The organism is Massilia sp. CCM 8734 (assembly GCF_011682155.1).
Taxonomy (GTDB): domain Bacteria; phylum Pseudomonadota; class Gammaproteobacteria; order Burkholderiales; family Burkholderiaceae_D; genus Telluria_A; species Telluria_A rubra.
Genome location: NZ_WHJI01000003.1, coordinates 1 through 56489, shown reverse-complemented (window position 1 = coordinate 56489; position 56489 = coordinate 1). Strand labels below are relative to the sequence as shown.

General features: G+C 61.7%; 57 protein-coding genes and 1 rRNA gene (1 of these 58 running past the window's edge). 31 read left to right on the top strand and 27 right to left on the bottom strand.

The annotated features are described in order from the left end of the window. The 8 genes from F2P46_RS03990 to F2P46_RS03955 form a co-directional block, all read left to right on the top strand. Positions 1-399 carry the 3' portion of a DUF4142 domain-containing protein gene (locus F2P46_RS03990; protein ID WP_229509040.1) on the top strand. The gene continues 342 nt to the left of window position 1, outside the view, so only the last 399 of its 741 coding nucleotides appear in the window; the start codon falls outside the window, past its left edge; the stop codon is at positions 397-399. Between the two features lie 326 nt (positions 400-725). Beyond that, positions 726-3350: a type VI secretion system Vgr family protein gene (locus F2P46_RS03985; RefSeq protein WP_166885455.1), complete on the top strand. Its 2625-nt coding sequence runs from the start codon at positions 726-728 to the stop codon at positions 3348-3350. A gap of 27 nt (positions 3351-3377) precedes the next feature. Continuing rightward, positions 3378-3713 (top strand): PAAR domain-containing protein, encoded by a 336-nt coding sequence (locus F2P46_RS03980; protein ID WP_166885453.1) that lies wholly within the window; start codon positions 3378-3380, stop codon positions 3711-3713. A 2-nt stretch (positions 3714-3715) separates the two neighbouring features. Continuing rightward, positions 3716-4288 carry a DUF4123 domain-containing protein gene (locus tag F2P46_RS03975; RefSeq protein WP_166885451.1) on the top strand — a complete coding sequence of 191 codons (573 nt, stop codon included), beginning with the start codon at positions 3716-3718 and terminating at the stop codon, positions 4286-4288. Positions 4289-4297: 9 nt separating this feature from the next. Next, positions 4298-4651 (top strand): hypothetical protein, encoded by a 354-nt coding sequence (locus F2P46_RS03970; RefSeq protein ID WP_166885449.1) that lies wholly within the window; start codon positions 4298-4300, stop codon positions 4649-4651. Position 4652: 1 nt separating this feature from the next. Next, entirely contained in the window at positions 4653-5081 is a 429-nt protein-coding gene (locus tag F2P46_RS03965) for a hypothetical protein (RefSeq protein WP_166885447.1), read from the top strand. Positions 5082-5108: 27 nt separating this feature from the next. Continuing rightward, complete coding sequence (locus F2P46_RS03960; RefSeq protein ID WP_166885828.1) at positions 5109-5630, top strand: pesticin C-terminus-like muramidase; 522 nt, start codon at positions 5109-5111, stop codon at positions 5628-5630. A 15-nt stretch (positions 5631-5645) separates the two neighbouring features. Then, positions 5646-6290, top strand: coding sequence for a hypothetical protein (locus tag F2P46_RS03955; RefSeq protein ID WP_166885445.1), 645 nt, complete (start codon positions 5646-5648; stop codon positions 6288-6290). A 39-nt stretch (positions 6291-6329) separates the two neighbouring features. Here the strand turns inward: F2P46_RS03955 and F2P46_RS03950 are convergent, their stop codons facing one another. Beyond that, entirely contained in the window at positions 6330-7331 is a 1002-nt protein-coding gene (locus F2P46_RS03950) for a 2-hydroxyacid dehydrogenase (RefSeq protein ID WP_166885443.1), read from the bottom strand. 163 nt (positions 7332-7494) lie between these two features. Between F2P46_RS03950 and F2P46_RS03945 the strand changes: the two genes are divergently transcribed. Both F2P46_RS03945 and F2P46_RS03940 read left to right on the top strand, forming a co-directional pair. Next, positions 7495-8682 carry a diguanylate cyclase gene (locus F2P46_RS03945; protein WP_166885441.1) on the top strand — a complete coding sequence of 396 codons (1188 nt, stop codon included), beginning with the start codon at positions 7495-7497 and terminating at the stop codon, positions 8680-8682. Positions 8683-8802: 120 nt separating this feature from the next. Further along, complete coding sequence (locus tag F2P46_RS03940; protein WP_166885439.1) at positions 8803-9219, top strand: hypothetical protein; 417 nt, start codon at positions 8803-8805, stop codon at positions 9217-9219. Between the two features lie 37 nt (positions 9220-9256). Here F2P46_RS03940 and F2P46_RS03935 read toward each other — a convergent pair whose 3' ends face one another. Then, positions 9257-9742, bottom strand: a complete 486-nt coding sequence (locus F2P46_RS03935; RefSeq protein WP_166885437.1) for a phage regulatory CII family protein — start codon at positions 9740-9742, stop codon at positions 9257-9259. 84 nt (positions 9743-9826) lie between these two features. On the opposite strand from F2P46_RS03935, the gene F2P46_RS36980 reads away from it, so the two are divergent. Genes F2P46_RS36980 through F2P46_RS03915 form a run of 3 tightly spaced genes read left to right on the top strand, consistent with a single transcriptional unit; the run spans position 9827 to position 12443 of the window. After that, entirely contained in the window at positions 9827-10843 is a 1017-nt protein-coding gene (locus F2P46_RS36980) for a hypothetical protein (protein ID WP_208296496.1), read from the top strand. 1 nt (position 10844) lies between these two features. Continuing rightward, positions 10845-11633 carry a DUF2491 family protein gene (locus F2P46_RS03920; RefSeq protein ID WP_166885432.1) on the top strand — a complete coding sequence of 263 codons (789 nt, stop codon included), beginning with the start codon at positions 10845-10847 and terminating at the stop codon, positions 11631-11633. A gap of 45 nt (positions 11634-11678) precedes the next feature. Next, positions 11679-12443 (top strand): hypothetical protein, encoded by a 765-nt coding sequence (locus F2P46_RS03915; RefSeq protein WP_166885430.1) that lies wholly within the window; start codon positions 11679-11681, stop codon positions 12441-12443. A gap of 212 nt (positions 12444-12655) precedes the next feature. Here the strand turns inward: F2P46_RS03915 and F2P46_RS03910 are convergent, their stop codons facing one another. The 9 genes from F2P46_RS03910 to F2P46_RS03870 all read right to left on the bottom strand — a co-directional run bounded on the left by F2P46_RS03910 (position 12656) and on the right by F2P46_RS03870 (position 24363). Next, entirely contained in the window at positions 12656-13708 is a 1053-nt protein-coding gene (locus F2P46_RS03910; RefSeq protein ID WP_166885428.1) for a phospholipase A, read from the bottom strand. Positions 13709-13801: 93 nt separating this feature from the next. After that, the gene (locus F2P46_RS38520) at positions 13802-14596 is read right to left on the bottom strand and encodes an HNH endonuclease signature motif containing protein (RefSeq protein WP_166885426.1); all 795 of its coding nucleotides are present in this window, start codon (positions 14594-14596) and stop codon (positions 13802-13804) included. 103 nt (positions 14597-14699) lie between these two features. Continuing rightward, positions 14700-16487: a hypothetical protein gene (locus F2P46_RS03900; RefSeq protein ID WP_166885424.1), complete on the bottom strand. Its 1788-nt coding sequence runs from the start codon at positions 16485-16487 to the stop codon at positions 14700-14702. A gap of 66 nt (positions 16488-16553) precedes the next feature. Then, a complete protein-coding gene (locus F2P46_RS03895; RefSeq protein ID WP_166885422.1) occupies positions 16554-19376 on the bottom strand; it encodes an Hsp70 family protein in 2823 nt (940 codons plus the stop codon). An 8-nt stretch (positions 19377-19384) separates the two neighbouring features. Next, the gene (locus F2P46_RS03890) at positions 19385-21238 is read right to left on the bottom strand and encodes an Hsp70 family protein (protein ID WP_166885420.1); all 1854 of its coding nucleotides are present in this window, start codon (positions 21236-21238) and stop codon (positions 19385-19387) included. Continuing rightward, on the bottom strand, positions 21235-21843 hold the full coding sequence (locus tag F2P46_RS03885) for a DUF2760 domain-containing protein (protein ID WP_166885418.1): 609 nt from the start codon (positions 21841-21843) through the stop codon (positions 21235-21237). The genes F2P46_RS03890 and F2P46_RS03885 overlap by 4 nt, the downstream gene beginning before the upstream one ends. A gap of 252 nt (positions 21844-22095) precedes the next feature. Next, positions 22096-23181, bottom strand: a complete 1086-nt coding sequence (locus F2P46_RS03880) for a hypothetical protein (protein ID WP_166885416.1) — start codon at positions 23179-23181, stop codon at positions 22096-22098. A gap of 259 nt (positions 23182-23440) precedes the next feature. Beyond that, on the bottom strand, positions 23441-24040 hold the full coding sequence (locus F2P46_RS03875; protein ID WP_166885414.1) for a TetR/AcrR family transcriptional regulator: 600 nt from the start codon (positions 24038-24040) through the stop codon (positions 23441-23443). Continuing rightward, on the bottom strand, positions 24037-24363 hold the full coding sequence (locus tag F2P46_RS03870; protein WP_166885411.1) for a cupin domain-containing protein: 327 nt from the start codon (positions 24361-24363) through the stop codon (positions 24037-24039). Before F2P46_RS03870 ends, F2P46_RS03875 begins: the two co-directional genes overlap by 4 nt. 201 nt (positions 24364-24564) lie before the next feature. Here F2P46_RS03870 and F2P46_RS03865 point away from each other — a divergent pair, with 201 nt between their 5' ends. After that, positions 24565-25668 carry a DUF3578 domain-containing protein gene (locus F2P46_RS03865; protein ID WP_166885409.1) on the top strand — a complete coding sequence of 368 codons (1104 nt, stop codon included), beginning with the start codon at positions 24565-24567 and terminating at the stop codon, positions 25666-25668. 177 nt (positions 25669-25845) lie between these two features. On the opposite strand, the gene gyrB is transcribed toward F2P46_RS03865, so the two are convergent. The 3 genes from gyrB to dnaA all read right to left on the bottom strand — a co-directional run bounded on the left by gyrB (position 25846) and on the right by dnaA (position 31222). After that, the gene (gene gyrB, locus F2P46_RS03860; protein WP_166885407.1) at positions 25846-28338 is read right to left on the bottom strand and encodes a DNA topoisomerase (ATP-hydrolyzing) subunit B; all 2493 of its coding nucleotides are present in this window, start codon (positions 28336-28338) and stop codon (positions 25846-25848) included. Positions 28339-28505: 167 nt separating this feature from the next. After that, on the bottom strand, positions 28506-29612 hold the full coding sequence (gene dnaN, locus F2P46_RS03855) for a DNA polymerase III subunit beta (RefSeq protein WP_166885405.1): 1107 nt from the start codon (positions 29610-29612) through the stop codon (positions 28506-28508). 194 nt (positions 29613-29806) lie between these two features. Further along, a complete protein-coding gene (gene dnaA, locus F2P46_RS03850; RefSeq protein ID WP_166885403.1) occupies positions 29807-31222 on the bottom strand; it encodes a chromosomal replication initiator protein DnaA in 1416 nt (471 codons plus the stop codon). Positions 31223-31740: 518 nt separating this feature from the next. Between dnaA and rpmH the strand changes: the two genes are divergently transcribed. From rpmH to F2P46_RS03780, 14 genes are all read left to right on the top strand, one after another. Then, positions 31741-31875 (top strand): 50S ribosomal protein L34, encoded by a 135-nt coding sequence (rpmH, locus tag F2P46_RS03845; RefSeq protein WP_010401996.1) that lies wholly within the window; start codon positions 31741-31743, stop codon positions 31873-31875. Positions 31876-31907: 32 nt separating this feature from the next. After that, positions 31908-32372: a ribonuclease P protein component gene (gene rnpA / locus F2P46_RS03840; RefSeq protein WP_166885402.1), complete on the top strand. Its 465-nt coding sequence runs from the start codon at positions 31908-31910 to the stop codon at positions 32370-32372. Then, on the top strand, positions 32369-32629 hold the full coding sequence (yidD, locus tag F2P46_RS03835; RefSeq protein WP_166885400.1) for a membrane protein insertion efficiency factor YidD: 261 nt from the start codon (positions 32369-32371) through the stop codon (positions 32627-32629). Before rnpA ends, yidD begins: the two co-directional genes overlap by 4 nt. 11 nt (positions 32630-32640) lie before the next feature. Further along, positions 32641-34314 carry a membrane protein insertase YidC gene (gene yidC / locus F2P46_RS03830; protein WP_166885398.1) on the top strand — a complete coding sequence of 558 codons (1674 nt, stop codon included), beginning with the start codon at positions 32641-32643 and terminating at the stop codon, positions 34312-34314. 112 nt (positions 34315-34426) lie between these two features. Further along, complete coding sequence (gene mnmE / locus F2P46_RS03825) at positions 34427-35806, top strand: tRNA uridine-5-carboxymethylaminomethyl(34) synthesis GTPase MnmE (RefSeq protein WP_166885396.1); 1380 nt, start codon at positions 34427-34429, stop codon at positions 35804-35806. Positions 35807-36163: 357 nt separating this feature from the next. Then, positions 36164-36721 (top strand): NADAR family protein, encoded by a 558-nt coding sequence (locus tag F2P46_RS03820; protein WP_166885394.1) that lies wholly within the window; start codon positions 36164-36166, stop codon positions 36719-36721. 92 nt (positions 36722-36813) lie between these two features. Then, positions 36814-37596 (top strand): EAL domain-containing protein, encoded by a 783-nt coding sequence (locus tag F2P46_RS03815; RefSeq protein ID WP_166885392.1) that lies wholly within the window; start codon positions 36814-36816, stop codon positions 37594-37596. A gap of 99 nt (positions 37597-37695) precedes the next feature. Further along, positions 37696-38160, top strand: coding sequence for a GyrI-like domain-containing protein (locus F2P46_RS03810; RefSeq protein ID WP_166885390.1), 465 nt, complete (start codon positions 37696-37698; stop codon positions 38158-38160). A gap of 26 nt (positions 38161-38186) precedes the next feature. Next, positions 38187-38672 (top strand): VOC family protein, encoded by a 486-nt coding sequence (locus tag F2P46_RS03805; RefSeq protein ID WP_166885388.1) that lies wholly within the window; start codon positions 38187-38189, stop codon positions 38670-38672. Positions 38673-38685: 13 nt separating this feature from the next. Then, positions 38686-39099, top strand: a complete 414-nt coding sequence (locus F2P46_RS03800) for a YciI family protein (RefSeq protein WP_166885386.1) — start codon at positions 38686-38688, stop codon at positions 39097-39099. 88 nt (positions 39100-39187) lie between these two features. Continuing rightward, positions 39188-40012: a YciI family protein gene (locus tag F2P46_RS03795; protein WP_166885384.1), complete on the top strand. Its 825-nt coding sequence runs from the start codon at positions 39188-39190 to the stop codon at positions 40010-40012. 3 nt (positions 40013-40015) lie between these two features. Further along, entirely contained in the window at positions 40016-41302 is a 1287-nt protein-coding gene (locus F2P46_RS03790) for an RNA polymerase sigma factor (RefSeq protein ID WP_166885382.1), read from the top strand. A 107-nt stretch (positions 41303-41409) separates the two neighbouring features. Further along, positions 41410-41964, top strand: coding sequence for a DUF1439 domain-containing protein (locus F2P46_RS03785; protein WP_166885380.1), 555 nt, complete (start codon positions 41410-41412; stop codon positions 41962-41964). Positions 41965-42245: 281 nt separating this feature from the next. Further along, positions 42246-42452 (top strand): hypothetical protein, encoded by a 207-nt coding sequence (locus F2P46_RS03780; RefSeq protein ID WP_208296511.1) that lies wholly within the window; start codon positions 42246-42248, stop codon positions 42450-42452. 1 nt (position 42453) lies between these two features. Here F2P46_RS03780 and F2P46_RS03775 read toward each other — a convergent pair whose 3' ends face one another. Beyond that, positions 42454-43086, bottom strand: a complete 633-nt coding sequence (locus F2P46_RS03775) for an Hpt domain-containing protein (RefSeq protein WP_166885378.1) — start codon at positions 43084-43086, stop codon at positions 42454-42456. A gap of 75 nt (positions 43087-43161) precedes the next feature. Next, entirely contained in the window at positions 43162-44112 is a 951-nt protein-coding gene (locus F2P46_RS03770) for a CAP domain-containing protein (RefSeq protein ID WP_166885376.1), read from the bottom strand. Between the two features lie 149 nt (positions 44113-44261). Here F2P46_RS03770 and pssA point away from each other — a divergent pair, with 149 nt between their 5' ends. Continuing rightward, complete coding sequence (gene pssA / locus F2P46_RS03765) at positions 44262-45041, top strand: CDP-diacylglycerol--serine O-phosphatidyltransferase (protein ID WP_229509036.1); 780 nt, start codon at positions 44262-44264, stop codon at positions 45039-45041. A gap of 11 nt (positions 45042-45052) precedes the next feature. On the opposite strand, the gene F2P46_RS03760 is transcribed toward pssA, so the two are convergent. The 11 genes from F2P46_RS03760 to F2P46_RS03710 form a co-directional block, all read right to left on the bottom strand. Then, on the bottom strand, positions 45053-45352 hold the full coding sequence (locus F2P46_RS03760) for a metal-sensitive transcriptional regulator (protein WP_166885372.1): 300 nt from the start codon (positions 45350-45352) through the stop codon (positions 45053-45055). A 27-nt stretch (positions 45353-45379) separates the two neighbouring features. Next, positions 45380-46306: an aldo/keto reductase family oxidoreductase gene (locus F2P46_RS03755; protein WP_166885370.1), complete on the bottom strand. Its 927-nt coding sequence runs from the start codon at positions 46304-46306 to the stop codon at positions 45380-45382. Between the two features lie 180 nt (positions 46307-46486). Then, positions 46487-47632, bottom strand: a complete 1146-nt coding sequence (locus F2P46_RS03750) for a D-alanyl-D-alanine carboxypeptidase family protein (RefSeq protein WP_166885369.1) — start codon at positions 47630-47632, stop codon at positions 46487-46489. 53 nt (positions 47633-47685) lie between these two features. Next, positions 47686-48327: an alpha/beta hydrolase gene (locus F2P46_RS03745; protein ID WP_166885825.1), complete on the bottom strand. Its 642-nt coding sequence runs from the start codon at positions 48325-48327 to the stop codon at positions 47686-47688. 36 nt (positions 48328-48363) lie between these two features. Next, the gene (locus F2P46_RS03740) at positions 48364-48681 is read right to left on the bottom strand and encodes a ferredoxin (protein ID WP_054265111.1); all 318 of its coding nucleotides are present in this window, start codon (positions 48679-48681) and stop codon (positions 48364-48366) included. Then, positions 48678-49883, bottom strand: coding sequence for a VanZ family protein (locus tag F2P46_RS03735; RefSeq protein ID WP_166885367.1), 1206 nt, complete (start codon positions 49881-49883; stop codon positions 48678-48680). Before F2P46_RS03735 ends, F2P46_RS03740 begins: the two co-directional genes overlap by 4 nt. Continuing rightward, entirely contained in the window at positions 49880-50521 is a 642-nt protein-coding gene (locus tag F2P46_RS03730; RefSeq protein WP_368737874.1) for an ABC-type transport auxiliary lipoprotein family protein, read from the bottom strand. Before F2P46_RS03730 ends, F2P46_RS03735 begins: the two co-directional genes overlap by 4 nt. An 8-nt stretch (positions 50522-50529) precedes the next feature. Beyond that, complete coding sequence (locus F2P46_RS03725) at positions 50530-51489, bottom strand: MlaD family protein (RefSeq protein ID WP_166885363.1); 960 nt, start codon at positions 51487-51489, stop codon at positions 50530-50532. A gap of 3 nt (positions 51490-51492) precedes the next feature. Continuing rightward, positions 51493-52308 (bottom strand): ABC transporter ATP-binding protein, encoded by an 816-nt coding sequence (locus F2P46_RS03720; protein ID WP_229509066.1) that lies wholly within the window; start codon positions 52306-52308, stop codon positions 51493-51495. Positions 52309-52349: 41 nt separating this feature from the next. Next, positions 52350-53483 (bottom strand): ABC transporter permease, encoded by a 1134-nt coding sequence (locus tag F2P46_RS03715; protein WP_187362449.1) that lies wholly within the window; start codon positions 53481-53483, stop codon positions 52350-52352. Positions 53484-53614: 131 nt separating this feature from the next. Continuing rightward, positions 53615-55102, bottom strand: a complete 1488-nt coding sequence (locus tag F2P46_RS03710) for a B12-binding domain-containing radical SAM protein (protein WP_166885821.1) — start codon at positions 55100-55102, stop codon at positions 53615-53617. 255 nt (positions 55103-55357) lie between these two features. Here F2P46_RS03710 and F2P46_RS03705 point away from each other — a divergent pair, with 255 nt between their 5' ends. Next, on the top strand, positions 55358-56008 hold the full coding sequence (locus F2P46_RS03705; RefSeq protein WP_166885359.1) for a DUF4124 domain-containing protein: 651 nt from the start codon (positions 55358-55360) through the stop codon (positions 56006-56008). A gap of 405 nt (positions 56009-56413) precedes the next feature. After that, a 16S ribosomal RNA gene (locus tag F2P46_RS03700) occupies positions 56414-56489 on the top strand; the annotation flags it as partial.

The following is a 56489-nucleotide window of genomic DNA, read 5'->3' as shown; positions in this document are numbered from 1 at the left end:
GCGATGGCCGCCAAGCTGGGCAAGCTGAACGGCGATGCCTTCGACAAGGCCTACATGGCCCAGGCGGGCGTGGGTGATCACAAGGCCGTGCACGCGGCGTTGAAAAAATTTGAAGCCAAGGCCAAAGACCCGGACGTCAAAGCCCTGGCCGCCAAAATGCTGCCGACGGTAGAACAGCACCTGCACACGGCGACCGGCATGGTCGGCACCAAGGGCGGCGCCAAGGGCGCCAAAGCCCCGGTGACGGGCGAAGCCAACGACCACACGTCGGCAGGCGGCGCCGGACATGGCGCAACGCCTGGAGGGGCAAAGGTGGGCGCCAAAACACCGGCCCCGGCCGCCGGAGTCAAACCGCCTGTTGTGGGCGATGCAAACGAGCAGAACGCCGGCAAGCGCTAAGGCCTGGATCGCCGTCCGCACCGGTGCAATATGCACGGGTGCGGACTGTGGAGGGCTTGTATCGCCATCGTGGCGCGTTCCCTGTTTGTCGTATTTATCGCACTAATCCCCTCCTGTTTGTGTCCCGCCGACACGTACGGCAGACATATTTTACATTCCCCATAGAAACGTTGCGCCCCGTCATCTGAGCGATGACATGCGAAGCTTATAGTCAGACATCCGCCTTCGCCAATCGTTCAATTTTTCGGGACACCCATGCCAGCCGCCGCCTTCGTCGCACCCTGCCGCAGCCCGCTCCATGACCTGACGGATGGGAGGATGCCGGCATGAGCGAAGCGCCGAACAGCCTGCGCGACCTGATCAGCGACCGCCAGCACGACCGCCTGCTGCGGCTCTCGTTTCCGCACGACGACGGGCCGGCAGCGCCGTTGCTGGTCAACGCGATCGACGCATCGGAAGGATTGTCCCGTCCATTCGAGTACATTGTCGAGCTGCTGTCGGATGACCCGAATATCCAGCTCAAAAGCATGCAGGGAAAGATGCTGTGCGTGCAGCTGGTGCGCAAGGACGGCAGCATGCGCTATTTCACCGGGCTTGTTTTTGGATTCAGCCTGAAGACGGTCGACGGCGGCGTTTCATATTACGAGGCGCGCCTCGGCCCCTGGTATAACTACTTGGGTATGCGCCAGGATAACTACCTGTTTCATAACACCACCCTTTACCAGCAGACCGCCAGCATTTTCAGCGACTACGGCAACCTGGCCGCTTGGGACTGGCGGGTTGGCGGCGCCACGACGGTCATGACCGACGCCTGCCAGTTCGGCGAGACCGACAGCAATTACCTGGAACGGCGCTGGGCCACGGCGGGCATCTTGTATTGGTTCGAGCATACGGAACACGGCCACAAACTGGTGCTCTCGGACGATTCGACCAGTGCGCTGGCCATTGATGGCGATCCCGATGTGGCTTTTCAGCGCCATGGCGGATCGGCCGAAGAGGATGGCATTGGCGAATGGTCGCCCGGGCGCCAGATTACGCAGGGCAGCGTGGCGCTGGCATCCTATGATTTCAAGACCGGCCAACCCGCGACTACCTCGCTGCCGACGGTGCAACAGCAAGGCGACGTCCTTCAGATCGAATCGTACGAATATGCCGGCGCTTACGGTTTCAAGAACAGCGCCAATGCGCGTGAAGTCGCGCAGCGCCAGATCGAAGCGCTTGAAGCGGGCGGCAAGCAATTCGATGGCAGCGGCAATAACCGGCATGCCATGCCCGGTCGCTGGTTCCGGCTGTGCGGCCACTTTGATGCCGCCACGACCGGCGACGACGCCCAGGCGCGCGAATTTCTGATTACCGAAGTCCATCACAGCGCGAGCAATAACTACCACCGCCAGGGCGCCACGCCATCGCATTATGAGAACCGGTTCAAGGCGATTCGCAAGATCATTACCTGGCGTCCGCCGCACGCGCATAACAGCAGCGACACCCGCATTCACGGCATCCAGACCGCCACCGTGGTCGGCCCCGCCGGTGAAGAAATCCACACCGACGAATACGGGCGCGTGCGCGTGCAATTTCACTGGGACCGGGCGGGTAGCAATGACGAAAAAAGCTCCACCTGGCTGCGCGTTGCAACGCCATGGGCTGGCGCCAATTTCGGCATGACCACCATTCCGCGCATCGGGACGGAAGTGCTGGTGCAGTTCATGGATGGCAATCCGGATCGGCCGATTATCACCGGCATGGTACCGAACGTGAATACCATGCCACCCTGGACGCTGCCCGATAACAAAACCCAGTCCGGCATCCTGACCCGTTCCACGCCCGGCGGGGCGTACGAGAACGCCAATGCGCTGCGATTCGAAGACAGGAAAGGCGAGGAGCAGCTCTGGCTGCACGCCGAAAAAGACCAGTTGACCGAAGTCGAGCACGACGAAGACAAATGGGTCGGCAACGACCGGCGTAAAACGGTCGATCGCGACGAAACCAATCATATCAAGCGCGACCGCACGGAGACGGTCGACCGCGACGAAACCATGACGGTTCATCGCAACCGCAGCGAGCGGGTTGACCATAACGAGACCATCAGCATTGGCGACCATCGCGATGAGGACGTGGGCAAGAACGAAACCATCCATATAGGCCGCAACCGTACCGAGACGGTCGATCAGAACGAGCGCATCACCATCGGCAAGAACCGCGACAAGCACGTTCGCAATAACGAAACCGACAAGATCGGAAAAAACTGGTCGATCAAGGTGGCGAAGCTGAAGAAGGAAAACATCGGCATGGCCAATCTGGAAAATATCGGCCTGGCGCGCATGACCAATATCGGCATTGCGTACTCGCTGATCGTGGGGATGGTGCGCAATACCGCCGTGGGGGTGAGCGACTTCCTGACGGTGGGTAAATCGCGCAAGGTGACCGTTGGCGAAACGCAGGAAGTCAGTATTGGAAAAACCGAAACGCGGACCATCGGCCAGAGTCATGTGACGTCGGTGGGCGAGCATCTGGAACTGGTGTGCGGCGCGGCCAAAATTGTTCTGCGCAGCGATGGCAGTATTTTTTTGCAAGGTACCCAGATTCATTTGCAGGGCAGCGCGCAGATCAATGCCGATGGTGGCCTGGTGCAGCTCAATTGCGGCGCCGCCAAAGCCGCGCCGGCCGCGCCGGGGGCGAAGCAGGAGGCGCCTGCGGATACAGCGGCAGCTGCGGGATCGTCGCTGGTCGATTCCGGACGTGCGGGCACGTCCGGCGTGGATGCCGGCCTGGAAAAGCTGATGAGCGGAGAAATGAGTCCCCTGGCCATATTCAAGGAACTCAAGAATCTCGCGCAGACAGCGAAAGCGGTCAAAAACGGCGACGTCGGCGCCATTGCCGGTGTGCTGGGATCGGTGGTCGGTGGCGCGTCGGCGGTGAAGGGCGCCGGCAAAGGTGGCGGCGGTAGCTAATCGTTTCAGTTTGAGGAGGTGTCAGTAATGGGAAAACCATCAGCCAGGCAAACGGATGACGTGGCGCATCCGCGCGGAAGCGGCGCCATTCTGGAAGGCAGCGTCAATGTGCTGATCGGGAGTCTGCCCGCATCGTGCATTGGCGACAAGGTCCAGCACAACGGCGCGCGCGACACCATTGTCGAGGGTGAAAAGACGGTCCTGATCAACGGCAAACCGGCGGCGTGCATGAGTGACCGGGTCAGCTGCCACGGCATCATCAGCGGCGGCTGCATGACGGTTTTGTTTGGGAAGGACAAGGACGAAACCTGCCTGATCGAGGCCGCCGAAGCAGGCGCGATGACGGTCCAACCGGGGAAATGATGATGATGACGGACGACGCCACGCGTAAGGCGCTGCACCGGCTGCTCGGCGAGCATAGCGGGACGCTGTATGCCTTGTACGACGCGGCGGCGGATAACGGTTTGCTGTCCGATCTGCAGCGCGACGGTGTGACGCACGAGTGCCTGTATAGCGGCACCAAGGAAATCACGCTGCGCAACGTGGCGCCGTATTTGATTCCCTGCGCGCAGTTCGGGGCGGATGCGATGGCATTCGTTGACCAGGTCTGGCACCGGGGCGTAACGATGCTGGTGGAGTCCGATGCGGGATGCGACGCGCTCAAGATTCAATTGAAGAAAAACAGCTTCGTTAGGAATAGCGAGGGGGTGGAGTGCTATTTCCGCTATTACGACGCGCGGGCGTTTGCACGTTTTGTACGGATGACGAATAACGAACAGCTGGGCCAATTTTTTGGAAGTGCGTGCCGGAAGATCTATTTCGAGGATACCGGTAGCGGGAAAATTATCGGGTTGACTGGGAAGAAAACATCCCTAATTAGCCGGATTTTTGACCCAGGTGTGATGCAGTTTGAGGTACGCGATATCGATCCATACTGAGAGGGCGGAATGATCGAGTTCACCAAGGAACAGGAAATGCGGGACATGCGGCAGGAATGTAGAGTCTGGACCGGACTCATGGTTGAGGCGTGGTATTGGAGCAATTATGCGCACGCAACCGATTATTTACCCACCACGTTGGTTTTGGATTTGCAAGAAGTCTACTTCCGTTGCCGTCATAGCGGTGTTGATAATGCCTCTTCCATTTCGCTGTTGGGATTCCTCGTACTCAGAGCGAAGATGCTGAGATGCTCTGAAGTTGATGTGAATTCTATTGTCGAATATTTTTTGACTTATGCCCAAATTGGGAAAATTAATTACGCGCAGACGTGGATTGAGATTTACCTCGAGGAGGTAATTTAAAGTGGGCAAAACTGTTTCTGCCCCACGGCCCGCCAAGTCGGAATTAAATCTTCCTGAATATGATAAACATGAGCTTCAGCTCCAACGCGATCTTGTTGCGAAAGCAAAGGAGTGCGCGGTTAGTGCCAAGTTAGCGAATGACGAGATAGATAAGTTAAGCAAGCAAAAAGTAAAGTTATCAAAGAAGGATGTACATTACGTTGCTCTGTCGGATGAGATTGACAAAAAAATGGCGGCGCATAAAGGAGTTGCATCTCAGAAATGCAAATTTCATCAGCCTATATGCGTGCCTTCCAATGATGCGAAAAAAATAGCAACTCCAAGGTCGATGGGTGAAGAGTTGAATAAGTCATATGGAACAAAAATAGATTTTGATCGGTTATCAAAAGTGGAAGGTGGAGAGCATACGGTGGCTTACATTCCATGGTGACCATATTTAAAAGAAGATAAGCCGAAAATTGTATTTTACGGAAAGACACTGTCAAAAAATATTCCGCGGCTAGCTGGGGCAAAAGGGAAAAAACCAGAAAACAGATCTGGGGTAACGGTCGGGATTGGAGTTGATTTGGGGCAAGATTCGCCTAACGGTTTTTTGCAAAAAATGAAAAGAAGAAACACTGGTACGCAAAAAATTCCGGAGGAGGAATTGATAAGGTTGCATGAAAAAATTACGCCATATTTTCAAAAATTTGGCGGAGAGGCATGTCAATTTTTGCGTGAGAACCCCTTGGTTCTTACCCTGGATGAATCGCATTTTCTTAACAAGGTCGCCCATGGCGAGCTTCTAAATAAGACAATTCAAGATTATAGTTCTATAGCAACTAAGAAGGGAGCGAAAAAATTTACAGAATTGCCTACGGAGCAGCAAACAGCATTACTTTTAGATGGATATAATCGCGGCACGGTAAGTGAAGATCTGATCAATGCAGTTATTCGCGGAAATAACAGTGTGGTGCATGCAGCGCTGAATCGTAAATAATATGAGGGAGGTGGTATGAGCAGAGTGATGTACCTTTTTGTATTTGTATTTTCTGTGACTTATTTAAATGCTGCCGAGGCAAAACAAAAAATGAGGAAATTTACAAATCCTACTGCTCAGTTTGTCGGGACCTGGCGTGTTGAGGCCCACGATTTCCGGGAATTTTTTGCCGGCCCAGATAATTTGGCGATCCAGCTTGAAAACCAGGCTGCTTCATTTCCAGTGGGCCAAAAACTTAAGATTGAATCGACTGGCGCTGCAGTAATGCCCGGAACCTACAACACTGAGAAGAATAGATTCGAGGGACCCGTAGGTGAGACATTGTTGTTTACCTTTATGTCACCACTAGAAGAAAATCTTTGTAAGGGGTACTGGAACTCTGTCTGCGGTGGAGGCGTTTCCGAAACTGAAAAAGATTTTATGATTGTGGAAATTTATCGGTGGCATGCTGATGATATCAAACTGGCGAAAATGTGGCCGGAAGTTAAACACGTCACCTATTCTTTAGTTTCCTTGAATAAGCAACATTCTTTCAAAGTATGGATGACCAAAAGCGGAAAATTGATTCTGCCGATATTTCTTGAAGGTAAATCTAAAGAGGGTAAGCCATTTGGCGACATGGGGGTTATTCTTAAGCGCATCGAGGCCCGAAAAGAATAAAATGAAAACAGTTCAGTATGCAGCATTGATACTTTTGCATCATGGTACGACCTCGTTCGCGCAAGACTGCCCGCTAACAAAACACTCAATATTCTCAAACGTCACTTCCGCAATCTCGCGCATCGCCTCCACCGTAAAGAACCCCTGGTGCCCGGTCACCAGCACATTCGGAAACGTCATCAAACGCTGGAACACATCATCCTCGATGATATCGCCCGAGCGGTCGTGGAAAAACAGCGACCCTTCCTGCTCATACACATCAATCGCCAGGAACCCCAACTGGCGCGATTTAAGCGCGGCGATCACGGCCGGCGTATCGATCAACGCTCCGCGCGAAGTATTCACCAGCATCGCCCCGCGCTTCATGCCGGCCAGGCTGTGGCGGTTGATCATGTGCCTGGTCGTGTCCATCAACGGACAGTGCAGCGACACGATGTCCGATTCCGCCAGCAAGGTCGGCAAGTCCACCATGGTCCCCAGCGCGCCGAACTCGGGCGCCGGAAACGGATCATGCCCCAGCACGCGGCAGCCGAAGCCCTTGAGGATGCGCGCCGTCGCCAGTCCGATCTTGCCGGTGCCGACCACACCCGCGGTTTTTCCGTGCAAATTGCTGCCCAGCAGTCCATCAAGCGCAAAATTTCCTTCGCGCACACGCGCGTAAGCCCGGTGCGTGTTGCGGTTGAGCGTCAGGATCAGCGCCAGCGTGTGTTCGGCGACCGCTTCCGGCGAGTAGGCCGGCACGCGCGCCACGAAAAACCCCAGCCGCTGCGCGGCCTCGATATCGACATTGTTAAACCCGGCGCAACGCATCAGCACCGCGCGCACGCCCAACTGGTGCAATGCTTCCAGCACCGGCGCGTCGAGCCGGTCGTTGACGAATGCGCATACCGCATCGCAGCCCTGCGCCAAGGCCACCGTATGCAGCGCCAGCGCCGCTTCCTGGTATTCAAGCTCGATATGCCGCCGCTCTTCGCGTGCCGCCAGCGCTTCGTCCAGAAAACGCCGGTCGTAGGCCTGGGTGCTGAAAATGGCGATTTTCATTGTCGTTGGTTCCCGCTTGATTGGAAATGCCCCATCATAGCCCGGACGGGCTGGCACACTCACGTTTGTGCTGATAAATGAAATGGCGCAATCGATGCGCTGTGTGCGCCCTGGCACGCGTATGATTGGCTGGCCCGTCCCCAACTCATCTTGCGCGCCGCCAATGCTGAAAATCGATCCTGAATTACTGAATAACGCCAGCCCGTCGCCGCACCGGCGCGCCCTGGAACAGGGATATCGCTGGTTGCGTTTCGAAGACGGGCTGGAACAGCAATTCCACGACTTCTATATACAGGGACACGTGGCGCGCGTGCGCCTGGCCGCGTATGTGTGCATTGCCCTGTTTATCATGTTCGTGATTCTCGACCTGGCCACGCTGCCCGCGTTTGTGTCGATCCGCACGGTCAGCATCCGGATCGCGCTGATAATTCCGAGCTTTGTTGTGGTGCTGCTGGCCAGCTATCGCGCCGCCTGGCGACCGTATCTTGGAACGGCAGTGTTTTCGGCAGCGCTGGTCACGGGACTGAGCACCGTCGCGGTCATCGGCAGCGCGCTCGATACCGGCTACCAGATCCCCTACGAAGGCATCTTGCTGGTGGCGTTGTTCATCTACCTGATCGCCTGCCTCGAATGGCGCCGCGCGCTGTTGGCCAATATGGTGACCTTGTGCGCCTTCGTCATCATGGAATTCACGCTGCAAACCGATCCACGCGCGCGCCTGTACCAGATCGTCTTCATGTGCGCGGCCAATGGGGTGGGTGCGTACGGTGCCTACTTCCTCGAACACAGCATCCGTACCACCTTCCTGGTCAATACCCTGCTGCACGAACTGGCGGCGCTCGATGGCCTGACCGGATTATCCAACCGGCGCACCCTGAATATCCACCTCGAGCGCGTCTGGCGCCAGGCCCTGCGCGACCGGCAAACGGTGGCGATTGCCATGATCGATATCGATTATTTCAAGCGTTATAACGACCGCTATGGGCACGCCCGTGGCGACGCGGCCCTGAAAGCGGTGGCCGATGTTATCGCCGTCCAGGCGCGCCGCCCGCTCGACCTGACCGCGCGCTATGGCGGCGAAGAATTCGCCGTCATCTGGTATAACCCGATCCCCGGCGAATTGCAGGCCATGGGCGAGGTGCTCACGGCGGCGGTGGCGGCGCTGCGGATCGAGCATTCCGACAGCGACCTCGGCAGCCTGAGCGTCAGTATCGGCGTGACCATCGGCCTGCCGTGCGCCGGCGACGATGCCGCAGCCCTGCTGCGCGCGGCCGACCAGGCGCTGTACCAGGCCAAGCACCAGGGCCGCAACCAGGTCGTGGTCAGCGAGCCGGTGGCGGCGTTGGTGTAGCGAAGAAAAGACACAAGCCATCCGGCAATTGCCTGTTTATCCGTCTCTTGACCGGATATGTTTACCGAAATTACTTTTTGTTATAGTGTCGGCATTATTTCAACAGCGGGAGATGTGGACATGAACGGAGCAGGCGGAACCAGCGGTGGCACGGGCCAGTTTTTTCTCGGCCTGATCATGATGTGCGGCGGCTTCTATTTACTGCTTAACGGGATCGTGGTCAGTTCCGACTTCGGCTTCGGTTCGCGCATGTTTGGCTTCGGCTCGCGCTTCGGCGTCAGCGGCGGCATGGTCATGATTCCGATGATTATCGGGATCGGCATGGTGTTCTACAATTCCAAGAATTACCTTGGCTGGCTGATTGCCCTGTGTTCGTTCGCGGCGCTGGTATTCGGCGTGATTTCGTCGGTCAGCATGAGCCTGCGCACCATGTCGGCCTTCGAACTGATTTGCATCCTGGTGCTGGCGATCGGCGGACTCGGTCTGTTCCTGCGTTCGCTCAAGCCGTCGGAACCGACGCCACCACGCTCGCAATAAGCTGCGGGCCATGCGCTTGATGGCGCATGGCCCGCAGTCAGCCGGCGCCGGTACGCATGCGCAAGCGCGCGCGCCAGGCGCCCAGGGCCGATAAGGCAGAGTGAAATTCGCGCTCGATCAGGTCCGCTTCGGCGCTGGTGACCACACCATCCATCAGCGCCTCCGAGACCGCTTCGGCTACGGCCCCGACTTCGCTCATGACCCGGCACACCGTCTGCGACAGATCGTCGCGGCCGACCAGTTCCGGCTGCGGCACGATGAAGGCGGCCATGCCGTGCCGGTTCAGCAAGGCATGCAGCGGCATCATCGCTTCCTGCACCCCGGCTTTGTGGCAATGCTCGACGATGATGGAAACTTCCTCGAACGAGGGGTAATGTGATGAAATGGTGGGCGAGAGCTTATTGCGCAGCACATTGGCGGAAATGCCGATGTCCTTGGCCAGCATCTCCAGGCCGCCGGGATAGCGGCGCGCCACGCTGTAGAGCGCGTCGTGCTGGTTCATGTCCAGATATTTACGAGTCATGGTAAATCTTGCCTTTTTTAACCGGTGCATTGGCAGACGATGTGCTGTTATGCTTCTTTCAACCTTCAACCCGGCCTAATAAAAATGAAGTCAACTCAGATTATGTTGCTGCTGGCTCTGCTGCTACCCGCCGCAACCACGCTCACGGCCGCAGCGAAGCCGTCGTCAAGTTCGAGTTCGCGGTCGAGCTCAAGCTCGTACAAGAGTGGATTTTCCTCCCAAAAATCCAGTCCTACAAGTAGCAATCGGTCAACATCGTCGAACAATTCGTCGTTTGGCTCGTTCGGCAGCCGTTCGTCGTCGGCGTCGCCGCCGTCAGCGCCGCCCCAGCGGTCCGGGTCGTCCTGGGGGCAGCGCTCGCAAGAGAGCGCGCCGCCGCCACAAAAGTCGGGTTCGGCGTGGTCGCAGGGCAGCAGTGCGGATGCGGGCAGGGCGGACAAAAAGGGCGGGTCCGGCGGTTTCGGGTCCTTCGGCGGGGCGCCTGCGCGGCAGGACAGCGGCGCCCAGCCAGTGCAACAAAAGCCGGGCTCGGTGCTGTCGCAACGTTTGAACAAGGGCAACGCCGAAGCGAATGCCTTGCGCACCCTGGAGGCGCGCCGGGCGGCCGAGCAGGCGGCGAATGCGCCGCGCGATATCCGGCCGGTGCCGCCGATCCAGCCGTCCGGCGGGCAGTACGGCAATGCGAATGGCGGGCAAAATGGCGGGCAATATGGCGGCCAATACAACGGCAACCGGAATGGCCAATATAACGGCAATGCGCCGATTATCGTGCCGCAGAATAATAGTAACGGGATGGGCAGTGCGATCCTGGGTTTTTTACTGGGCCGCTCGATGTCCAGTTCGCATGCGAATGGCGGTTATCAGGGCAATACGAACAATAGCGGCATGGCCAGCGCCACGCCGGGCAGCAGCGCCAGCATCCCGGCTCCGGCAGGAACGGTCGAGGCGCCGCCGGAACGCTCGCTGGGTAAATCGCTGTTGCGTACTTTTGTGTGGCTGGTGATTCTCTCGGTACTGGGCTGGATTGCTTATCTGGGATGGAAGTTTTTAAGGCGCGGCAAAGCGCCGAGCACCGCAAACTATTCTTTTGATCGGAATTGAGATGGGCTGGAAGAACGCATTTGACTATATGCGCGGCATTGCAGGCAACCATGGCGCCGATGGCAAAGCCCGACGCGAAGATGATGGCTTGCCGCTGGGCGCGCGCATCGGCGGCATGCTCAAGCTGCAGATGTCGCCCCTGATCCGGGCGCAGGCCAACGGTTCCTTGATCGCCATGCCGCGCGACGCCGACACCTTGATCCAGGCGGTATCGAAGATCAAGCTCAATCTGGCCGGCGGACTGTATCGCTATTACCTGGCCAAGGGCGACGATGACGCCAAGGAGAAGTTTTTACAGCTGTACGCCGATGAAAAAGGCCAGGTTGCCGAGATCATGTACTGCACCCAGCTGGCACGGGTGATTCCCGAAACGGCGGAAGACCAGGACGCCTACACCGGCCGCGCCGGTTTCGGGCTGGGCGACCAGACCTACACCTTGTGGCGTGCGCAGCTCGACGATGTCGGCCTCTCCGAAGAGGAACTGGCCACGGTGTTCGGCGAGAGCGACCGCCTCGATTATGTGCGCGATGCGGGCGACCGCAACGCCAGTTTTGTCAGTCCATTCACGGGCACCGAAACCCGGATCGACGACGCCGGCGGCGAAAAGGGGCTGAAGCAGGAAATGTATTTCATGCCGTATGTGCGCGAATTGCCAGGCGGCGGCAGCGAATTTTTGCTCATTACGACGGAGATACTCTCCAGCGTGAATGGCGATAACTCAAAACGCGGTATCCATGTCGATTTCGTCATTGGCTTACCGGTGGAGCAAGAACGGGTCGTTATCCAGTAACGGTTCGGTAAAGGCAGTTTTACTTAACAACGAAAGGGATTCAAGATGAGCAATGCAAGTGGATGGGGACTGACGGCGCGTTTGATTTCGAAGCACTTCGGCGTGCTGGGCGACCGTATATCGTCAGCGATCGCCAATTTTGACCCTGAAACGGCGACCGAAGCCGACCGCGACCGCCTGGCGGACACCCTGCGCGCCACCGCGCAAGTGCTGGCATCGGCACGTTCCTCTTTCGAGAAGGAACATAAAGATGTGGTCAGCCTGCGTGAACTGATCGCCAACGACGAAAAAGCCACGGAAACGCTGGCCGAGCGTCTGGCCGCCGGCAAGATTTCGGAAGCGACCGTCACCATGTTCTGCGACGAACTCGAAGCGAACAAGAGCCGCCTGCCGCAAGAAATTCAGGAAGAAGCCGACGCCAAGGCGTACATGGACGAGCTGCAAAAGATCATCGACGCGCTGTCCAAGCAGCTCGCCGAGTTCGATGCGCAGGCCAAAAAAGCGCTGCAGCAGCTTGCAGCGGCCCAGGCGCAGAAGGATCTGCAATCGATGCGCGCCGAGCGCCAGAGCCAATTGGCTGGCCTGACCGGCATGAAAGGCAATTCGACCGCCTTGAATGCACTGACGCGCCGCGCCCAGGAAGTGAGCAACGAAGCCGAAGGCATGCGCATCGTCGCCGACATCGGCCAGAAGCCGCTCGACCAGGCTGCGGAAATCGATGCGATCCGCAAGTCGGTGCAGAACGATACCAGCGGCGAAACGGCGCTGCAACGCCTCCAGCGCCTGTCGGGCAAACCCGCCGCCGCATAACATCGCAGCATCCGCGCCCGACCGTAATATCTTTAGCCGTTAGTTTAATAGCCGTCATTCCCGCGCAGGCGGGAATCCAAGGCACCGTCGCTCAGCCAAGATTCCTTGGATTCCCGCCTGCGCGGGAATGACGGCTTCATATGGCGGTTGGGCGCACATGAAAACGGCCTCTTTCGAGGCCGTTTTTTTTTATGCTATCACCGAAGCGCGCATCAGAAATCGACGGTAAAACCGGCGCCGATCGAGCGCTGCGAATAGTTATAGTCGACCAGGCTTTGTCCGTATCCCGAAAACGCCTGCACATAGCCCTTCAGGTTGGTCGCCAGCGGATACGCAATCGCGGCCTGGATCGCGCCATGGTCGGTCGACATATTCCGGCGCGCCATGATCGAATACTCATAGCCATCCTTGCGATAACTCGCGCGCACGTCGCCGCGCGCCAGGTAATCGGTGATGTCCGGATTATCGTTGTTGGATTTGGCGTTATCCAGGCGGCGCCACAGGCGCGCGGTCAGCGCGAAATTGCCGTTGTCGACACCGACTTCGGTGTACAGGCGGTTCCAGCTGCGCGACAGGGTCGAGGTTTGGCCGTTCGACTGGTGAATCAGGCCAAAATTGACGAAGCGCAGGTTCATCCCGCCGAACGATTTATTGATCGGCACCACCGCCATTATTTCAGGCTGGTAGTTCGTTTCGCGGAACGGGCTCGATTGCGAACGGTTGTACGCCTGCCAGAAACTCTGCTGGGTGTAACCGAGCCAGATATCGACCGGCAAGCCGGCGACTTTTTCGGCGGCCTTCATTTTCAGGCTGAGCTGATAGGTCAGCTCGACGCGCTTGGTTTTCAGGCCGGCCGGGGTGAAGTCGCGGTACGGCGCATCGTTCGACGAGGTGCTGTAATTGGCCACCAGCAGGTAGTTTTCGCGGTGCGGACGCACGGCAAAGGTACCGCGGCGCGATGCATCGCTCAACTCCCACAACTGCTCCAGGCGCGAAATCGGCGTTTCCGGCGGCGCCGGGGTGTTGGAGGCCACGGCCGGGATCGGCTTGGCCGGCTCGGCGGCGACGGTGGCGTCCGGCGTTGGATTACCGGCAACGGTGTCGGCCGTGGCGGCCTTGGTCAGCGTGTCGAAACATCCCAGGCGCGCGCTCGGGTCGCCAAGCATGGAGCAGCGCAGCATTTGCTGCTCGAGCTCGCCGGCCTGGGCGACGCCGGCGGAAATGAAGAGGGTGGTCAGGAGGAGGGGCAGTCGGGCGGCGTGCATGTAGTGATGTTTCTAAAATGACAAAGGGAGGTTACTGTAGCGCAATATGAGAAAAGATGTCGCGCTGCATGTAACTATATGTGCGGAACGGCCTCAAGTGTTGTTTGACGGGTCGATATATACGGCGTTCTCAAGCAGGATCGGCTCGGGCACCTCAAGCACGAGGCGGTCGATTTTTTCGTACAGTGCCAGCCGGAATTCATCGCGGTCCAGGGAAAGATGGCAGCGCCGGTGGCAATTCGGGCACAGCGCGGCGGTGTTCGCGGTTGTATCCGAGCCGTGACTGGCGAGCGGCATGACGTGGTGCACTTCCAGGTAGGGAAAGCCGTCGGTGCCCGTGAACGGCGCCGGCAGGTCGCAGCCTTCGCAGATGCCGTCGGCGACCTTGAGCACCCAGGCCTTGACCGCAGGATCGCGCACGTAGCGCAGGCTGTGCGTCATCACCTGGGTGGGCGCGGCCGATCCGGCCGGCACGCCGCCCTTGCCTGGCTGGCGCAGCAGCGCGCTCACCTTGCGCGCCAGTTCGCGCTCGTCGGCGGTGCGCTGGTACATCGTGAGCGTGTCCAGGCCGTTCGCTTCGAGCATCTGTTCGATGCGCAACTTGACGCTGCTGCCGACGTTCCTGGCGGGACGATAGCCAGTGATATGCGGCAGGCGCAGGTCGAACAAAGTGGAGGAAATATTCTGCATGCGAAATTCGACAGCGGACTTGGTGCGCGCGCCAAGGGCCGTCTCGCGCAACTGACGGTTCACTTCCGCCTTGTTGATGGGCTCGCCAGCCAGCTCGCTGCGCAGCATCGCCACGTAAGCCCGCACCGAGGCGGCCAGTTCCTCGTCGGTCCAGTCGCTACTGGCGGTCGATGCCTCGGGCGGAGAAGAAACAGGCATCTGGACGGGTGGGCGCGATCGGTAAGGGAACGCGACCAGTGTACCAGGTGTTCAATTTCTTTTATATAAGCTTTCCGTGCTGGAAAAGTGATTCCATCGTCGCTTACTGTGCGATCCCATACCCCAGCATGCGCACCGCCTGGCGAAATTTGTCTTCCCGGCTTTGCAGTACTGCCAGATGACGCTTGCCCGCGCGCATGCACAGCGCCGCTGTGTCTTTGTGTTCGGCGATCAGGTCGGCCGTGCCCGCGTCGACGCACTCGATCAGCACACTGGTGCCGAGCACGCGCATTGCCTTGCCCTGCTTGTTGCAGGTGCGCAGGAAACCTTCCACTTGTACCGGCAGAGGTTGGCTATCGCGCGACTGCAGAAACGCTGCCAGCTGCGCCGTATCGTGGCCGCGCTCGACCGCGAGCATGGTTTTTTCGCGGTCCAGACGCCACAGGCTGGCGCTGTCGCGGCTTGCCCAGTTTTCCAGTAGAAGCACATCTTCGGCCGACAGGCTGCCATGCGTCACGCCGATCTGCAGGCTGGCGCTGACCGACAGGGTGCACGAGGCGGCCTGTGCGGGCGCGGTGTAGGATGGACTCAGGCCAAGACAATATGCGCCCAGCTCGGTCAAGCGGACATGCATCAAGCCGTCGTAACGCGACAGGAAGCTCATGCCCTGGCCACCCCATAAGTCCTGGAACCGGGGGCGCGCATCGTGCGGCGAGCGGTAAGCCAGGTCGATCATGCCCAAGGTGGCGCAGTATTCGAACAGCACGCACAGCAGATAGCGCCGCTCGAAGATATCCCACTCGTCGTCGGTATAAGCAAGGGCGCCGTAATTGGGGTCTTCCAGATAGAGCGACCACGGATCTTTGGCTACCGCCAGCGGCGCGCCTTCGGCCCGCATGAAGCGCCCCAATTCATCGACCTCGACCCAGCGTGCGGCGGGGCAGTCTTGCAAGAATTGGCCGACGATGGCGCGCCGCGCAGCGACCGGCGTCAGGCGGCCCTTGCCTTTCTGGCCCTTGATCGCGTCGACCCGGTTGAATTCGTCGAACATGGTGGAGCTCAACCATTTCCGCCAAATGCCGCGCAGCACGTCGGCCGGTGGCGCTTGCAAGGCCTTGATGCCGGCCGGGGTCAAGCCGAGTTTGCTTCCATGCAATTCCGCCAGGCCACTAGCCTGCAGCAGCAGCGGCCACGCCACAGGCTTGATCGCGCCAATCTGCTGGTCCGCATCGGCGCAGTCGGCGGTGGCGTCATAAAAATCCCCGTTGGCAAGCTTGCCTTCGATCGCACGCAAGGCGGTCACGCCCGGCATGCGCGTTTTATCGCTGACGGAAATGCGCTTTTGATCGACCATGCGCAGCATGGCGACGACCTCGTACAGGGCATCGGGCGCCGTATTGCGCTGCGTCAGCGGCGGCGCATCGCCCTCGTCATCTTGCGCTGGCTGTTCCGGTTCGGGCAAAGCGGCAAGGCTTGTCAGGAAATTTGGCGCAGGCGCCGGGCAAAAGGCCGCCACGCGCAGGCGAAGTTGCGCAGGGAGAAGGATGCTCCCGTCATGCTCGAACAGGAACAGGTTCAGCACGTTCATCGGGCCACGCTGAGAGCCGGATTTTCCAGGATGATGAAAGCGTGGGACTTGACCGTACTGGGCGGCAAAACGTTTGCCATCGAACCTGCCTTGGACGTCGTACGCCGCTTCGCGTACAGCCAGTTGCTGGCAGGGGTCGAGCATCGCCCAGACACGTGGCAAGCCAGTGTCCGACATTTCGTCGAGGAGCGCAGCGACCAGCAAGTCTTTGCGTGTCACCGCCTTGGCGTCGGAGAAATTGGCAAGCAACTGCTTGAGGATGTCTACGGTGAGACCATGCAGCGCGTCAGATAAGCTATTCATTGGTGGGCGCGAATCAACGGGAACGTAAGCATGACAAGCCTTGCGCCACGCGTCAAGCGCGGGGTATCAGTTGATCAGCTTCAAGCCAGGCGGCAGCGATTCGCCCAGAATCCAGCGCTCGGTCGCCTGGTCGAGCTGCACCACCTGCTGCACCATGGTCATCGTCGCCGGTGGGGCGTTGATCGCCAGCAGGCGCTGCACGATGCGTTCGCGCAAGGCCAGCGGCAAGTCGCGCGCACGGTCATCGGTCATGCGCGCCAGATGCACGGCGGCAAAGGCGGCCGACTCGACCTTTTTCCAGTCGAGCGCCAGGATGGCCTCGAGCCAGCCTTCCACCACCTCGGTCGGCACCACGTCGTGCGTGCTGCCATGGAAGGGCTGGCGCGCGCCGATACGGCCCAGCGCCCACAGGTAGCGGCTGGCGCTGGTGTTGTCCTTGGCCGGCACGGCTGGCGCCGCCTGTATGCGCTCGAGCAGCCAGCCGCCGATTTCGGCCTTGTAGGCGACCGGAATGCGTTCGAGCGAGGCGCCAAGGCGCAGCATGTCGTCGTCGCTACCGGCCACCACGGTGGCGCTGGCGTCGCCGCCTTCTTTATTGGTTTGCAGGTTGAAGGCGAAATCGTCGAGCAGGCGCAGCTGTTCGGTAGCGCCCAGCCCGCCCGCGACGCGGCGCCACAGGGTCCACCATTCGGCGCGCGCCTGTTTGTCGTCGGCATGGCGTACGCCGGACTCGAACAGGGTCCACAATTGCTCCAGGCGCCAGTCGTCGAGCGCATGGCCGAAGCCGGGACGCAGGCAGTAGCCGGCCAGGTTCAGCCACACGCGTTCATGCTCGGTGGACCGGTGCCGTCCGCGCGCGCGTTGCCACAGGGCGTCGAACAGCTGGCGCAGCAGGGATGTCGGCCATTGCTCGCGATCACCCAGCAGTTGCTCCAGTTGCGCGCGCAGCTGCTTGACTTCCTTCGCCGTCACCTGTTGCGCTTTCTTGCCGAAGACGCGGTCGATCTTGTCGATCGCGGCGGTCAGTTGCGGCGAGGGCGCGCCCTCCGGCTTGTCGCCCGCACCAGCGGCGTTGTCGTGGCGCAGGTCGAATTCCAGCAGCCAGCGCTGGCTGGCATCGGTCAGGTTGACGCAGTGCATTTCCAAGGTGCCGACCTCGGTCAGCGCGGTGGCCAGCTGCACGGCCGTTTCTTGCTTGTTGCCTGCGGACGTGGCGCCTTGCAGCACCGTCGCAATCGGCGGCAGGCGCACGTATTTCGGATCGTCCAGCTCGACCAGTTCGCCGGGCAAGGGCGGGGCATCGGCGCCGTCGGCGTTCGAGGTCATCACATGAAAACGCACCGGTTGCCCCAGGCGCAAGGCGAAGGTACGGTCCGCAAGCAGGATTTCACGGCCGCTTTCGCTGCCGCGCGGCAGGATGCAGATGCCGCGCTTCGGTCCTCGCTTGGCCTCGGCTTCGTCCAGCACCAGGAAGTAGCTGCGCGCCGCGCCCGCGTCGATGCGCGGCGCCTGGCCTTGCAGCGCCAGCGCATACGCCACCGCGCCACGGGCCACGGCCACATCCGGATTGTCGTTGTGCAGCAGGCGCAGGGGCGCGCCGCGCCAGTTGCCCAGGGTGTCCTGCAAGCGTTGCACCAGCGCGGCGGCGCGGAACACGCCGCCGTTGAGCAGCAGGGTATCGGGCATGGCTGTGCCGTCTTCCTGCGCCGCTTGCAAGGCACTGGCGTGTTGCTGCAAAAAGTCGGCGATGTGACGGGTGACGGCCGCATCGCGCGCGTACGGTAACCCGAACTCGACGATGCCGGCGCGCGCCTGTTGCACCCGCTCGGTGGACGCCACCAGCGGGAAAAATCCATCGACGATGACGCTGCCGACTTCCTCTTTGGTGAGCGACACCGAACGCATGCCGCCGATCATGCGCGACCCGCTGCCGAGCAAGGTCACCTGGGCCTGCCCGGGCGCATCGGCCGCCAGCAATTGTTCCTTGGCGGCGCGGCAGCGTTCCATCAGCTGCGACAGGGCGCCGGAGGAAAGGCGCGGCGGCTCCGTGCCCGCCATCTGCGCCATTTTCGCTTCCGCCACATGGGCCAGCGCCAGGTCCATATTGTCGCCGCCGAGCATGACGTGGTTGCCCACGCCGATGCGCGTCAGGTGCGGCTGGCCATCTTGCAACTCGACTTTGATAAGGCTCAGGTCGGTGGTGCCGCCGCCGACGTCGCACACCAGCACCATGCGCGTGTGCGCCAGTTCGCCTGCCAGCTCGCCGCGATGGCGGAACAGCCAGTCGTAGAACACGGCCTGCGGCTCTTCCAGCAGGCGCAGTTGGTGCAGCCCGGCCTGGCGCGCCGCGGCGAGGGTCAGCGCACGCGCGCCTTCGTCGAAGGAGGCCGGGACCGTCAGCACCAGGTCCTGCTGTTCCAGCGGACTATCGGGAAACTTGTGGTTCCACGCTGCTCGCAGGTAAGCCAGGTAGCTGGCGCTGGCCGCCACTGGCGACACCTTGGCGACGTCCGGCGCGGCGCCCCACGGCAGGGTCGGCGCCAGGCGGTCGACTGCCGTGTGCGACAGCCAGCTCTTGGCGCTGGCCACCATGCGCCCCGGCACTTGCGCACCGAGGCGGCGCGCCAGCTGGCCGAACACGACCGGCTGTGTTTCCCCGGCATCTTGCGGCCACGGCAGCCGCATATCGGCGGCTGGCAATTCGCCGTCAAGCGGGTGGTAGCGTACCGAGGGCAGCAGCGGCAGGGCGGCGACTTGCCCCGGCGCCACCAGTTGCTCGATTTCAAACAGGGTAATGGCGGCGCGCCCCTTCGGTGCATCGACAGGCGCATACGCAACCACCGTATTGGTGGTCCCGAGGTCGATGCCGACGATGTACTGGCGCGCCATGCCGTGCCCTAGGTGTTGCCGATGCTGTTGCCGCGCACGTCGAACTCCACCTTCCAGCGCTCCTCGCCCTGGACGGCTTGCGCCACCAGTTCCAGGGTGCCGGTATCGGTGGCCACGGCGGCCAGGGTCACGGCGACCACGTCGCCGGCCTGGCGGCCTTCGGCAGGCAGGGTGGCCTGGATTTCTCCGACTTCCTGCATTTCATCCGGATGCCAGAAGTCGAGCAGGTCGCCCAAGCGGTCCTGGCGCCGTACCGACGAGCCGAAGAAGCGCAAGGTGATGGCGTGCCCGACCACCAGGCCGAATTGCTGGGTCTTGAGCTGCGCTTCGATGCCTTCTTCCATGCCGAACGGGGCCACGCAGAGTAGCTGGATCGGTGGTTCGAAACCGGGCACGGCCGGCATCGACGATTCGATCGCAACGTAATAGGCGCGCGCGGTCCCGCCACGGATGCGGATGCCTTTGCCGCGACGCACATAGCCGTAGTACGCGGCGCCACGCGCCACGGCCAGGTCGAGGTCGGCGCCGGTGAGCATGCGCGCAGGCTGCGCGCCTTCGCCGGCCAGCCAGTCATTGAGGGTGGTGAGGGTGCGTTCGGCCAATACATCCGACTTGAACACGCCGCCGTTGAACAGCACGGCGGTCGGGTGCAGGAAGCTGGCGGTCTCGCTGACCGTGCCGGCAAAGCCTTCCAGCTCGGCCGTGGCGCCGGCCTGGCGTCCCAGCAGGGCGGCCAGGTGACGGGTGACGCCGGCATCCTGCGCATACGGCAGGCCCAGCTGGACCAGGCCGCCGCGCGGACGGCTGACCGGGCGCGCGGCCGCTTCCACCTGCGGGAAGAAACCTTCGAGGATGGTGGCGCGCACTTCTTCCTGGGTCAGCTCGGTGCGGATCGAACCGCCGATCAGCTTGGAGCCGCGGCTCGGCACGACGATCGGCTGGGTGGCCAGGTTCGCATCGCTGAGCAGGTTTTCCTTGGCGGCGCGGCAAGCATAGGCCAGCGCGCGCATTTGCCAGGCGTCCAGCTGGGCGCCGGTGGCGGCGACCTTGCGCGCCACCAGGTGCGCCAGCGCCAGGTCCATATTGTCGCCGCCGAGCAGGATGTGGTCGCCCACGGCGATGCGGTGCAGTTCCAGGTTGCCGTCGCGCTCGAGTACGGTGACCAGCGAAAAGTCGCTGGTGCCGCCGCCTACGTCGATGACGAGGATGATGTCGCCCGGCTTGGCATCCTTGCGCCAGCGTCCGCCGCTGTTCTGGATCCAGTTGTAGAGCGCCGCTTGCGGCTCTTCCAGCAGGGTCAGGTTGACGTAACCGGCGGCCTTGGCCGCTTCCACCGTCAGCTCGCGCGCGGCCGGGTCGAACGAGGCCGGGATGGTGACGGTGATGTCCTGCTCGTCGAACGGCGCTTCCGGATGGGCCGCGTTCCACGCGTTGCGCAGGTGCGCCAGGTAGCGGGTGGACGCTTCCAGCGGCGAGAGCTTGCTCACTTCCGGCGGTGCGTCGCTCGGCAAAATGGCCGCGCGGCGGTCCACGCCCGGGTGGCACAGCCAGCTTTTGGCGCTCGACACCAGGCGGATCGGGGTCTGGGCGCCGCGCGCGCGGGCAAATTCGCCGACGGCGTAGTCCTGGCTGCTGGTCCATGGCAGGTTCAGCGCGCCAGGCGGCAATTCATCGCCGTGCGGCATGTACAGGAAGGAGGGCAGCAGGTGGCCGTTGCCGACCGCGCCGGCATCGACCAGTTGCGGAATGTCGAGCACGCCGTGGGAAGTCTTTTCGCCATCGCTGGCGGTCAGGTCCACATAGGCCAGGGCGCAGTGGGTGGTGCCGAGATCGATGCCGATCGAGAAGTAGGCGTTGCTCACAGTTCCACCTCCGCCTGGGCCAGCACGGTGGCGTCGTGGCCGGCGGCCAGGGTGGGCAGGCGCACTTCCGCCGCGCGCCAGCCGCGATGGCTGATGCTGCCGTTAAACGGGGCCTTGCCGACCACGTTGCCGGTCAGGCGCACGGCGCGGGCGTCGAAGCCCTCGTTCAGGGTGACGCGGCTGCCTTCGGCTTCGTCGCGCACGGGGACGATGGTGAAGTGTTCGCGCAGCACTTTGGCGCAGCCCTCGTGCACCACGCGCGCGGCGGCGCCGATGTCGGCGTCCGAAAAGCCGGAGAGGTTTTCCTGGGTAAAGTCGATCAGGCGCGCATCGCGCTGGAGCAGGGACAGCAGCTGCAGGGCGGTGTCTGGCGTTGGGGCGGCTGGTTTTGGCGCTGGCGCTGGTGCGGCGGCCACCGGGGCGACTGGGACAGGAGCGGGCGTTGGCACGGGCATGCCATCACGCACCAGCTCGATGCGGCCGGCGAAGCCGCCATCCGACAGCGCGCCGAAGAAGGCGCCGAAAGCGATCGGAATACGGCGCAGGAAAGAAGGCGGGTTGTTATCGTGGGACGGGTGATTCGAATTCGGCGACGAGTCGATCATCAATTACTCCTGAGTATGCCGGCTGTATGTCGGACTGATGTGGTTGGCCGGGCTAGTGAGCCGCAGGGCCGGAACCGGGATTGTATGCTGTATAAGGCCTGAATCTGCGCAAGGCCTGAATTTATGCTGCGCGGCAGTATAAATCATTTGATGGCGCAACTGCGCGATGGCGTTCTGGGGCATGAATGCAAAAACCAGGCGCGGGGCCTGGTTTTTGGTGGTGCCGATGCGCGAATTACCGCGCTGGAGGACTTATCGGGCGTCCTTGACGGTTTTGACGCATGCCTTGAGCTCGGTCGTGCACGGCAGATATTCCGATTTTTCCGGTTTCACGCCGGGATTGATGGCGCGGGCCTTGTCGATGACCGCTGCCTTGCAGGTCGCGAAGGTGGCTTTGCATGCGCCGATCGGCGTGCTGTCGACCAGCGGTTTGACGTCCTCGCTGACGCACTGCTTGTATTCCACCTTGCATTCGACTTTGGCCGCTTTCGGATCGGCCGTGGTATCGGCTTCCGCAACGCACAGGTTCATCTCGGTCTGGCAATTGAGTTTGGCCGATTTGATTTTGGAGCTCGTATCGATGCCCAACCATCCCGGCAGTTCGGACGTCAGGTCAGCGAGGCACGACTGGGTCGCCAGCTTTTGTTCGGCGGCGACGGCTTCGTAGTCGTTCGCTTTCCATGCGCTCAGCTTGCGTGGCTTGGAGACATAGCCGCAGGAGCGGACAGTGTCTTGCACTTTGCGGAAGAAGCTGTCCGTCGCGCCTTCGGGGCGCTTGCTGAAACGGGCAGCGAAACGCAGCACATACTCGTCTTCACGTTCGGTACCGGCCATGAGCTCGTGGTACAGCAAATGCCAGCCCAAGGGCGTGATGGTCATGCCATTTTTGCGTGCTGCGGCGCCGCTGCCCTCGTTCTCGGCCAGCACGGCAATGAATTTCTCGTCGAGCGCCTTGGGTAGGTCCAGCAGCATGGGGCTGACCAGGTTGAGCGGTTTGCGGGTATCCGTCACGGCGTCGCCCAGAAAATCTTCCTTGTTGTGCGTCTGTCCGCCCGTACCAAGCAGGGAAAGCGCCATTCGCCCGACGTTGCCCCCAACCACATGCGAGCGGTGCACGATCCGCAAATACGTCAGTTCGTCGCCGTAGGTATTGACGTACAGCGATACGGGACCCTTGGAGGCATAGGCCCGTTCGCGTGGCAGCGCCGGTGTTGCGGCAGGCTGCGCGGAGGCGGCAGGCGTGCTTGCCTGGGAGCTGTCCTGGGCGAAGGAAGGGCTGGCGGCGGCGAGCGCGGTCACGAAAAGGGGCAGGAGGAACGAGCGGAGCGTGGAGTTCATGTTTGACAGTGATTGGTCGATGCATTGCCGCTGCGCGGCACGGCGGGATCGGAGGCAGTGGAGTGCTCGGGCGCCTGGGAAAACCGCAGCATCCAAACGGAAAGTAATTACATTATAGAATATATGCTTAACAAGAGGTAACTATCGCCGAGGAATTGCGCCTGACTGCTGCGAATGCAACACCTGTCAACGCGTGATCCGACGCCAGCCCAGGCGGGTCGGCGGCGGAACGATTCCAGAAGGGACGCTCCGCCCGTTCTCAGGTCGTGGTGTTGATCACGAGCTTGAGGACCTTGTTCGCTCTTTCCCGAAATGTCACGGATGGCATTGGATCGACCAGGGACACTGCCATAGCCCCTTCGAAAGCCGCAAAGATCGTCTCTGCGAGATCGCGCGCGCTGACGCCGGCCGGCAAACGCAACACGTCTTTGCCATTGCGCAGGATGCCCTCCAGCCAAGCGATATTTTGCTTCACAAACAGGCGCAACTCGTCGATGCAGGCGGGCTCCTGAAACGACGGTTCGCGCACCATCATCAAGTACATGCAGGGACGGCTGCCATCGTTCAACATCGCGGCAAACAGCTCCGCATACATCCGAAGCTGCTCGTGAACGTCGCCGCTTGCCCCGATGGCGAGCAAACGGGCGGCCTGGTCCTCCCGATACAGTTGCAGAGCCTGGCGGGCCAGGTCTTCTTTCGAGGTGAAATGGTGGTACAGGCTCGGTGCCTTGATTTGCAGGCAGTCGGCGATCTGACGCATGCCGAGGCCGCTGAATCCGCGCTGTTGAAACAGGCCGATTGCCGCGCCGAGGATGGTTTCCCGGGTTAGCGAGGGCTGACTTTTTTTGGCAGACGTCAAGGTGCTTGCTCCAGCATGTCGATGCCGCCATGGTGGGCGACGAACAGCAGCGTTTCTTCGAGCGCGCACGCTTCATGCTCATCGCTTCCCTGAACCTGCAGCACATCGCCGGCGCGCATCTCGACGTCGTTAAAGCGAATCGCGCCCGCTACCACCAGGATTTGTTCCCATCCATGATGCGCATGTTTGGGGAAGCGTGCTCCAGCCTGGAATCGGGCCAGGTGGCCGCCATCGCCGTCGTTGCCGGTCCAGGTCGAACAGATCTGCACCCCGGCAATACCCGAATCGCACCAGTCGCGTGTTTCTTGTCGAGCCAACATCATGTTTTCACTCCTGTGTTTGATCAGAAGGTGCAATTCTAACTAACGTTCGTTAGGCTGTCAATGGGGCCTTCACGTCAAGATGGATGGAAGCTGGCCGAGATTCTTGTTTTGTTGACGAAGGTTAATTGATGGGATTCCTATTGATTCGCCCCTGTGTTAGGGTAGTTATAGTGTTCAATATCTATAAATTATCCATTCACTATGCAACCACTTCTTGATGTTTTTGATAACTATTTGGCTACCAAATTAGAATATTTTGGAAAAACGACCCGAAACGAAAGCGTCGATCAAAGAAGTCTGCTTTTGGGGTTGCCACAACTCTTCGAAAAATTCCTAAGTGAGCAAGGACGGGAGGAAGATTTCTTAGTCACAGGCTCTATTGGTAACGGCAATATTGCTCGCGTGCCTTGGGTGGCGGTATTTAATAAGCAAGTCACGAAAACCGCCCAAGATGGATATTATATTGTTCTCCTCTTTTCAGAGGATATGTCTGCGTGTTACCTGAGCCTTAACCAAGGCTTCAAGGCAATTGAAAATCAGTATTCCAGGAAATTGGCCTTAGCAAAAGTAAAAGCTGCTGCTGCACGCTCGCACCTATATTTCACACGTGATCCTTATGCCCAAGAAGGGCCTATCAATTTGGCAGCGACGGGTGATTTAGGGGAGGGTTATGAACAAGGTGCCATTGAAAGCTATCGATACGAGCGGACAAAATTGCCTTCTGAAGTTGATTTCTCTGAGCACTTCTTTTCGCTACTTAATCATTATGATAAATTAGTGTCTGTCGTTAATAACTCTCTCCAAATTTTGGTTCAGGTCAATGAAGCGGAGTATCAAAAGTTTGCTTTGGAGAAGGCTGTCCTACCAGAATTTTCTAAAACCTATGTTGAGCCTACTGAAGGTGTGCCGGTGCCAGAAAAGAGCGTACTAAATAAATCAGCGTGGGTTCGTGATGTGAAGGTTGCCGCACTTGCATTGAGGCAAGCTGAGTTTAAGTGTGCGGTCGATCCCAATCATATGACTTTCATTTCGAGTGCGAAAGGAATGCCCTATGTAGAGGCTCATCACCTCATCCCGATGAGTATACAAAGTAAATTTTCGTATTCCTTGGATGTTCCGGCGAATGTCATTGCATTATGCGCCAGTTGTCATAGACTTTTGCATCACGGAAGAGCTAACGATAAGCGTGTTCATTTGACGAAACTCTTGGCTGACAGAGCATCTCGATTGAGCGCTATGAAAATTTTACCTGATAAAAAAATTCTGATGGGGGCATATAGTAAAGACTTATTGGAAGATGAGTAAATCACTATTTCAAACGTCAAATTCGAATCGCCGAGGGAGCGTTCTGCAAAATCTGATGCATCCAATTAGAATGGCAAAAAGCCCAAGAGTGGGCTTTTTGGGAACTACGTCAACTTGAAAGAACTTCTGATAGCTTAAGGTCTTAAAACTACCAGTTCTAAAGTCTGGCTACAGCAATTATGCGTCGATATTCCCCGCGCGCAGCGCATTCGACTCAATGAAATTCCTGCGCGGCTCAACCTCATCACCCATCAAGGTGGTGAAAATCTGGTCCGCCGCAATCGCGTCATCGATCTGCACTTTCAGCAAACGCCGCACGGTCGGGTCCATCGTGGTTTCCCACAGCTGTTCCGGATTCATCTCGCCCAGCCCTTTGTAGCGCTGTTTGGTCACCGTGCGCTCGGCTTCGTCGCGCAGCCATTGCATCGCGTGATGGAAGTCGTCCACCGCCGACTCCTTCATGCGCTCGCCTTCGCCGCGGCGGATGAACGCGCCGTCACCAATCAAACCCTGGAACGTCGCCGCCGCACTGGCCAGGGTCGAATAATCGGCTCCCTGGACAAAATCGGCATCGATCGAGCTGACCTGGATATTGCCGTGGTGCATACGCTCGATGCGCAGCGCGTGTTTTTCGCTCAGGTCGTCCGAACGCACGCTCACCTTGACGGCTTTGTCGTCGATCATCTTTTCCATCGCGGCGGCCGACACGCCAGCGCTGTCGAGCGTGCCCAGGTCGAGCGTCACGCCGGTCATGATGGCGGTCAGCGCGGCGCGGTCGATCACGCGCGTCAGGCGCATCATGATCGCGTTCGACAGGTTGAACTGGCGTACCAGTTCGGCCAGCGGTTCGCCCGAAATCGGCTCGCCGCCTTCGCGCGGCACCAGCACGGCGCTGTTTAAGGCCACCGTCATCATGTAGCTCGCTTCTTCCAGGTCATCCTTCAGATAACGCTCGTCGCGGCCAGCCTTGACCTTGTACAGCGGCGGTTGCGCGATATAGATATGGCCGCGTTCCACCAGTTGCGGCATCTGGCGATAGAACAAGGTCAGGAGCAAGGTGCGGATGTGGGCGCCGTCAACGTCCGCATCGGTCATGATGATAATGCGGTGATAACGCAGCTTGTCGACGTTGAATTCGTCCGGTCCGATCGAGGTGCCCAGGGTCGCGATCAGGGTCGTGATCTGTTCCGACGACAGCATCTTCTCGAAGCGCGCTTTTTCCACGTTCAGCACCTTGCCGCGCAGCGGCAAAATGGCCTGGAATTTACGGTCGCGTCCTTGTTTTGCCGAGCCACCCGCCGAATCACCCTCGACGATGTACAGTTCGCACAGCGCCGGGTCTTTTTCCTGGCAATCGGCCAGTTTGGCCGACAAGCCCAAACCGTCCATGATGCCTTTGCGGCGGGTCAGGTCGCGCGCCTTGCGCGCCGCTTCGCGCGCACGCGCCGCTTCCACGATTTTGCCGCAGATGATCTTGGCGTCGTTCGGCTTTTCCATCAGGTAGTCGGTCAAGGTCTTGGCGACGATTTCCTCGACCGGGCCGCGCACTTCGCTCGATACCAGCTTGTCTTTGGTCTGCGAGCTGAATTTCGGCTCCGGCACTTTGACCGACAGCACGCAGGTCAGGCCTTCGCGCATATCGTCGCCGCTGATTTCAACCTTGGCTTTCTTGGCGAAATCGTGCTCGTCGATATATTTGTTGATCACGCGCGTCATCGCCGCGCGCAGGCCGGTCAGGTGGGTGCCGCCGTCGCGCTGCGGGATGTTATTGGTAAAGCACAGGACTTGTTCGTTGTAGGCGTCGTTCCATTGCATGGAGACGTCGACGCTGATATTGGTGCCCTGGTCCGACAGGCGCTCGCCGGTGGCCTGGAATACGGTCGGGTGCAGCACCGTCTTGGCTTTGTTGATGTATTCGACGAAGCCGCGCGTACCGCCTTCGAAGGCGAAGATTTCTTCCTTGCCGGTGCGCTGGTCGGTCAGCTTGATATTGACGCCATTATTGAGGAACGACAGTTCGCGGATCCGCTTGGCCAGGATTTCGTAGTGAAATTCGACGTGCGTGAAAATCTGTTCGTCGGCCCAGAAGTGGACGTCGGTGCCGCGCTTGTCGGTTTCGCCGATCACCTTGATCGGGGAAACCGCAACGCCGTCGATCATCTCGATCTCGCGGTTTTGCGGCACGCCGCGCACGAATTCCATGTAATGGACTTTACCGTCGCGGCGGATGGTCAGTTTCAGCAGTTTCGACAGGCCGTTAACGCAGGAAACGCCGACCCCGTGCAGGCCGCCCGAGACCTTGTACGAGTTCTGGTCGAACTTGCCGCCGGCGTGCAGTTCGGTCATGACGATTTCGGCGGCGCTGCGCTTTGGCTCGTGCTTGTCGTCGAATTTGAGGCCGGTTGGTACGCCGCGGCCGTTATCGGTGATCGAAATCGAATTGTCCGAATGGATCGTGACATGGATTTCGGTACAGTGGCCGGCCAGCGATTCGTCGATTGAGTTGTCCAGCACTTCGAACACCAGATGGTGCAGGCCGGTGCCGTCCGAGGTGTCGCCAATGTACATGCCGGGGCGCTTGCGCACCGCTTCCAGACCTTCGAGGATCTGGATTGAGGAGGCTCCGTATTCTTCGATCTTGGCGGGGATTGCTGGTGTGTTCTCGGACATGGACTGCTTTCTCAAAAAACGATGTATCGGGTGCTCAGTGTCGGAACCGTCCCGTCGTTCCCGCGCAGGCGGGAACCCAAGTCTTTGGCGCTGCAGGTAGCGCGATTAACTTGGATTCCCGCCTGCGCGGGAACGACGGAGCGCAGGTTCCGGGTATTGCGTGCTGCTTAAATCCGCATCGGCATGACGACGTACTTGAAGTCCGCGTTGTCCGGAATCGAAATCAGCGCCGACGAATTCGAATCGCCCAGCGCAATGTTGATCTGGTCGCACTTCAGGTTGTTCAACACGTCCAGCAGATACGTTACGTTGAAACCGATGTCGACACTGTCGCCGCCGTAATCGATTTCGAGTTCTTCAACCGCTTCTTCCTGGTCCGCATTGGTCGAGCTGATTTTCATGCTGCCCGGGCTGATGATGCAGCGTACGCCTTTGAACTTGTCGCTGGTCATGATCGCCGCGCGTTGCAGCGAACGCAGCAGCTCGTCGCGGCCGATCGTGAAGTCGTTCTTGTAGCCCTTCGGAATCACACGCGTGTAATCCGGGAACTTGCCTTCCACCAGCTTCGAGACCAGCTCGATGTCGGCGAAGGTCAGCTTGACTTGCGATGTCGAAATGTCCAGCTGGACCGTCTCGTCGCTTTCTTCCAGCAAACGCTGCAATTCGATAATCGTCTTGCGCGGAATAATGACTTCCTGGCGCGTGAATTCCTGCTCGGTCTCGACCTGGCAAAACGCCAGGCGGTGGCCGTCGGTGGCCACGGCGATGACGTTGCGGCCGTCGAGCACCAGCAGCAGGCCGTTCAGGTAGTAACGGATATCCTGTTGCGCCATCGAAAAGTGCACCATGTTGAACAGGTGCTTGAGCGTCTTTTGCGGCAGGGTGACCGTGGCGTTGTAGCTGTCCGCGACCGAAACGGTCGGAAATTCTTCCGCCGCCAGGGTTTGCAGCGCGAAGCGCGACTTGCCGGTCTGCACCGTCAGGCGCTTGTTCAGCAAGGTCATCGTGACGTCGCCCGATTCGGGCAACGCGCGCAAAATGTCCAGCAGCTTGCGCGCGGCCACGGTGGTGCCGGCCACATCGGCACCCGAGCCGATGCTGGCGTGCGTGGTGATCTGCACTTCGGTGTCGGTCGACAGGAACGAGACGTTTTCGCCGTCCTTGCGGATGAGGATATTGGCCAGAATCGGCATAGTGTGCCGACGCTCGACAATACCGCTCACGATCTGCAGTGGCCGGAGAAGGGTATCTCGGGTGGTTTTGACCAATTGCATAGTAATCCTCGGTAGAGTTGTCAGAAATGTACTGTATGGCCCGGTAAGCAGTGCCGCCACGCCCCCCGCCCGCGGCAAGCAGGCTTGCCCCGAGGCTGACAACGCAACAACAGGGCCACGGTAACCTTGCTGCTAATGCTATATTTTGCCAGAAATTGCCGTTCGCACATTAATTTGAACTTTAGGGGTCACCTTTAGCCCTTTAACGTCTGTTCCAGGACATGCAGCTCATGGTTGCATTCCGCGTTCTTGGTGCGGTCGAGTGCGATCTTGCGCACCGCGTGCAGGACCGTGGTGTGGTCGCGTCCGCCGAACAGTTCGCCGATCTCCGGCAAGCTCTTCTGGGTCAGTTCCTTGGCCAGGTACATGGCGATCTGGCGCGGCCGCGCAATGTTGGCCGGGCGACGCTTGGAATACATGTCGGCCACCTTGATGCTGAAGAAGTCGGCCACCGTTTTCTGGATATTTTCCACCGAGATCTGGCGGTTCTGGACCGACAGCAAGTCTTTCAGCGCTTCTTTCACCACATCGATGGTGATGTCCTTGCCGTGGAAGCGCGAGTACGCCAGGATCTTGCGCAGCGCGCCTTCGAGCTCGCGCACGTTCGAGCGCAGGTGCTTGGCCACGAAAAAGGCCACGTCGTCCGAAAACGTCACGCCTTCGGACTGGGCTTTTTTCAGCAGGATCGCCACCCGCATTTCCAGCTCCGGCGGCTCGATCGCCACCGTCAGGCCGGAATCGAAACGCGAGATCAGGCGGTCGTCCATGCCGGTGATTTCTTTTGGATACGTATCGCTGGTGATGATGATCTGTTTCTTCGCGGCGATCAGGGCTTCGAAGGCATAGAAAAACTCTTCCTGCGTGCGGCTCTTGCCCCCAAAAAACTGAATATCATCGATCAGCAGCATGTCCAGCGAGTGGTAGTAATGCTTGAAGTCGTCGAAGCCCTTGCGTTGGTACGCCGTGACGACATCGCGTACATACTGTTCCGCGTGGATATAGCGAATCTTGGCGCCCGGCTGGTCGGCCATCACCTGGTTGCCGATCGCGTGGATCAGGTGGGTTTTACCCAGGCCCACGCCGCCGTAGAAGAACAGCGGGTTGTAGCTCACGCCCGGATTGTTGGCCACCTGGATCGCGGCGGCGCGCGCCAGCTGGTTGGCCTTACCGGTCACGAAACTGTCGAAGGTCAGGTCGGTGTTGACGCGGCTCTGCTCGCGGCGCGGTGAATTGCCGATGTTGAACATTTCCGGCGCAGCCGGATTGTCCGCCGCCACGTTGCCGTTGCCCTGGCCATGGTTGATGGTGCCGGGCAGCGGGCCGTCGTTCGGGGCCGGGTGCGGGGCCACCGGTTTCTTCGGCAGGGCGTTACGCGGGTCGAGCACGAACTGCACTTCGGTTGGCGCTTCCCAATACTGGGAGGCCAGGGCCGTGATGCGGTTGGCGAACTGCGACTTCACCCAGTCCAGCTTGAAGCGGTTCGGTGCTGCGATGCGCAACTTGCCGTCCTCGTAGTCGAGGGCAACCAGCGGTTTGATCCACGCACTGAATTGTTGCGGCGTCAGCTCCAGTTCCAACTGCGCGGAACAGGTCTGCCAAAAATTTTCCATGAATCTTCTGTCTGAATAAGGTGTGGAGGGGCGGTTCGATGATGCTTCGCTAGCGCATGCGTTGCGAGCGGTTCGCCACACGTAACACGCTATTCTACCCGCGAAGGCCCGAGTTATCCACAGGCACGCCGCTTATTTTCAGTGCAGGGACAACGTGGCAGAGGGAAAATGACTGGAAATCAAGTTGCCTTAAAACTAAGCCATCTGTCCGGTCCGTCCGCGGCGCAGTGTATTTTCCATCCCACATTTGCCCTGCGAAAACGCGAGCATCGGGCCGCCAAAGCACCACTATCCTTGACAAAACCCAGCAAAATGCGTTCTAATCCAAGGTTCCCCGCCCGTACTCCGTGCAAATGAGTCAGTCTGTTCCGACTTGTAGCTGTGGCTTAGCGGGTAAATATGAGTATTTTTGCTGTGGCGTGACGCTGGCTTAACATCTGCGAAATGTCATTGGCGCCGAAAACTGACGGGACGTCAGACCCGATTTTGCATTTTATTTTGCTTTAAGCGAGACCACCATGAAACGTACTTACCAACCTTCCGTCGTTCGTCGCAAGCGTACGCACGGCTTCCGCGCACGTATGGCAACCCGTGGCGGTCGCGATGTGCTCAATGCACGCCGCGCCAAGGGTCGCAAACGCCTGGCTGTATAAGTCTGGCACTTACTGCCCGATCGCGGTTGGCTATGACTAGCGAAGGTTCACACGACTTCGCGCGCGTTCGGCGTATCGTTAAAACGGATGAATTTTCATCCGTTTTTCGTTTGCGCCCCGCTCAAAAAACGGCCCATTTCGTGCTCTACACCCGCTCGAACGACTTGCCGCATGCGCGGCTCGGCGTGGTCGTGGCCAAGCGCTTTGCGCCTCGTGCCGTTACCCGCAATACGATCAAGCGCGTGACGCGCGAGCTGTTCCGCATGGCGCCGCTGCCGGCCGTCGACTGCATCGTGCGCCTCGCGCGCCCGGTCAATACCAAGCAAGGCCCGGCCACCACCGCCGCGCTCAAGGCGATCCTGCGCGCTGAAATTGCACGCCTGTTCTCGTCGCAAGCGCCGCGCGCCGCGCCGCCCTCCGGGACGCCCCAGCCGACGCCCGACGGGACGCCCTCCGGGACGCCCTATGGGACGCCCGAGCCGAAAGCGTCACCATGAATACCCTGCTCGTCTGGTTATTGCGTGGCTACCAGCTGATGTTATCTCCGATGCTGGGACAGCGCTGCCGCTTTTACCCGACCTGCTCCAATTATGCGATCGAAGCGATCCGTACCCACGGCGCCGCGCGCGGCAGCCTGCTGGGCGCGCGCCGCCTGTGCCGCTGCCATCCGTGGGATGATGGCGGATTCGATCCGGTGCCGCCCGCGCACCCCGAGAATTCTTCTACAGCCGCTTGCGGTTGCAACCACTCCTGACCAATACCTCAATGGAAATCAATAAACGTACTATCCTGTGGATCGTGTTTTCCGTATCGCTGGTGGTTCTCTGGAACGACTGGATGGTATCGAACGGCAAACAGTCGATCTACCCATGGGCAGTGCCTGTGAAGACGGCCACGGTCGCCAACACCGCACCGACGACCGGCTTGCCGACTGCCGCCGGCGCCGCCGCCGTGCCTGGCGCGCCTGGCGCCGCCGGCTCCACCGCGCCGGCCCCGTTCAAGAACGAAATCATCACCATCACCACCGATGTCATGAAAGTCGACATCGATACCATGGGTGGCGTGATCAAGCGTCTTGAGTTGCTTAAGTTTAAGGATGCCAACGACAAGACCCGCAACCAGGTCTTGTTCGACGTCAATCCGAAGGGCGTGTATGTGGCCCAGACCGGGCTGGTGCGTAACGCGCCGGGCGACCCGGTACCGACCCAGTTCAGCGGCTTCGTCGCCAAGTCCGGCCCGCGCGCGCTCGACAGCGCCAACGAAGTGCAACTCGTGCTCGAAGCCGAGCAGGGCGGTATCAAGCTGACCAAGACCTATGTCTTCAAGCGCGGCGACTATCTGATCGACATGCGCCACGACATCGCCAACATCGGCGCAACGCCGGTCGCGCCGTCGCTGTTCGTCGAACTGCTGCACCACGGTAACAAGCCGGAGGGCGAGTCCTACTTCAACTCCAGCTACACCGGTCCGACCATGTACACCCCGAACGAGCACTATAAGAAGCTGCAGTTCGAGACCATCGAGAAAAAAGGCACGGCCGACCACGCCAAGCAGGCGGACGACGGCTGGGTCGCGATTTCGCAGCACTATTTTGTCTCGGCTTTCCTGCCGCCAGCGAAGATGCCGCGCGAAATCTACACCAAGAAAGTGGCCACCAATCTGTACGCGATCGGTACCCTGATGCCTTTGGGCGCCATTGCACCGGGCGCCAGCGTATCGAACCAGGTCAAGCTGTATTCGGGGCCGCAGGACGAGAACAAGCTGGAAAAGATCGCCCCTGGCCTGGAACTGGTCAAGGATTACGGTTTCCTGACGATTATCGCCAAGCCGATTTTCTGGGTCATGGACCAGATCCACAAGGTCCTGGGCAACTGGGGCTGGACCATCATCGCCTTTACCATCCTGATCAAGCTGCTGTTCTTCCCGCTCTCGGCTGCCGGCTACAAGAGCATGGCGCGCATCAAGGTGGTCACGCCGAAGATGCAGGCGATCCGCGAAAAGTACAAAGGCGACCCGGCCAAGATGAACCAGGCCACCATGGAACTGTACAAGACCGAAAAGATCAACCCGGTCGGCGGCTGCCTGCCGATCGTGGTCCAGATGCCGGTCTTTATCGCCCTGTACTGGGTGCTGCAGGCGTCCGCCGAAATGCGCGGCGCCCCATGGATCGGCTGGATCACCGACCTGACCGCGCCTGACCCGTACTTCATCCTGCCGGTGCTGTACGCGATCTCGATGTTCATCACGACCAAGCTGAACCCGGCGCCAGCCGATCCGATGCAGGCCAAGATGATGCTGTTCATGCCGCTGGCGTTCTCGGTCATGTTCATCTTCTTCCCGTCCGGCCTGGTGCTGTACTGGGTTGTGAACAACATCTTGTCGATCGCCCAGCAATGGGTCATCACCAAGAAATTCGAAGATGCGGCAGCGAAGAAATAAGCGTTCGCCCTAAGGTCCAGAAAGCCCGTGTTCCCCACGGGCTTTTTTTATGTCCGCGCGCGGCAACGACAATCCGCCAGCCTGTTGCGGCAATTAAATTACAATCACACCTATGAAACTCGATACTTCCCCCATTGCCGCGATTGCCACCGCCCCGGGCCGCGGCGGCATCGGCGTCGTGCGCGCCTCCGGCAAGTCGCTCGCACCCCTGCTGGCCGCGCTGTTCCCGGATGTCGCCTTGACGCCGCGCCGCGCAACCTACCTTCCCTTCAGGCAGGCCGATGGCGCGGTCATCGACCAGGGCATCGCCCTGTATTTCAAGGGACCGAACTCGTACACCGGTGAAGACGTGCTGGAGTTGCAGGGCCACGGCGGGCCGATCGTGTTGCAGATGCTGCTCGCGCGCGTGCTCGAAGCGGGCGCCGAAGCCGGCCTGCGCCTGGCCGAGCCCGGTGAATTCACGCGCCGCGCCTATCTGAACGACAAACTTGACCTGGCCCAGGCCGAAGCCGTCGCCGACCTGATCGACGCTTCCACCGAAGCGGCCGCCAAGTCGGCCACGCAATCGCTGTCGGGCGCGTTTTCGAAGACCATCAATACCTTGGTGGAACAGACCATCGGCCTGCGCATGCTGGTCGAAGCGACCCTCGATTTCCCGGAAGAAGAAATCGACTTCCTCGAAAAATCCGACGCGCGCGGCCAGCTGGCCGTGATCGTGGCCTCGCTCGAGCGCGTGTTCCAGCAGGCGGCCCAGGGCGCGCTGTTGCGCGAGGGGCTGAACGTGGTGCTGGTCGGCCAGCCCAACGTGGGTAAGTCTTCACTCCTGAACGCCCTGGCCGGGGCCGACGTGGCCATCGTCACCCCGATCGCCGGCACCACACGCGACAAAGTCAGCGAAACCATCCAGATCGAAGGCATTCCGCTCAACATCATCGACACCGCCGGCATCCGCACCATCGACGACGCCGTCGACGTCGTCGAGCGCATCGGCATCGAGCGCACCTGGGGCGAAGTGGCCAAGGCCGACGTCATCTTGCACCTGCTCGACGCCGACCAGGGCCCGACCCGGGCCGACGACGGCATCGTGGCCGCCTTTCCGGCCGGCGTGCCGGTGCTGCGCGTATGGAACAAGATCGACCTGTCGGGCCACAAGCCCTCGGTCGACCCGACCGAGGAAGCGACCAATATCTACCTGTCGGCGCACGAGCACGTGGGCATGGACTTGCTGCGCGCCGAATTGTTGCGTATCGCCGGCTGGCAGCAAACCGGGGAATCGCTGTTTTTGGCGCGCGAACGGCACCTGATCGCCCTGCGCTCGGCCCACAAGCACCTGGCGCTGGCGGGCGAGCATGCCGCGCAAAACGACCAGTCGCTCGACCTGTTCGCCGAGGAATTGCGGCTGGCGCAGACGCAACTGTCTAGCATTACCGGGCAATTTTCCTCGGACGACTTGCTGGGCGTGATTTTCAGCCGCTTTTGCATCGGCAAATGAGAACGTGAGCACGAACGATCCCTCGCCGGCTGTTCCGCCAGCGCGCGCCCTGGCGCCGCAGCCGGCCGATAGCCTGCTCGGCATGCTCACGGTATTGTGCATCGCGGCTGTCGTGTTGTACTGGACCGGACCGCATGGCGTGGCGCGCGTGCTGTGCGCCTGGGTGCTGGCGCGCTTTGTCAGCTGGCTGTGGCATCGCGACGTCGGGGGATGGAAGATGATCTGCGTGGTCGCGGTCCCGCCGGTCTTGCTGGTCTATTGCCTGCCTAAAAGCTTGCGGCGCGCGGTGAAACGCCTTGCCGTCCGAAACCGGGTAAACTTGCTGTCATATCCTGACACCAACAGAAAGTCCGCACCATGGCCTTGCCCAGCACCCTGGAAGAACTACGCAGCCGTTTCAATGCAGGCGAATCGTTTTCGTTCTTACATTTCTGGGGCCATACCCCGCCCAAGGATGGGCTGATCACGCGCAGTTGCTTCAGCCAGTGGTACCAGGCGCCGTTCGAGCTCGACGGCGACCGCTATCCCACCGCCGAGCATTTCATGATGGCCGAGAAGGCGCGCCTGTTCAACGATGAAGCGACGCGCGCCAAGGTGCTGGCCGCGCCGACCCCGGCCGCGGCCAAGGCGCTTGGCCGCGGCGTCGCCAATTTTGTCGAAGCCGACTGGCTGGCACATCGTTTCGAGATCGTCTGCCGCGCCAATGTGGCCAAATTCGGACAAAACCCGGCCCTGCGCGATTTTCTCACCGGCACCGGCAAGCACGTGCTGGTGGAAGCCAGTCCGCTCGACCGCATCTGGGGCACCGGCCTGGCGGCGGACGATCCCCGCTCGAACGACCCCAACTTGTGGGAAGGCCCGAACCTGCTCGGCTTCGCCCTGATGGCGGCGCGCAGCCAGTTGCAACTGGTATAAACAAGCGGCCGGCGGCGCGGCGCACAGTGCGCGCATGAGCCCGCTCATTTGCTATAGTGGCTCATTCGCTGCATTTCAGAACTGGCCGCCCGATGATCCCCATTTGCCCCGCCGACGATGCCCACCTCAAGCCGGTTCCGGCCTGCGTCCAATGCCGGAACAACGACGAACTCGGTTTCGATTTCGACTACGCCTACCAGCCGATCGTGAATGTGCGCCAGCGCGCCATTTACGCGCACGAGGCGCTGGTGCGCGGGCCGAATGGCGAGTCGGCGTATTCGGTGCTGTCGAAGGTAACCGACAGCAACCGCTACATGTTCGACCAGGCTTGCCGCGTGCGCGCCATTCGCGGCGCGGCCGCATTGGGCATCACCGAATTGCTGTCGATTAACTTCCTGCCGAATGCCGTGTACCGGCCCGAAGCCTGCATCCGCAGCACCTTCAATGCCGCGCGCGAATATGGCTTTCCGATCGAGCGGATTATCTTCGAGGTCACCGAAAGCGAACAGGTGATGGACCGGCCGCACCTGGTCAATATTTTCGAAGAATACCGCCGCTTCGGTTTCCGCACCGCCATCGACGATTTCGGCGCCGGTTACGCCGGTTTGAACTTGCTATCCGAATTCCAGCCCGATATCATCAAGATCGATATGCAGCTGGTGCGCGATATCGATACCAGCCCGGCCAAGCAAGCCATCGTGGCCGGCATCGTGGGTATCTGCGCCAGCCTGGAGATCGCGGTATTGGCCGAAGGCATCGAAACCCCGGGCGAGCGCGACTTTCTGCGCGATGCCGGCGTCGACCTGATGCAGGGCTACCTGTTCTGCAAGCCCGCTTTCCGCGCGATCGGCGTGATCGATCCGGCGTCCTGGTAACCGGCCGCCAAACAGACTAAAAAAATATCAACAAGCTGTCGATTTCACGGCGGCTGCAACGTCGTCGTAGTAGCAACCCACTCTTCAAGGAGAAACGCTATGCTCGACACGCCGTTCATCACCCGCACCGACCCCGTGCAGGCGGCCGTCATTCGCTTCGACATTCCACGCGCCGGCATCGTCCATGTCATGGGTCCCGGCATGGCCGAAGTGCTGGCCACCGCCGCCGCCCAGGGCATCGGCCCCGCCGGACGCGTCTACGCGCACCACTTTCGCATGCAGCCCGAGCGCTTCGACTTCGAGATCGGCGTGCCGGTGTCGGCCCCGGTGGCGCCGGCCGGCCGCGTGCGGCCCGGCGTGCTGCCGGCGGCGCGGGTGGCGCGCGCCGTCCTGCACGGCCCCTGCGACGGCTTGCCCGCTGCCTGGGGCGAGTTAATGACCTGGATCGAGGCGCAGGGCCTCTGCAAAGCGCCTGGCCTGTGGGAAGTGTACGTCAGCGGTCCGGATCTCGATCCCGATCCCTCCACCTGGCGCACGGAACTTAACCAAGTTTTGACTGACTAATCTTTTAACTTACAGGAGATATCACCATGAGCACACCTGCTGTCGAACGGATTCCCTCGGACATGCACACCGTCACGCCCCACCTCATCTGCGCCGACGCCGTGTCCGCCATCGATTTTTACGTCAAGGCTTTCGGCGCCACCGATGCCGGCAAGATGCTGGCGCCCAACGGCAAGCTGATCCACGGCATGATCCGCATCGGCGACTCCGCCATCATGCTGGGCGAAGAAACCCCGGAATGGGGCGCCCTCGGCCCGCTGACCCTCAAGGGCTCGCCGGTCACCCTGCACCTGTACGTGCAAGATGCCGATGCCGCCTTCCAGCGCGCCGTCGACGCCGGCGCCACCGCCGTCATGCCGCCGGCCGACATGTTCTGGGGCGACCGCTATGGCATGGTCAAGGACCCGTACGGCCACAGCTGGTCGCTCGCCCACCATGTGCGCGATATGAGCCTGGAAGAAATGCAGGCGGGCGCAGTGGCGGCCGAGAGTTGCAACAAGCCCGGCGCCTGAGAGGAGGTCCGTCATGCGATTCATGATCATCGTCAAGGCCAGTCCCGAGTCCGAAGCCGGGAAAATGCCCAGCGAACAGTTGTTGACCGAAATGGGCAAATTCAACGAAGAGCTGGTCAAGGCCGGCGTGATGCTCGCCGGCGAAGGCCTGCATCCGAGTTCGCGCGGCGCGCGCGTCCATTTCTCAGGCAAGCAGCGCACCGTGGTGGACGGTCCCTTTGCCGACACCAAGGAGCTCATTGCCGGCTTCTGGCTGATCCAGGTAAAGTCGAAGGAAGAAGCGATCGAGTGGGTCAAGCGTTGTCCGAATCCGATGGAAAGCGATTCCGAGATCGAGATCCGGCAAGTGTTTGAAGCCGATGACTTCGGCGCCGAATTCACGCCGGAGTTGCGCGAGCAAGAAGAACGTTTGCGCGCGCAGATGTAAATCCATGCCGTTCCCGTCCGGCCAGCCCGGTGCGGGAGCGGCATTGCAGACGCCCTGGCGGGGCGCTGCGCCCAACCTGGAGAACACCATGCGTTACATGCTCTTGCGGCGATCCGACCCGGCTCACGAAGCCGGCCAGCCCTGGTCCGCCGGCGCGCGCGCGGCCCTCGCCGCATACACCGGCCAGATGGCCGAGGCCGGCATCCTGCGCGACTGCGAACATTTCCTGCCCAGCGCCGACGGCGTGCGCCTTGCCATTGCCGACGGCCGCGCCACCCAGGCCGCCGGCCCGTTTCCCGACACACAAGAACTGATCGCCGGCTTCGCCGTCATCGATGTCGCAACCAGGGACGACGCACTGGCGTGGGCGGCGCGCTGGCCAGCGGGCGCCGCCGGCGCCGCCGAGGTCGAGGTGCGCCTGAGCGGCTGTCCCGGCGGTTGCGCCAATGTCCGCGCCGACAGCGAGCCGCATGCGGCGGGCCGGCGCTTCGCTATCCTGCTGCGCTCCAGCAAGAACCTGGAAAACGAAACACCGGTCGCCCGCGCCCGGCTCGACGCGCTGGACCAGCACAACGCGGCCGAAGCGCGCGCCGGCGTGCTGCTCGGGGCGGACGGACTGCGCTCGAGCGCTTTCGGGGCGAGGGTCAGGCTGGCGTCCGGCAAGCTCACGGTGGTGGACGGCCCCTTCACCGAAATCAAGGAAATGATCGCCGGCTACTGGCTGATCCGCGCGCCCACGCTGCAAGACGCCATCGCCTGGGCCACGCGCAATCCGTATCCGGTCGGCCCGCCGGTCGAGGTGGAAATCCGCCAGCTGGCCGAGATCGGCGCCGCCGCCGCCGTCACGCCTGCCGGGCAGCGCCTGTCCGCCCACCAGAGCGACGCTGGCGTGCGCGCGTCGCCGCCGCGCTAGGCGATGCCGGCCAAGGCAACGCCCGAGGCAGAGGCAAGGCAGGCGGCCGCGCGCGTCATCGACGGCGTCTGGCGCATCGAGTCGGCGCGCATCATCGGCGCGCTGGCGCGCATGCTGCGCAATGTCGGCATGGCCGAGGAACTGGCGCAAGATGCCCTGGTCAGCGCGCTCGAACGCTGGCCCGAGGCCGGCATTCCCGACAATCCCGCCGCCTGGCTGATGACGGTCGCCAAAAACCGCGCGCTCGACCACTTGCGCCACGCCACCTTGCAGCGCAACAAGCAATCCGAGCTGACCTACGCGATCGAAACCCTGCTGCAAGATGCCGCGCCCGACCTCGACGCCGCCCTGGAAGACGACATCGGCGACGACCTGCTGCGGCTGATGTTCATTTCCTGCCACCCGGTGCTCTCGACCGAAGCGCGCGTGGCGCTCACTTTGCGCTTGCTGGGCGGGCTCACCACCGAGGAAATCGCCCATGCGTTCCTGGTGTCCGAAGCGGCGGTGGCGCAGCGCATCGTGCGCGCCAAGCGCACGCTGGCCGAAGCGAAGGTCCCGTTCGCGGTGCCGCGCGCCGACCAGCTGGTGGCGCGCCTGGCGTCGGTGCTGCAAGTGATCTACCTGATCTACAACGAGGGATATTCGGCCAGCGCCGGCGGCGACTGGATGCGGCCCACGCTGTGCGACGAGGCCTTGCGGCTGGGGCGCATCCTGGCCGGCCTGTTGCCCGATGAACCGGAGGTGCACGGCCTGGTGGCGCTGATGGAAATCCAGTCCTCGCGCGCGCGCGCCCGGCTCGGGGCGCAGGGCGAGCCGGTCTTGCTGCTCGAGCAGGACCGAGGCCGCTGGGACCAGTTGCTGATCCGGCGCGGGCTGGCCGCGTTGGCGCGGGCCGGGCAGTTGGGCGAGTATGGTCCGTACGCGCTGCAGGCGGCGATTGCCGCTTGCCACGCGCGCGCCTTGACGCCGGAGCAGACCGACTGGCCGCGCATCGCCGCGCTGTACGATGCGCTGGCACAACTGATGCCCTCGCCGGTGGTCGAACTCAACCGCGCGGTGGTGATCGGGATGGCGTATGGGCCGGCGCTGGGGCTGGAGCTGGTCGATGCGCTGATCGCCGCCGACGCGCTGCGTAACTATCATTTGCTGCCCAGCGTGCGCGGGGATTTGCTGTCGCGTTTGGGGCGGATGGCGGAGGCGCGCGCCGAGTTCGAGCAGGCTGCGGCGCTGACCAACAACCTGCGCGAGCGGGCCTTGCTGCTGGCAAGGGCGCAAGGGTGCGGCCGATAGGCGGGGCAGGGGGATGCGGCGCTGGTGGTGCCGGCGCCGGGGGCGGTCCCTGTCCCAGGCCCTCCACCCCGGCGGCCGCCGCGCCCGAATTATGCTAGCCTTCCCCCATGAAAAACCTCCTCCGCACCTGCGTGCCGCTGGCGCTGGCCGGTGCTTTGCTGACCTCCTGCGCCAGCGTGATCGGCCCGCGCCAGATCGAATTGCCGCTGACTAAACTGCAAGCCGGCATGGACCGGCGCTTCCCGATCAGCAACCGGGCGCTGGAAGTGATCGACATCCAGCTCAACCGCCCGCAGCTGTCGCTGGCAGCCGGTAACGGCCGCGTCGGCGTCACCCTCGACGCGGCGCTGTCGTCCCCTTTCACACGCCAGTCCTGGCGCGGCAGCCTGGCCATGTCCGGCCGCCCGTACATCGATGCGGCGCGCAACGCCGTGCTGATGGCCGAGCCGCGCGTGGACCGCTTCGCCATCGACGGCATCGACGACGCGCGCCAGCGCCAGCTCGCCGCCGCCGCCAATGTGCTGATGAACAAGGTCGTCGCCGACGTGGCCGTCTACAACTTCCGCCCCGAAGATTTGCGTTATGCGGGCGTGCAATTCGTGCCGACGCGCATACAAACCACGCCATCTTCCCTGATTGTCACGGTCGAGCCGGTCAAGTAAGTCCGGCCCCCGCCGTGCGCTTTCCCTCCCGGCCCGCCGGCGCGGGCGGTTTGCGCTTTGCTGCCTCGTTTTTACGCACTGTCGGGTATCGCCGTGGTTGTTGCGTCGCAACGAAAGCGTGTTTTCCCTTGATTGCGGCAGCCGCATATTGCGTGCAAACTTGGGATTGATCGTGACCATGTCACTGAATGCCCCAGGACTTGCGAATTCTCATGTCCAAAGTATTCCGCTAAAGTAATCTTGCTTTGAGAATTCGCTGTGCTGCCATTTTGGGGGGACTTGTGGGAACGATAGAGGAAGATTTTCCGGAAAAGGACGCGGGGGGCGAGCGCCAGTCCGAGGCGCAATCGGCCCCGGTGCGAGCGCGCCAGGCCTTGCCGCCGAAGGGCTCGTGCTGGTATTGCGAAAAGCCGCTCGACAGCGTCAAGCGCTTCTGCGGCAAGACCTGCGCCGACGCCTTCGACGAGGAAGCCGAATACACGCGCTGAATCAGCTTTCCGTTTGCCTTAGCGCACGCAAGGCGCCGTCGAAATCGAAGTCATTCACCGCTTTTGTGAGCTGCGCCAGCCTGGCTTCGCCCAGGATCACGCGCAGGCTCGCTCCCGACTCTTCCAGCAAGTCGACCGCCGCGCCGTCGGCGTCGATCAGCAATTGCACCAGCCGCGCCAGCAGGGCCGGGTCCTGCATCAGGGTGCGCTGCGGCACCTCCGTCGCCATACCGTCCGGCGCCCCGCCCGCCAGTACCTGGTCGAGCAGGTGCAAGACCTGGTAAAAGGGATCGACCAGCGCCGCCAGCGCGGCCAGCTGCGCCGGTGGATTGGTGCGGATCGCCAGTTCCAGCGTGCTGGCCTGCTGGTGCAGGCGGCGCGCGCCGATCAGGCCGGCGGCGCCTTTGAGGGTATGCGCCAGGCGGTGCGCCAAGATGGTGTCGCCATCGGCCAGCGCGGCCCCGATCGGCACCGCACCGAGCGCGTAATCGCTGCGAAAGCGCTTGAGCATGCGCGCATACAGGGCGCGGTTGCCCATGATGCGGTCGATGCCGTCGGCCATGTCGATGACCTCGCGCGTGGCGCTATCGGCACGCAATTCGACGGTGACGGGCGGCTTCTCTCTCGATGGCATGGACGGGCTTGCGTTCATTATCTTAAAACCAAACGATAGCAGACTTGAGCGGGCAAACCGCGCCGATCACGCCCTCTATTTGCTGGTAAAGGACCAGGTTTTCGTGACGGGCACGTCGTCGATGGCGCCCGAAAAACTGACCTCGTATACGGTGCGTGCGGCCAGCACGGTCAGCGGAATGATCGCCGCCGCCGACTTGGGCGTGTGGCTGTCCACCCCGAGCTTGAGCAGCTTGACGTTGAGCAGCGCCCCGCCGCGCGGGCGCACGGTAAAACTTTGCACCGTCAGGGTGGCGTCGAGGTCGGCATGCACGCTGATCGGGTAACCCACTTCGTTCAGGTTCTCGACCGGGTCCGGTTCTTCATAGTTACTGAAAAAGTTCGGCGTGATGCCGGTCTGGCCATCGCTGGGCCAGGTCGCGATATTGCCGCGTCCCATGCCCGGGCCGAAGCCATTATTGGCGGTAAAGTTGCTGGTAAAGTAGATATAGCCGCTCGCGTTGGCCGCCGCGCCGGTGCCGATTTCCTTGAACTTGGGCTCGAACATCACGAAACGGTGATAGATTGCGGTGATCAATTCTTCCGCCATGTAAAAGCCGGACGCGTTCGAGGTCGCCGAGATGACCTCGCCATAGGCGCGCTCGGTCGGCGCGAACAGATAGCCGGCGCCGCTCAGGCGGTCGCTCAGTTGCGCGCCGGTGAAACCGGGGGCGCCGCTGGCCTGGTCGTGGGTGACCTTGTCATTGATCTTTTGATAGTCGGAATGGCCTTGGGCGGCGCGGTCGATACTGGCGTTGCGCGCCAGCGCCGGCATGCCGATCTGGGTGCGGCGGAAATTGATCCAGTTCAGGCCGTCGATGGCGGTGTTGTTGGTCGCCGGCGGCGCGCCCGGCACCTGGGCCAGCGCGATTGAGGCGCTGCTCTGGGTCGGCGTGCCCTTGTTGCTCCCGCCATCGCCCCCGCAGGCGGACAGCAACAGCGCGCATGACAGCGCCGCAGCCATGTGTGAGCGTTGAAATCCGTTCATCCCGAGTTCTCCGTGCAGAAAAAACCGCTAAAAATTGATTCTAGGGGAATTTGAAAATCGGTGAGGTTTGTTTGCCCGGGATTGATCTGGCGCAGACAGGATGACGCTGTAAAATACCAACACTATTCCTGATGCGATTGCGAAACCACTTGAAACCCACCCGCCAGCAGCGCCTCGCGCGCGCCAAGTTTGCCCTGCCGAGCTTTGTCACGCTGCTATCGATTGCGTGCGGCTTCGGCAGCATCGTCATGTCGGTCGACAACGCCCACGTCGGCCTGGCCGCCGATTACCGCATGTCGGCCATTTTGCTGGTGCTGGCCGGCGTGTTCGACGCGCTCGACGGTTTTGTGGCGCGCGCCACCAATACCTCGTCCGAATTCGGCATGCAGCTCGACTCGATCGCCGACGTCATGAACTTCGGCTGCGCCCCGGCCATGCTGCTGTACTGCTACGGCTTCGTGCAACTGGGCGTGGAGCATCCGACCCTGCTGCGCGCCGGCGGCCTGGCCTGCTTCGTGTTCGTCGCCTGCGGCGCGCTGCGCCTGGCCCGTTTCAATGTGAATGTGGGGCGCACCGACCCGCGCTACTTCGTCGGCATGCCGATCACCGCCGGCGCCGCCTGCGTGGCCGCCGTCGTGGTGGCCTGGCCGGCGCCGCTGACCACCGTCGTGCAGGGCTATCTGGTCATGGCCCTGATGGTGGGCGTGGGCACGCTGATGGTCTCGACGGTGCGTTTTCCGAGTTCCAAGCAGCCGAAAAGCATGGGGCTGTGGGTCGTCATCGGCGTCGGGCTGGCCTTGCTGGCCTGGCTGCAAACGCGCTTCTTCGTGCTGTTTTTCGTGCTGTACATCAGCTTTACCCTGCTGCTCAATATCGCATGGCAACTGGGCTGGCGCGGCGTGCCGGCGCCGACCGTGTACGAGGATTAAGCAAGCGATAACTAAGCAAACTTGTCGAGCATGGCGGCCAGCTTGCTGGCGCTCGCTTGCGCTTCGGCCAGGCTGGTCGCGTTGGCGCTCTGGGTCTGCATGGTATTGGTGAGCAACTGGACGAAGGAGCGGTCGAGCGCCTTGCGCGCCGCCGCCATCTGCTGGGCCACGGCGTCGCAATCGGCCGGCGTGGCCGCCTGCGCGATCAACTTCTGCACCCCGCGCAACTGGCCCTCGATGCGTGCCAGGCGGTGCAGCAACTCCTTCTTTTGCAAGGCGCTCAGGGCGCTGCTCTCGACGATCTGCGGCATGCGCTACTCCCTGTTGCGTGAAGCGGCCTATGCCACTTCGTGGCCGCGCGCGGCGCGCAGGATGGTGAACCAGTGGTCGCGGCTGAGCGTAAAGCGGGTTCCGGCCACGGCCACCGCGATCGCTTCGATGCGGCCGCTGCCGGTCAGCGGCACGGGGCGGCACGGCAACTGCATGATCCACGCGAACACCACGCTGGCGAACGGTTGATTGAGTTCGTCGGCGATACCCTTGATCACCAGGCGCAGGCGGTCGGCATGGTCGTCGCTGCTGGCGAACAGGCGCCCACCGGCCAGCGGCGACCAGATCATCGGCGCCACGCCCAGGTCTTGCAGGCCGTCGAAGGTCTCATCGAACATCGGCGTGGTGTGCAGGGGCGAGAACTCGACCTGGTTGGTGGCCAGTTCGATGCGGCGGTTGAGCGACTCGAACTGGTGACGCGAAAAATTCGACACGCCGAAGTGCAAGACCTTGCCGGCCTGGCGCAGGCTGTTGAAGGCGGCGGCGATCTCATCGAACTCCATCAAGGGATCGGGACGGTGGATCAGCAGCAGATCGAGGCGGTCGGTGTGCAACTGGCGCAGCGATTGCTCGACCGAGGCCACGATATGGGCGGCGCTGGTGTCGTAATGCCCGATTGAATGCTGGGGGCGTTGCGGGGAGAGCAGCTTGATCCCGCACTTGCTGATCAATTCGATGCGGTCGCGCAGCGATGGTTGCAGGCGCAGCGCGTCGCCGAACAAGCCTTCGACGCTGTAGTTGCCGTAGATATCGGCATGGTCGAAGCTGGTGACGCCGAGCGCGATGCACTGCTCGATGAAGGCCACGCGCTGCTCGGCCGACATGCCCCATTCGCCCATGCGCCACATCCCGGCCACGATGCGCGAGAGCGCGGGGCCATGGAGACGGGTGTTCACGCGCGGGCAAAACAGGTCGGCGGGCAGGGCTGCGGTCATCGGTTTCTTTCTATGGAGTATTACAACAGGCTGCTCCGACTGCCGCTAACGTCAATTCCGTCGTTCCCGCGAAGGCGGGAATCCAATTTCGTGCCGCAGCCGCAGCCGCAGACGGCTCGACGGAATTGGGTTCCCGCCTTCGCGGGAACGACGCAGGTGAGTTTCGGAGCCAGAGGGCGTTTACTTGAGCCAGAGGCGCATCGAGTCCCAGGCGCGGCCGAAGATCGACGCTTGCGGCACTTCTTCCAGCGCCACCACCGGCAGTTCCAGCACCGGCTTGCCATCGACCATCATTTTCAGGGTGCCGACTTTGGTGTTGAGCGGCAGCGGGGCCACCAGCGGGTCGTTGCGCTCGAGTACAGGTTTCATCTTGCCCGCCACACCTTTCGGCACCGTCACCAGCACGTCGCTGTTAAAACCGATCTTGACCGAATTGGCCGAGCCTTTCCACACTTCCGGCGTCTGGATCGCCTGGCCCTTGGCGTACAGCTTGACCGTCTCGAAGTTCTGGAAGCCCCAGTTGAGCAGCTTCTGGCTTTCCTGGGTACGGGCCTGGTCCGAATTGGTGCCGAGCACGACCGAAATCAGGCGGCGCTGGCCGCTGCCGTTGGGACGGCGCGCCGAGGCGATCATGCAAAAGCCGGCCGCTTCGGTGTGGCCGGTCTTCATGCCGTCGACCGTCGGGTCGAGCCACAACAGGCGGTTGCGGTTCGGCTGGGTGATCTTGTTGTAGGTGAAGCTTTTGACCGAGTCGATCTTGTAGTACTCGGGGTAGTCGGCGATCACGCGCGCGGCCAGTACCGACAGGTCGTGCGCGGTCGAGAAATTGTCGGGGTGCGGCAAGCCGTGCGGGTTGGCGAAGCGCGTGTTTTTCAGCCCCATGCGCTGGGCTTCACGGTTCATCAGGAACACGAACGCGCTTTCGTCGCCGGCCACCGCTTCGGCCAGGGCCACGGCGGCGTCGTTACCGGACTGCACCATCAAGCCGTGCAGCAGGTCGTCCACCGATACCGGCGTGGCCGGGTCGATGAACATCTTGGAGCTGCTGGCGTCGACTTTCCAGGCCTTGACCGAGACGTTGATCATCTGGTTCAGGGTCAGCTTCTTTTCCCTGAGCGCGGCAAAGGTCAGGTAGGCCGTCATGATCTTGGTCAGCGAGGCCGGTTCGATGCGGGCGTTGGGGTCTTGCGAGGCGATGACTTGCCCGCTGGTGGCGTCGAGCAGCAGCCAGGAGCGCGCTGCCACGGTCGGCGGCGGCATGGTTTGCGCAACGGCGGTCGATAGCGCCAGGACACTGGCAGCCAGTGCGGCAATAAGTTTTCTCATGGGAATCAGTACTCAAAAAAGGTGGTGCAAAAAAGGGCGCCCAATTATAGTGGCTATAGCGGGGTTTCACCCTCACGCCGCCACAGTTGGACCACCAGTGTCTTGATGTGGGCCAGCTTGCGGTGGAAGAAATGGTCGGCGCCGGGAATGACGATGACCGGAATGTCTTGCGGTCGCGCCCAGTCCAGCACCTGCGTTAATGTAATGGTGTCGTCGACTTCGCCGTGGATCAGGATGGTGTCGGCCGGCACGTCGGGCATCGGCCATTTGCCGGCGGCGCTGCCGACCAGCACCAGGCGCTCGGCCGGGCGGCCTTGGGCAAGCAAACGCTGCTGCAACTGGGCCTGCACAAAGGTGCCGAACGAAAAACCCGACAGCGCCACCGGCAAGCCCGGATACTGCGCTTGCATGTGCGCCAGCATCAGGGCCATGTCGTCGGTTTCGCCGACGCCGTCATCGTGCACGCCGCCCGAGGCGCCGACGCCGCGGAAGTTAAAGCGCGCCACCGCGTAGCCGAGCGCGACAAACGTGCGCGCCAGGGTCTGGGCCACCTTGTTGTCCATGGTGCCGCCGTACAGCGGGTGCGGATGGGCCACCAGGGCGATGCCGCGCGGCGCGCCCGGGGGCAGGTCGAGCAGGCATTCCATCGGCCCGGCGGCGCCGGCCAGGGTGAATTTTTCGGCGTTTTTGTTCAGCAAATTATGTGTGGCAGTAGTCATGGAACCAAGCGGTCAGATTTTGAGGCGGTCGACGACTTTGCCGCCAACCAGGTGGGAGTCGATGATCTCATCGATGTCGCTGGTGTCGACGTAGGTGTACCAGGTGCCTTGCGGATAGACCACCAGCACCGGGCCTTCGTCGCAACGGTCGAGGCAGCCGGCCTGGTTGATGCGCACTTTGCCGTGCCCGTTCAGGCCCAGTTCCTTCATGCGGCGCTTGGCGTGCTTCTGCGCAATTTCGGCGCCGAGCTTGCCGCAGCACTGGCGTCCATCCTCGCGCACGTTCATGCAGATAAAAACGTGCTGCTCGAAGTAGGGGGTATCGCTCATGGTGGTTCCCGATTCTGTGTTGGCTGGCGCAATGATACGCGTTCTTCGCGCCGATTGAGTTTATGCGAGGGCAGCAGCAGGAACCAGATCGCAAAAAACGGCCATAGCAAGGACAGGAATTGCGCTGCGCCATTGAAGTTCAGAAACTTTCCCTGTACCCAGCCTTGCAAGGTGGCGCTAAAGTAGGGGTTGACCGGGATCGTGTTCACCACCAGCAGGCTGAGCACAAGGGTAAGCACCGCCAGCCGCCGCTGCGCCTTTTCGGGCGCGAACGCCAGGCCCGCCAGCATGATCAGGCCGATCAGAAAACCGCCCTGGGCGCCGGGCGTGATCCAGGCCAGTGCATTGTCGGGCTTAAACAGCAGGGAACTGGCCAGGGTCTTGGTCAGCAGGGCCGCGCCGAGCATGGCGCCGATCAGGAACAGGCGCGGGGCGCCGCGTCGCAGCAGGCACAGCATGGTCAGGACGGCGCCGGTCATGCCGCAGGCGGTGATGATGGTTTCCGACAGCCAGTATTGTTCCACGCTCATGGCGGCGCCGGGACGCAGCATGCTCACCAGGTCGATATCGGTATCGAGCCAGGCCGACAGCCATTCCGAAAAAATCGGCAGCAGCTGGCCGTGTCCGAACATATAGCCGAGCGGGTAGACCTGCGCTAGCGGCCACAGGGCCAGCAGCACCAGGCCCTGGCTGGCGTGCGCGGCGAACCAGCGCTGGCGCAGCTTGTACAGGCGGCTCTGGTCCAGGAACGAGCGCGCGCCCAGCGCGCCGATGATGGCGCCCGCCAGCGCGCCGGCCGCATTGGTGATGAAGTCCAGGCTCGATGGCACGCGGCTGGGCAGGTAGGTCTGCACCGCTTCCATCGCGCCCGACACCAGCACCCCGAGCATGGCGGCGGCAAGCACCGCCCAGACGCCGCGCACGCGCGGGTACATGGCCAGCACCAGCAGGGTGCCGAGCGGGATATAGCCGATGATGTTGACCATCACGTCGAAGCCGGTCCAGTACTGCGGCATCGACAGGGTCAGGAAAATGAAGGGCGACAGGCCGCTGCCGCGCCAGCCCGAAAACGGAAACCAGCTGGCGTACACGATCAGCAGCATGTAGGCCAGCAGCGCGGCGCGCGAGACGGGCGAGCCGCGCACGGCGGCCGTGGGCGGCGCTGTTGCGGGAGCTGGCCCTGGCGCGTCGGGCGCGGTCATTCTTTTTTGAGCGGCAGCGTGGCGAGCCACGCGATGACGTCGGAGGCGACCGTGTCGGTGGCGCCGGCCAGCGCGCGCGCGCCACCACCGGCATCTAGACTGGTGGCGGGCGTCTTGCGCTCGAAGGTCTTCTGGTCGACCAGTTTATGCCCCTGGAACAGCGAGGCGCGCAGCACCAGTTGCCCGTGGCTGCTGGCCTGGCTGTCGAAGTGGTGGCTGAAGTCGTCGATTTCCAGGCGCAGGATCGGCACGCCGTCGGACGCGTCGCTCACGCTCAATACCTTGGCGCCCGACTGCGCGATGCGCGATTTCAAGCGCTGGGTGACCATCTGCAGCGGCGTGGCGGACCAGCGGCTGTTGGCGTAGGCGCGCGCCTGCAGCGGGTCGCTGTAGTTCAGGCGGTAGAACATGCGTTCGCTGTCGAGGGCGGCCGAGCCGGTGACGTCGCCCACCACCACGGCGGCCATCGGCGCGCGCGCGGGCGCGGCGGCGCTGGCGGCAGGTCCGAAATCGAAGGTGGTGTTCTGGGCCGGCTTTTCGCTGGCGCAGCCGGCCAGCAGCAGGGCGGCGCCGGCGCCTGCGGCCAGCAGCAGGCGGCGAACATGGAGGAGCGGGGTGTGGGTCGGGATATGATGCACGGTGGTCCTCATTTGGTCGGTGCGGTAAAACCCGGTTCGCCTGGCCCCGGGGTCGGCGGCGCGGCGCCGAACAGCAGGCTTTGCGGACGGTCGTTGAGCGAATTCATGGTACGCCGCACGGCGCGCAGCGAGGTGCGCGCTTCGTCGGTCATGAGCACGAAGTGCGGCAGGGTTTGCATTTCGAGATCGGTGGTGACCGCTTCGAGCGAGCCGCCGACCCGGTCCACGGTGCTGTTCAGGCGCGCAATGGCCCCATTCGGCGACTGCAGGTCGTCGGCCAGCTTGGTGTAGCTGCGCGTCATGGTGCTGGCGTTATTGCTGAAGGTGTCGAACGCGGCGAAACTCTGCTCGGCCCTGGCGGTCAGTTGCGGCAGGCGCGCCAGGGTCGGTTCCAGTTTGGCCGGGATCGCGGCGTAGGCATTGGCCGCCTTGCTCACATCGGCAAAGGCGTCCAGGATGACTTTCTGGTTTTCGGGCGAGGCCATGGCGTCGAGGCGGGTGGTCAGTTCCTCGGCTTTGTCGAGGATTACCAGGCCGCGTTTTTCGAGCTGGTCGAGCAGGCCGGGACGCAGCGGAATGCGCGCCAGGGCCTTGTCATTGCTGGTCATCAGGGGCGAGCCGGTTTTTTCGTCATCGAGCTGGATGAAGGCGATCCCGGTCACGCCCTGGTAGCCCAGGGTGGCAAACGTGGTGCGGGTGATAGGCGCTTCCGGGTCGATCGACAGGCGGATCAGGATCTGGCCGGCGGTTTTGGTGTCGAAGCTGATGTCGTCGACCTTGCCCACTTCCAGGCCGCGGTAGCGCACCGCCGCCTGCGGGTTCAGGCCTGGGATCGACTGGGTGGTGGCGATCTGGTAGGGCACGCGTTCGACCCGGTCGCGGTTGAACCAGATGCCCGCCAGGACCGTGGCCACCAGCAGCGCAATCGTGAAAATACCTGTCATCAGGGCGTGTGATCTGTTTTCCATATACTAGTGCTCCGGTGCGTGCTCGGCGTCGTATTCGTCGAGCACTTCGAGGGCGCGCTGGCCGCGCGCACCCAGGAAGAATTGTTTGATGAAGGGATGCTCCACTTTCAGCACGTCGCGCGTCGGTCCGATCGCGATCACGTGTTTTTCGGCCAGCACCGCGATCCGGGTCGACAGCGCGAACAAGGTGTCCAGGTCGTGGGTGACCATGACCACGGTCAGGCCCAGTTCGCGGTGCAGCGATTGAATCAGGGCGACAAAGGCGTCCGACAGGTCGGGGTCGAGCCCCGCGGTGGGTTCGTCGAGGAACAGCAGTTGCGGTTCGAGCGCCAGCGCGCGCGCCAGCGAGGCGCGCTTGATCATGCCGCCCGACAGGTCCGACGGCATTTTCTTGGCGTGCTCGATGCCCAGGCCCACCATGTTCATTTTGAGGAGCACGGCGTCGTAAATCACGTCTTCGGGCAGGGCGCGCAGCTCGCGCAGCGGTTGGGCGATGTTGTCGAACACGGTCAGCGCCGAATACAGCGCGCCTTGCTGGAACAGCATGCCCCAGTGGTTGCGCATGCGCTGCAGCTGGTCGGCGTCGGCCTCGCTGATGTCTTCGCCGAACACGCGCACGCAGCCTTTCGAGGGCCTTTCAAGGCCCAGCATCTGGCGCAGCAGCACCGTCTTGCCGGTGCCCGAGCCGCCCACGATCGACAAGATCTCACCCTGGTAAATATCGAGATTGAGGTCCTGGTGCACCACGGTGCGTCCGAACTTGGTCCACAGCTTGGTGATCTGGACCACCGGCGGGCCGACTTCCTCGTCGGGGCGCATGTTCAGGTGCTGGCGTTTGACCGGCGCTGTTTGTTCGTCCATCAGAAACCGACTCCGCTGAAAATAATGGCAAAGACTGCGTCGGCCAGGATCACCACCGTGATCGCGGTCACGACCGAGGTGGTGGTGCCGCGCCCGAGGCTTTCGGTATTCGGTTTGATGCGCAGGCCGAAGTGGCACGATACCAGCGCGATCAGCATGCCGAACGTGGTCCCTTTGAGCAGGCCGATGATGTAGTTCGACAGCGGCACCGCGTCCGGCAGCTTTTGCAGGAAGTAGCGCGCCGACAGGTTCAGTTCGACCTTGGCCGAGACCATGCCGCCGATCAGGGCCATGGCGTCGGTCCACACCACCAGCAGAGGCATCGAGATCGCCAGCGCGACCACCTTCGGCATAATCAGGCGGTAGCCGTGCGAGATGCCCATGACCAGCATGGCGTCGAGTTCCTCGGTCACCCGCATCACCCCGAGCTGCGCGGTGATCGAGGAGCCGGAGCGGCCCGCCACCAGGATGGCGGCCAGCAGCGGCCCCAGTTCGCGGATCACGCTCATGCCGAGGATGTTGACCAGGTACATATCGCCGCCGAACATGCGCAGCTGCTGGGCCGACAGGTAGGACAGCACCACGCCGATCAAGAAGCCGACCAGCGCGGTGATGCCGAGCGCCTGGAAACCCGAGTGGAAGATATTGGCCGACACTTCGCGCCACGGCCCGGTCATCGGATGGCGGATGAAGCGGCCGATATCCTGCACCACCTGGCCGATCAGGCGGATGAAGCCTTGCGTATGCTCGAAGAAGTTGAGCATGCCCGCGCCCAGCGTCATCACCCAGTTGAAGCGGCTCTCGCGGGTGCGCGGCAGTTGCAGCTTGCCCGCTTCTTCGATGCGCTTGAACAGTTCTTCCTGTTTTTCGGCCAGTTGCAGCTGGTCGGGGCGCTTCTTGCCCCAGGCGTTCCAGAACATCTGGGCGCCGATATGGTCGAGGCGGACGATCTGGGTCAGGTCCCATACCAGCGCCGGCTTGTCCTTGAGCGAGACCAGGGTGGCGTTGATGGTCTTGATCGCGCCGCACTGGGCCAGCGCGTGGACCTGCCAGGTCCCGTTGGCGACGACCGATTGGGGCGAGCCTGCATCAGGCGGTTTTAGGGTTAAAGTTGGCGCATTTTCAATCTGCATTGCGCCAGTGTAAAAGAGAATCGCCGCGACCGCTACAGGAGTTCGTGTGCGGGTCGGCGCGGCGCGTGGAATCGTTTGTTGACAGCGCCGCTGTATGCACGCCGCTGACGCCGCCCGCTTATGCCACCCGCTTATGCCGCCAAGTGGCGCGCCTGCCGCTGCGGCACGCTCGCCACCGGCCTGGCTTTCTCGGCCGGCGCATCGACGCGACCGGCGTAATCGCTGCCGACCAGTGCTTCGGCGTCGGCACGGGGCATGCCGCGCGTCTCGAGCCATTGTGTGACCAGTTTGGCCAGGCGCTCGAGCGCGATGCGGTGGGTGGCGTCGGTTTTGGCGTAGATCCAGTCCGAGAAGGCCATGAAATTGGCGAACGGGGACTCGCCCAGCACATGGACCAGGGTATGCGCGAAGCGTCCCGAGTTGGCCACCAGGTCCCAGTAGCGCGCAAAGCGCACCAGGCGCTGCATGGTCTGGAAGTCGATCAGTTTGGTGGCCAGGATGGTGTACGGCGGGTAGGGATCGAACACCAGGCCGTGTTCTTCGGTATGGCGGATGATCGGCGTGCCGCGCAGGCGCTTGAGGATGCCGAACTGGATTTCATGTGGTTTGAGCGCGACCAGTTGGTCGAAGCCGCGCGCGAAGCTGTCCATGTCTTCTCCCGGTAGGCCGGCGATCAGGTCGACGTGCAGGTGGGCGTGCGACTGCTCGCACAGCCAGCGGATGTTTTCGGCGGCCTTGGCGTTGTCCTGGCGCCGGCTCACCAGCGCCTGCACCGCCGGATTGAAGCTCTGGATGCCGATTTCGAACTGCAGCGCGCCCGGCGGGAACTTGCGGATGCCTTCTTTCAGGGCGTCCGGCAGGTGGTCGGGCACCAGCTCGAAGTGGGCGTAGACCGGGTCGTCCGGGTTCGCTTCGAGTTTGTCGAGGAAGAACTGCATGATCTTCAGGCTGGTCTTGATATTGAGGTTGAAGGTGCGGTCGACAAACTTGAACAGGCGCGCGCCGCGGGCATGCAGCGTTTCGAGCTCGCCCAAAAAGGTATCCAGGCCGAAGGGCCAGGCGGTCTTGTCCAGCGCCGACAGGCAGAACTCGCACTTGAAGGGGCAGCCGCGCGAGGCTTCTACATACAGCGTGCGGTTGGCGATGTCGTTATCTGTATACAAGGAGTAGGGCATGGCGATGTCGGCCATCGGCGGCTGCACGCCGGCGTGGATCTTCATCAGCGGCTTGGGGCCGTGCAGGATCTCGCCGCACAGCTTGGGGAAGGTGACGTCGCCCCAGCCGGTCACCAGGTAGTCCGCCATGCGCACGATGTCCTGCTCGCCCGGTTCGTGCGACACTTCCGGTCCGCCCAGCACAATGGTGACCTGGGGCGCGACGCGCTTGAGCATGGCGACGACCCTGGTGGTTTCCTCGACGTTCCATATATAGATACCGAAACCGATGATGCGCGGCGCCTGCGCCAGCAAGCGTTCGACGATTTCGGTGGTCTTGGCCCCGATCACGAATTCGAGCAGGCTGGTTTGCTCCTTCAGCGGCCCCATGTTTGCCAGCAGATAGCGCAGCCCCAGCGATGCGTGGGCGTAGCGGGCGTTCAGGGTCGAGAGCAGGATGGTCATGGCGGGCGCGGGTTCGGCAAAAGCTGACATTCTACCTGCGCGCGGGACTGGCATTGGCCCGCTCAGGCTTGGTGTTGCTACTCCGTAACATCAACAGGCATAAATCTTGCATCTGACTGGAGTTGAAGGACCAAGCTGTTGTGTTCTCGTCCAGAATCGTGCGTACGAGAAATATGTTTACGCATTCCGTCCCAATGCTACGTTAGTATATGAATCGATTGCCCTCGCGTGGAGTGTTGCGCCATTTTTTGTCACATGAATAAATTACAGCCCATTTTTGTCATCGCTGCCGCCCTGCTCTGCTGCGCCGCATCCGCGCAGCAGCTGTACAAGACCGTCGGTCCGGATGGGAAAGTCACGTTTTCCGACCGCCCGCAAAATGGCGAGAAGCTCAAGGTCAGCGTGATGAAGGGCTCCGTGCTGCGTCCGGTGGAAGGTCCGCCGCCGCCCCAGCCCAAGATAGGGCCTGCGCCGAAGGGCTCTGGCGCCGAGGGGGCGGGCACCGGCATCTCGGCCGCCGGCGTCCCTTCGCCCGAACTCCAGCATGCGGTGCTGGTCGTGTCGCTCATGTCGGAAGTGGCCGCCAAGTTCGAGCCCGTGTGCTCGAAGGCGACAGCGCAGAGCAAGAAGTTCGTCACCGCAGCCAATGGCTGGACGCAACGCAACAGCAGCTTTATTGAGAAGCAGCGGCGCGCGATGGCCGACATGGCCCCTGCCAGGCGCACCGCATTGCAAAATGAGGTGGCGGCCAAGATTCACGAAGCCATGACCGACGTCTTGGCGCAAGGGCCTGCGGGGCAGGTGCGCTGGTGCGAGAAGGCAACTATCGATATGTCCGGTGGCGGCAACGACGTCGTCAATAACGCGGACGTGGCCTTGCCGCTGATCACCTACAAACCCAAGTAATGTGGAGGCGGTGGCTTGTGCAAATGCCGCCGCTTTGCTATAGTTTGCCTCCCCGCTGAAATGCCAGCGAAATCAAGTAGTTGGCAGGCAGTCCAGGGGCGTTTCGAAAGAGACGAAGTAACAAAAAGAGGTTGACGAGAAACGCGAAACGCTGCATAATCTCACCTCTCTGCTGCAACGAACACAACGCTTCGTACCATGCGGCAAGATAGAAATACCGAATACGTTCTTTAACAATTAACAGTCGATAAGTGTGGGCGTTTGATGAAGGTGCCAACAAAGCGTAAGCGATGTTGAATACTTAAATTATCAAATGTTCACAAAAAAGAAACACGGCGCATCGAAAGATGAGCTTGTCAGTATTTTGAGTGAGCGATCTGTCCGCAAGGACATTAAACAGAGATTGAACTGAAGAGTTTGATCCTGGCTCAGATTGAACGCTGGCGGCATGCCTTACACATGCAAGTCGAACGGCAGCGCG

Coding starts and splice junctions, on each gene's coding strand:
- F2P46_RS03820 (WP_166885394.1), top strand. CDS start 36,164: ATGGCCTTGCCCAGCACCCTGGAAGAACTACGCAGCCGTTTCAATGCA.
- F2P46_RS03895 (WP_166885422.1), bottom strand. CDS start 19,376: ATGGCGCGCCAGTACATCGTCGGCATCGACCTCGGGACCACCAATACG.
- F2P46_RS03710 (WP_166885821.1), bottom strand. CDS start 55,102: ATGACCATCCTGCTCTCGACCCTGAACGCCCGCTACGCCCACGCATCG.
- mnmE (WP_166885396.1), top strand. CDS start 34,427: ATGAAACTCGATACTTCCCCCATTGCCGCGATTGCCACCGCCCCGGGC.
- F2P46_RS03865 (WP_166885409.1), top strand. CDS start 24,565: ATGCAACCACTTCTTGATGTTTTTGATAACTATTTGGCTACCAAATTA.
- F2P46_RS03725 (WP_166885363.1), bottom strand. CDS start 51,489: ATGGAAAACAGATCACACGCCCTGATGACAGGTATTTTCACGATTGCG.
- F2P46_RS03810 (WP_166885390.1), top strand. CDS start 37,696: ATGCTCGACACGCCGTTCATCACCCGCACCGACCCCGTGCAGGCGGCC.
- F2P46_RS03885 (WP_166885418.1), bottom strand. CDS start 21,843: ATGATCGACTCGTCGCCGAATTCGAATCACCCGTCCCACGATAACAAC.
- F2P46_RS03705 (WP_166885359.1), top strand. CDS start 55,358: ATGAATAAATTACAGCCCATTTTTGTCATCGCTGCCGCCCTGCTCTGC.
- F2P46_RS03720 (WP_229509066.1), bottom strand. CDS start 52,308: ATGCGCCCCGACGAGGAAGTCGGCCCGCCGGTGGTCCAGATCACCAAG.
- F2P46_RS36980 (WP_208296496.1), top strand. CDS start 9,827: ATGAAGTCAACTCAGATTATGTTGCTGCTGGCTCTGCTGCTACCCGCC.
- F2P46_RS03795 (WP_166885384.1), top strand. CDS start 39,188: ATGCGTTACATGCTCTTGCGGCGATCCGACCCGGCTCACGAAGCCGGC.
- F2P46_RS03715 (WP_187362449.1), bottom strand. CDS start 53,483: ATGCAGATTGAAAATGCGCCAACTTTAACCCTAAAACCGCCTGATGCA.
- F2P46_RS03880 (WP_166885416.1), bottom strand. CDS start 23,181: ATGAACTCCACGCTCCGCTCGTTCCTCCTGCCCCTTTTCGTGACCGCG.
- gyrB (WP_166885407.1), bottom strand. CDS start 28,338: ATGTCCGAGAACACACCAGCAATCCCCGCCAAGATCGAAGAATACGGA.
- F2P46_RS03790 (WP_166885382.1), top strand. CDS start 40,016: ATGCCGGCCAAGGCAACGCCCGAGGCAGAGGCAAGGCAGGCGGCCGCG.
- F2P46_RS03870 (WP_166885411.1), bottom strand. CDS start 24,363: ATGATGTTGGCTCGACAAGAAACACGCGACTGGTGCGATTCGGGTATT.
- F2P46_RS03975 (WP_166885451.1), top strand. CDS start 3,716: ATGATGACGGACGACGCCACGCGTAAGGCGCTGCACCGGCTGCTCGGC.
- rnpA (WP_166885402.1), top strand. CDS start 31,908: ATGACTAGCGAAGGTTCACACGACTTCGCGCGCGTTCGGCGTATCGTT.
- rpmH (WP_010401996.1), top strand. CDS start 31,741: ATGAAACGTACTTACCAACCTTCCGTCGTTCGTCGCAAGCGTACGCAC.
- F2P46_RS03955 (WP_166885445.1), top strand. CDS start 5,646: ATGAGCAGAGTGATGTACCTTTTTGTATTTGTATTTTCTGTGACTTAT.
- F2P46_RS03735 (WP_166885367.1), bottom strand. CDS start 49,883: ATGACCGCGCCCGACGCGCCAGGGCCAGCTCCCGCAACAGCGCCGCCC.
- F2P46_RS03985 (WP_166885455.1), top strand. CDS start 726: ATGAGCGAAGCGCCGAACAGCCTGCGCGACCTGATCAGCGACCGCCAG.
- F2P46_RS03935 (WP_166885437.1), bottom strand. CDS start 9,742: ATGACTCGTAAATATCTGGACATGAACCAGCACGACGCGCTCTACAGC.
- F2P46_RS03940 (WP_166885439.1), top strand. CDS start 8,803: ATGAACGGAGCAGGCGGAACCAGCGGTGGCACGGGCCAGTTTTTTCTC.
- F2P46_RS03800 (WP_166885386.1), top strand. CDS start 38,686: ATGCGATTCATGATCATCGTCAAGGCCAGTCCCGAGTCCGAAGCCGGG.
- yidC (WP_166885398.1), top strand. CDS start 32,641: ATGGAAATCAATAAACGTACTATCCTGTGGATCGTGTTTTCCGTATCG.
- yidD (WP_166885400.1), top strand. CDS start 32,369: ATGAATACCCTGCTCGTCTGGTTATTGCGTGGCTACCAGCTGATGTTA.
- F2P46_RS03900 (WP_166885424.1), bottom strand. CDS start 16,487: ATGAATAGCTTATCTGACGCGCTGCATGGTCTCACCGTAGACATCCTC.
- F2P46_RS03920 (WP_166885432.1), top strand. CDS start 10,845: ATGGGCTGGAAGAACGCATTTGACTATATGCGCGGCATTGCAGGCAAC.
- F2P46_RS03750 (WP_166885369.1), bottom strand. CDS start 47,632: ATGAGAAAACTTATTGCCGCACTGGCTGCCAGTGTCCTGGCGCTATCG.
- F2P46_RS03805 (WP_166885388.1), top strand. CDS start 38,187: ATGAGCACACCTGCTGTCGAACGGATTCCCTCGGACATGCACACCGTC.
- F2P46_RS38520 (WP_166885426.1), bottom strand. CDS start 14,596: ATGCCTGTTTCTTCTCCGCCCGAGGCATCGACCGCCAGTAGCGACTGG.
- F2P46_RS03740 (WP_054265111.1), bottom strand. CDS start 48,681: ATGAGCGATACCCCCTACTTCGAGCAGCACGTTTTTATCTGCATGAAC.
- F2P46_RS03755 (WP_166885370.1), bottom strand. CDS start 46,306: ATGACCGCAGCCCTGCCCGCCGACCTGTTTTGCCCGCGCGTGAACACC.
- F2P46_RS03945 (WP_166885441.1), top strand. CDS start 7,495: ATGCTGAAAATCGATCCTGAATTACTGAATAACGCCAGCCCGTCGCCG.
- dnaA (WP_166885403.1), bottom strand. CDS start 31,222: ATGGAAAATTTTTGGCAGACCTGTTCCGCGCAGTTGGAACTGGAGCTG.
- F2P46_RS03770 (WP_166885376.1), bottom strand. CDS start 44,112: ATGAACGGATTTCAACGCTCACACATGGCTGCGGCGCTGTCATGCGCG.
- F2P46_RS03760 (WP_166885372.1), bottom strand. CDS start 45,352: ATGCCGCAGATCGTCGAGAGCAGCGCCCTGAGCGCCTTGCAAAAGAAG.
- F2P46_RS03775 (WP_166885378.1), bottom strand. CDS start 43,086: ATGCCATCGAGAGAGAAGCCGCCCGTCACCGTCGAATTGCGTGCCGAT.
- F2P46_RS03980 (WP_166885453.1), top strand. CDS start 3,378: ATGGGAAAACCATCAGCCAGGCAAACGGATGACGTGGCGCATCCGCGC.
- F2P46_RS03910 (WP_166885428.1), bottom strand. CDS start 13,708: ATGCACGCCGCCCGACTGCCCCTCCTCCTGACCACCCTCTTCATTTCC.
- F2P46_RS03915 (WP_166885430.1), top strand. CDS start 11,679: ATGAGCAATGCAAGTGGATGGGGACTGACGGCGCGTTTGATTTCGAAG.
- F2P46_RS03950 (WP_166885443.1), bottom strand. CDS start 7,331: ATGAAAATCGCCATTTTCAGCACCCAGGCCTACGACCGGCGTTTTCTG.
- F2P46_RS03970 (WP_166885449.1), top strand. CDS start 4,298: ATGATCGAGTTCACCAAGGAACAGGAAATGCGGGACATGCGGCAGGAA.
- F2P46_RS03785 (WP_166885380.1), top strand. CDS start 41,410: ATGAAAAACCTCCTCCGCACCTGCGTGCCGCTGGCGCTGGCCGGTGCT.
- F2P46_RS03815 (WP_166885392.1), top strand. CDS start 36,814: ATGATCCCCATTTGCCCCGCCGACGATGCCCACCTCAAGCCGGTTCCG.
- dnaN (WP_166885405.1), bottom strand. CDS start 29,612: ATGCAATTGGTCAAAACCACCCGAGATACCCTTCTCCGGCCACTGCAG.